Genomic DNA, 57671 nt, shown 5'->3' with positions numbered 1-57671 from the left:
GGTCGCCTGAAGCGGTCGGGCCGGCTGCTCGCCCGTCTGTTCGGCAATGGCCGCCAGCGCATGCCGTTCGGCCTGTGCCGTCAGCAAGGCGGCACGCTGCTGTGTAGCCAGCGAGGGCAGCCAGTCCGAGACCGCGCGGTAGCCCGGCAAGACGCCGTCCCTTACCAGGCCGTCCAGCCTTGCCTTCAATCCTTCCTCTCGCTGCAGCAACTGCTCCGGGCTGTCGCCCGCCACCAGGTAGAACTGGCCTGGGCTGGGCATGCCTAGCAACCGCCCTACTTCCAGTTGTTCGGCCATCAGGCTGGCCGGCGAGCCCTGCAGCTGGCGCAGGTCATCGCGGCTCTGCAAGCGTGACAGGCCTACACCCAACACCACCAGGAGAACCAACGCCAGCAGCCAGCCCTTGCGGTTGGGCTGCCAACGCGGCCAACGCGTCAGGCTGTTGGCAAGATAGCGGGCAAAGGCCGTTTGCGGCAGGGCACCCCGGTCAAACAGCGGGAACCAGCACACCACGGTCAAAAAGGCCGCCAACAAGCCTGCTACCGAGAACACGGCCATCTGCCGCAAGCCAGGGAACGGAGCCAAACCCAGCGCCATATAGGCCACCACACTGGTCAGCAGCGCCAGTGCCATACCAGGCAACAGGCCACGCAGCACCTGCCAGCGCTCACTGGCCGGCCGTCCCTGGCGAGCCGCGAAATAATGGAAACCATAATCCTCGGCCACCCCGACCAGGCTGGCGCCAAACACAAGAGTCAGAAGATGCACCTGGCCAAACAGCATGGCCGTCACACTCAGCGCAACGCCGCAACCTATCAGCAGCGACAGGCCCACCAGGACGATCGGCCGCAGTGAACGGAAGGTCAGCCAGACCAGCAACAGCACCGCCAGCAAGGAACCCCAGCCTATGGTGCTCATCTCCCGGTTGGCCTGGGCCGCAGCAGCTTCGGCATGCAGCGGCACCCCTGCGGCCAGCAGTCTGATCTCGCCCATACCTTGGGCGGCCAGCTCAGCACGGCTGGCCTGCAGCAGTTCGGCCAGCGGCGCCTCACCCGTCACGGCAAAGGCGGCACCCTGGAACTGGTAATTGAGCAGCGCCCACTGCTGCCCCTTGCCCTGCAACCACAACAGGCCATCGCGCGGGCGGGCGGGTGATTCAGCCGCCCGTTCAGCCCACCAGTCCTGCCACAGGCCCAGCGGGTCAGCCAGCCGGTCGCCAAACTGCGGCCCTGCAGCAGGTTGGTACAAACGCATCAAGGCAGTGCTGGCCCATTGCTCGCTTGGTGCCGACGCCAAGGCCCGCAATTGTTCCTGGGTCAGCAAGCGGTCACGCCAGGGCTGGTAGAACGCCACCGCCGCATCCAGCTTGCCGGCATCCACCGCGGCGGGCTGCAACAACGCTGGCTGGGTGGCCAAGCGGGCCTGCACCATCTGGGCTGCACGGCGGGTCTGCGACCAGTCGGACGCGCCCACCAGCAGCACGATCTGGCGCTGCGACTGCTCCGCCAGCTTACGGGTAGCCGCACTCACGGCGGGCGCCTGCTCGTTCTCGGGCAGCAGCGCCAGCACATCGGTGTTCAGGCGGGCAGCCCGCCAGAACTGAACCTGGTGCAGCACAGTGCCCAGCACAACGATCGCCCACACGGCAGCCAGCCACAGAGAGAGACGCTTAGCGGCCAAGGCGCGTTGCCTCCTCGGCCGTGGGGGCGCTGGCCTCAACCAGCTTATCGAAACGGATCAGGCTGCTGTCGCCATTGGCCTCTTCCAGCCGCACCAGCTTCACATGCCGCTCGCCTTCCAGTATCACTCGCTTGAATACCCGAGCCAGACCCGGCTCGCGCGGAGTCAGGGCCAATACCCAGGCATCCTTGCCACGCAGGCCACCATCGGTCAGGAAGCGCTTCTGCAGCACGGCCACATCGCCCGCCAGCAAGGCAAACAGCAGCTCATTCATGGCCTGCAATGCCGGCTCGCGGCTGGATTCCAGCTGATAGCTGGCCTGTCCCGACTCCGCCGACAGTTTGTCCGGGCTCACCACCAGGCTGGACTCGAAAGGCTTGCGGGTTTGCCACAGCACGCCATGGCCACGCCACAGCAGGAACTCGCCACTGGACAGCAGGGGCTTCTTGAAGCCCACCACACTCTTCTGCTGCTCGAACTGGCCGCGCAGGACCTGAGGGCTGCTAAGCCGTGCTTTCACCGCCTCGGCGATATCTGCGGCCCAGGCAGAACCGGGCAGCGCCAGGCACAATAGCAAAGCGTATCGGAACCACTGTTTCATGGCGCGGGCACTCCCAGTCTTTCCCACAACACCGGTGGGCAGAGGTATTGCATCTCCTGGCTCTCGGTGCAGACCGCCACCTGTATGGTGTAGGCCTTGTTCAGGCGCTGGCCGGTGTCGGCATCGCTAATCAGGTACTCGATCTTGAGCCGGTTTTCCCATTCCACAATCTCGGCCCGGATACGCAGGCGCTGATTGAACACTGCCGACTTCACATACTTGAGGCGCATGTCGACGATGGGCCAGACAAAGCCCGAGGCATACATCTGCGGATAGTCGTAATCGAACCGTGACAGCAGGGCACAGCGGGCGATTTCCAGGTACTTCACATAGTTGCCGTGCCAGACGATGTTCATCGGGTCCAGGTCATGGAAGGTCGGTGCCAGCTCGATCTCGTGGGCAAGGTCAATCGACATAGACACTCCAGGCCTCGCGCCGTATTGCGCCCAGCAACGATTGCAGCTCGCCATCCAAAGCCCGGTCTTCTACCACCAGGGCGATACGGTCTTCCAGATCAGCCTGCATGCTGGCCAGCGCGGCCGGCAGCACCAGCTCGACATCCAGCCGGCGGCGCAGGGCAACACCCTGGCGCGCGGCGATCAGCATGGCCGCCACGACCTGCTCGGTCAGTTCCAGCACGCGCAGGCAATCGCGCGCGGCGATGGTGCCCATGCTGACCTTGTCCTGGTTATGGCACTCGGTAGAGCGACTGAACACCGAGGCCGGCATGGTTTGCTTGAGCGCCTCGGCAGTCCAGGCAGACACGCTGATCTGCAGTGCCTTCAGGCCATGATTGATTGCAGCACGGGGGCCCGTGGCACCCGACAGGTTGCTGGGCAGGCCATGGTTGAAGCGGGTATCCACCAGCAGCGCCAGTTGCCTATCCAGCAGGTCGGCCACATTGGCCACCGCATTCTTGAGGCCATCCATGGCGAAGGCGATGTGGCCGCCGTAGAAATGACCGCCATGCAGCACGCGCTCGTTCTCGCCATCAATGATGGGATTATCGTTGGCACTGTTCAGTTCGTTCTCTATCAGGGTGCGGAAGTAAGGCAGGGCATCTTCCAGCACACCGATCACATGTGGAGCGCAACGCAGCGAGTAGCGATCCTGCAGACGCTGCTCATTGCGGCTGGGCTGGTCGCTGGCCAGATCCTCGCGGATACGGCCCGCCACGCGCTGCTGCCCGATATGAGGCTTGACTGCAAACAGCGCCTGGTCGAAATGGTGGGCATTGCCGGCGCTGGCCAGTACGTTCATGGCGGTCAAGCGGGTTGCCAGCTGGCACAGGTAATCGGCACGCCGCCAGGCCAGGCAGGCCAGCGCCGTCATCACGGCCGTGCCGTTCATGATGGCCAGGCCCTCCTTGGGGCGCAGGCGCAACGGCTGTATGCCCAGCTCAGCCAGCACATCAGCGGCATGTCGGCGCTGGCCCTGGTACATCACCTCACGCTCGCCGCACAGCACGGCAGCCAGATAAGACAAAGGCGTCAGGTCGCCACTAGCGCCGACCGAGCCTTCTGCCGGGATCAACGGCAGGATGTCGTGCTTCATCAGGGTTGCGATCTGCTCCAGCAGGCCCACGCTGACGCCCGACATGCCTTGCGACAGCGAAGCCAGCCGGGTTGCCAGTACCGCACGGGTTTCTTCCGGCGTCAGGAAGCGGCCGGCACCGCAACCATGGTAGGTGTACAGATGGTGTGGCAGTTCAGCGACCAGCTCGGGCGGGATGCTGACGGTGCAGGAATCACCGTAGCCGGTGGTCACACCGTAGATAACGCCATCTTCCGCCAGCAGGCGGTCAAGGAAGTCGGCGCCACGGGCGATACGGGCGCGGAAAGCCGGGTCAGCAGACAATTCGGCTGGCTGGCGCTGCTCGGCCACCGCCACCACGTCTTCTATGGTCAGTCGGCTACCGTCAAATCGGATGGGATCAGTGTTGCGGTCAAGGTTTTGCATGTGTTTGATCCCAGAAGGGAAAGAAATTGAACCAATCAAAAGGCGAGCGGCGCACCAGGGCCGTCAGCGCGGTGGCGTAGCGGCCGGCATAGTCAGCCATGGCGACTTCGCGCCGGCCGCGCGGTAATTGCACCTGCTCGGCAAGCTGCTCGAAATGTAGGGTGTAGCCTTCGTTCTCGTGTATGCAGCCCAGCAGATAGAGGGGACATTTGAGCAGGCTGGCCAGCACGTATGGCCCCACCGGAAAGGGCGCCTGATGCCCCAGGAACTCGGTGGTCACCGTCTGGCTGGCAAAGACCGGAATGCGGTCGCCCGCAATGGCCACGTACTCGCCGGCAGCCACCTTCTCGGCCAGCAACACAGCAGTGGCGGGGCTGATCTCGGTGACCTCCAGCAAGGTCAGCTCATTGTTCGGATTCAGCCGCTTGAGCAGCTTGTTGAAGCGCACTGCGTGGCGGGTATGCACCAGCACATTGAGTTTGAGCCCTCCCTTACGTTCGGCCAGCACGCGGCACAGCTCCAGGCAGCCCATATGGGCGGTGACAATCACCCCACCCTGCCCCGCCAAGGCAGCTTGGTGCAACACCTCGCTGCCCACGCTGCGCACCTGGGCAAACTGGTATCGCCCCGATACCGCCAACAACTTGTCCAGCATGGTTTCAGCAAACAGCATCACATGCCGGACGCTGTCCTGCCATACCGGTGGCCTGCCCAGCGCACCCGTCGCCTGCTGTAGCCGCGCCAGGTATTGCATGGAAGATACACGCAGCGCCGGCTTGGTAGCCCAGTGCAGCAACACCACCGGGTACAGGCAAAGCCGGAAAGGCCAGCGGCCCAGCAAGCGGTGCACCCAGTAAAGCAGCCAGATACCCAGGACAAAGGTGTTCTCGCCCATCTCGGCCCAATGCTGGCGCGACGCGGTACTCATGCGGCCACCTTGCGCCATAACAGCATAGGGGCACGTAACAACATGCCTAGGAACAGGCGGGCGTGCATGCGCGAAATCAGGGCATTGTCCAGCCAGACCTTGAAGTGCGACACACCATCGCTGGGGTAGCAAACCCGGGTAGGCTGATTGACGATGACCATGCCACGCCAATACAGCCGAACCAGGATCTCAGTGTCAAAATCCATGCGGCGTCCTATGTTCACCGCGTCCAACAAGGCTACGGTAGGAGCCAGCGGATAGATCCGGAAGCCGCACATGGAATCGCGTATCTGCAGCGACAGGGTATTGATCCACACCCAGATATGGGTGGCATAGCGGCCATAAAGCCTGGCCTTGGGCACGCTCTCGTCGTAAATGGGACAGCCACAGATCAGGTGCGCCGGCTGCGCCGCCGACAGCCTCAGGAAGGCCGGAATATCACCCGTATCGTGTTGGCCATCGGCATCAATCTGCAGGGCATGGCTATAGCCCAGTCTGGCGGCCTGGCGCAGGCCGGCAATCATGGCACCGCCCTTGCCTTGGTTTTGCGGCAGGCGCAGCAGCTGCACACCGGCTGCATCGGCCGCCGCCAGGGCATCGAGCACCGCAGCGCAGCCAGGTTCGCTGCCATCGTCCACCAGCAGGCACGGCAGGCCGTGCTGGCGAACGGCGGCTACCACCGCACCGATGGCCTCGCCATGGTTGTAGACCGGGATCACGGCACAGGTCTTCATGCTGGCGCTCCGAACACGATGCGCCCGCTGGCGTGCGCGCCGGCGGCAGAGGTGAGCTTAAAGCCCAGGCTGCCTCGCTCGGCCTGCCAGCTCAAATCCATGCTCACCTGGCTGCCTGGCGCTATCACCTGCTGGAATTTCACCGCCTCCAGCCGCAGGAAACCGGCTGGAATGGCAAACAGCTCGCGTCCAAACAGCACCGCCCAGTCCAGCTGGGTGACACCCGGCAGGATAGGCGTCTGCGGAAAGTGCCCCACAAAATAAGGTGAGCGGGCGTCGATCTCCAGCACCAGGCTGGCCTCGCCCGTAGTGCGCGACAGCAGGCGTGCCGCCGGGCGCCTTGGGTCAAACCAGGCTTGCAAGGCGGCTTCCGTCGCCTTGCCCTGGGCGTTGCTGGGCAAGGCCCAGGCATAGCGCCAACGGCGCGGCAGCACGCTGGCTTCCACCAGCTCCGCCAGCGCAGCACGCAAGCGGGTATTCAGGGCACGCTTGCCCTGCTCGTCAATCAAGGCCCAACCTGCAGCGCTGGGCACAGCCAGCACACCCAGGGTCAAGCGTAAACCGCTCAACGGCAATACCCGCACCTCGGCCACCAGTCCGGTCGCCAGCAAGGCTCGCTCCATGGCCGTCAGCGAGACCCGCTTTTCTTCAATCTTGACGATGCGATCAGCCCGGCCGAGCAGCTCAAAACCATCGCCCAGCAGGCTGACCCTGTCCTCGGTGCGCTGCCAATCCGTGCCTGCGAGATGGGGAGACTGCACCAGCAGCGTCTCGCCATCCAGCCGCAGCTTCACCCCCGGCAAGGCACGCCAGGCCAGGTCATCGTCGTTCATACGTTGGCGCCAGGCAATGCCGCCCGTCTCGGAGCTGCCATAGACTTCGATAGGCGCCCTACCCAGCAACCGCCTGCAATCGGGCAAGGCCTCTGCAGGCAGAGGGCCGCCCGACGAGAACACTGCCCGCAGGCTGGTCTTGCCGGCCGCCCACGGCAGATTATCCGGCAAGCGCTTGAGATGGGCAGGGCTGGCCACCAGTACACAGTCGCCGTTGGCCGCCAGGGCGGCCACGATATCCTCCGGGAACACCAGCCGATCGGCGGCGAACACGCGGCCAGCCGCCAGTGGCCACAACACACGGAACAGCAGGCCGTAAATGTGCTGATGCGACACCGTCGCCAGCACCATGGCCTCGCCCATATCGGTATCAAAACAGGCCGCCAGCGACTGGACTTCATCGAACAACTGCGACAGTTGCTTGGTAATGGCGACCGGTTCACCGGTCGACCCCGAGGTAAACACCACCAGGCCCGGCGCCTGCTTTTCCAGCGCAGGCCAATCGGGCACTACCGCATCCGGCAAGGGCTGCAGGCAGTCCTCGCCGGCAATATCGCCAGCAAAGCCATCCACTTCGCCCCGCAAGCGCGCCAGGGTGGCGGGCAGCACATCGGCCGGCAGATAAACGCACACACCGGCATGCCAGGCCCCCAGCAAGGCAGCGGCAAAGGTAAAGCTGTCGTGACAGTACAGCGCAAAGCGGCGCCCAGGCTGCGCGGCAAAAGCCGCGCACCAGTTGGCCGCCTGTTGCGCCAGGCAGGCAAAGTCCAGCTGCAGTCCCTGTCGTACAGCCACGGTCATGGCGGCGGGGCGGCCCACGGCCAGCAATTGTTCAAGGGCCAGGAAATCAGCCATGTATTACTCCAGCACGCACGCGGCGGCGAACCAGCCATTCAGCAGCGAACAACATGCCCATCAGGCCGTAGGCAATCAGGCCGTTATACAGGGCCCAGACCGCATCACTGGCCCACAGCGCCGTCACCAGGGCAATGCTGCCGTTGAGCACAAAGAAACCACACCACACCTGAGTCACCTTGCGGGTGTAGATCACGCCCTCGGGCGGTAGATCGGGCTCCTGCAGGCGCGCCAACCGTTCGATCACGCTGGGCGGATAGATCAGGCTGGTGCAGAACACCACCAGCAGCACGGCATTGACCAGCACCGGGTAGAGCTTGAGCGGCAGCGCGTGGTTACCCACCGCCGTCACTAGCGCCAGCAGCAGGGCGCCAGCCGCCGCTGCCAGCCAGGTTGGCTGACGGGTGGCAATCGCCCGCAACAGTGCCAGGCCAGCCAGCAGCAAGGCCAGCCAACGCGGCTCGAAGCGTCCCAGACCCAGATAGACCAGCACCGGGTAGCTGAGCGTCAGCAGGCCGACCGCTACCGCACGCACACGCGTGGACGCGCTCACATCAGGCCGTGGCGTCGTGCATCAGGCCATACAGGGCGTCCACCACATCCTGCAGCGTACGCACCGATTTGAAGGCATCCGGTTGCAGGCGGCGGCCTGCGATGGGCTTGAGCTTGACGATCAGATCCACGGCATCGATGCTGTCGATGTCCAGATCATCGTACAGGCGCGATTCGGGCTTGATACGCTCGGGCGCGATATCAAAGGTTTCTTGAAGAATCGCGCTGAGGCGATCGAACATTTCCTGCTTGGTCATGGTTTACCCCTGGCACCAGCAAGCCATGACATAGGCCGCTGATGCATTTCATGATTACGGTAGTACCGCATGTCCACCCGGTGCGTCCCATGGCGCATGGTGATCATGCCGATGGCGAATTACTTGGTGCGCTGTGCAGCAACAAACTGCGCCAGTGCACTGACACTGGCAAAGTGCTGGCGGGTTTCTTCCGAATCGGCCGACATGCTGACGCCGTAGCGCTTTTGCAGGGCAAGTCCCAGCTCCAGCGCGTCGATGGAATCCAGCCCCAGGCCATCCACAAACAGGGCGGCGGAAGCGTCGATATCGTCAGGGGTGACATCTTCCAGATTCAGCGATTCAATGATGATCGCCTTGATTTCTTGTTCAAGCGCCTGCATGGGCGGGTTTCTCCGTAGAAAAATAATCGTGCAAGTAATCGGTCAGGTGGCGTGCCGCCAGGGCCGGTTCATTACCGGCGCCTGCCAGAAAAGGCGCCACCTCGATATCGTCGCGAACGACGATAGTGAAATGCATGCGCCGCACCGGTACCTTCCACCAGGGCAAGCCCTTGGTCAGGCTCAACGGCTCGCACCGTATGGTGACCGGCGTAATGGTGCAGGGGCCACGGGTCGCGATATTGGCGGCGCCACGCTGCAGCTTCATCGGCCCGTCGACGGGTGTACGCGTGCCCTCGGGGAAGATGATCAGGTTGTTGCCTGCATGCACCGAGGTGACGCAGTCTTCCACCAGGCCGGCACCGCTATCGTTGCAGATGTAGCCGGTGGCGCGCACGGGACCACGGGTAAACGGGTTACGTGCCAGAGCGGCCTTCACCACGCAGTCGGCATTTGGCACCAGCGAGATCAGGAACACCACGTCGATCAGGGTCGGGTGATTGGCCAGGATCAGCAGGCCGGGCCGACGCAGTCGCTCCGCGCCGACGATGTCGTAGCGCAAGATGCCCAGCACCCGCATCAGCTCGATAAACAGCCGGAAGGTATGGTGGATGGAAAGCCGGGCCAGGCGGGTCTGCCTGGCGCGTTCGCGCACGATCAGCTGCAGCAGCGGAAAATACACCAGGCGCAGCAGCAAGCCGCCAAGGCCGAAGCTCGAAAAAGCAATGGCGGTGGCGATAACGCGCCAGCCACGATCCAGCAGCTCAAGCATGGCGCACCCAGTGCCAGCTACGGCCAGCCACGTCATGCTGCCAGGCCGGAGCCTGCCCCAGCAGAAAGCGCAGGGCGGCCAGGTCATCTGGCAGAGTCGCCGGTTCAGACGCACCTGCCAGCAAGCCAGGCTGCAAGGATATGCCACCACTTTCGCAGCGGCTCAAGCGGCAGGCCCAAGCACGGGGGAAATCCAGGTATTCGGCAAAATCCGAATACGGCGTTGGCAGGGGCTCATCGTAATACACCACCAGCACAGCCGGCGCGCCATCGGCCAGCAGGCCCAACGCCTCCATGAAGGCCGCCTCTACCGTCTCGGCACCAGCGGCCACTGCAGTACAAGCACCCGTATCTGCGCGGGCGATGGAGAACAAGGCACCTATGGCATTGTGCACCGACATGCTGAACGCCGTGGGCGACAGCCCCTCACCGGCGGCCAGTTGCCGCAGCAATTCCACCGAACGGGTTACGTCCCCAAAGCGCGAGGCAAAAACATGGGGACACGCCTCGGCATCGCCCTGGGCCCAATAGGCGGCCTGCAAGGCCACCTTGCCCAGACGCTCGACCCGCCGCCGCATCATGGCCGGCATCTCCGCCAACACAGGCGCACCTTCGCCAACCAAGGGTTGCGGCGCAGCCAGCCAATCCAGCCAAGCATCATTGCCGACCAGACCCGGCGCCCAAGCGGCCCAAGCATCTATTGAAAATCTTACTGTCATTAATCGCGCAATCTAATTGAACTTTTTGGCGCGAAGGAAATCCCGAGTCCAGCACACGACCCTCACCCCCTGCCCACCCATGGGCCAAAAGGGAGCGACCACCCTCGAACGAAAGGGCGGCATTCTAACAGGTAAATTAACAAAAACAATTGCTTATGTGCTTTTTACCCATACCGGATACTGCGTACAACAGGCTGATGTGCACTTGCAACATGGCTGCACAATCAATCAAAAAATTTGTTCATTGATTGTCATGTACAAAATAAAAGAGGGCATTTCTAACCAAGTGCACAAGCAAGCGCAGGCTCACCCACACCAAAAGTCCCCTCCACCTCTCCAAGGTCGTGGCTTACACCTCTGCAGGCAAAACTGGGCATCGAGCATTTGGCGAATCCGCCAGATCAACAGGCTTTGATCCAGCACAAAGTGCTTTACTGTCAGTCAGTTACCCTTTACGCAGCCTGCGCCCACCGGTGCACAAACCGCCACGGTCAGCTATAAAACAATTGCCTTGTGGACATCCCCTAGCAAACTACGCCGGCCAGGACGGCCATCAGGTTTCCAGAAGCGCATGGAACCAAGGCAACCGCCATCCCAACCAAGGGGCCAACAGGCAGAACCTGGTGGCGGCGAAAAACGGATAACACCGGAGGTTCCCCAGCCCAAGCCGCGGAGGGTGCAATGCTGAAAAAGCCGCAAGCCCTGCTGGCCCGTGCTTTTGCCACGGCAGCCAATGCCATCATGATTGCAGATCGCCACGGTCATATGGTGTGGGTTAATCAGGCCTTTTGCCGTCTGAGCGGCTACGCCGAGTCCGAGCTGATGGGCAAGTCGCCCGATCTGCTGCGTTCCGGCCAGCACGATACGGCTTTCTACCGCGAGCTATGGAGCACCATCCTGTCCGGGCGCCCCTGGCAAGGCGAGTTGATAGAGCGGCGCAAGGATGGCGCTTTCTACACCGTCAACCAGATTATTACGCCGCTACAGGATAGCCACGGCAACATTACCCACTTTATCGCCATCCAGCACGATATCAGTGCTCAACGCTGCGAACAGGAACGTATAGCCAGGCTGGCCTATCACGACAGCCTGACTGGCCTGCCCAATCGGCAGTACTTTCTTGAGCTGCTGAGCAAGGCCATAGCTGCAGCTGCCTTGCAGGGCAATATGCTTGCCGTCATGTTTCTGGACTTGGACAAGTTCAAGCAAGTCAATGACACACTGGGCCACGCGATCGGCGACCGGCTGCTGATCTCGGTCGCGGAGCGCCTGCATGGTGCGGTACGCAAATCCGACCTGGTCGCCCGCTTAGGCGGCGATGAGTTCGCCGTGCTGATCAGCGAACTGCAGCACACCGACCATGCCAATGCCGTGGCGCAGCAGCTGGTAGACGCCATCGGCCAGCCCTTTGCATTCGGGCCACACAAGGTACAAACCCATGCCAGCATCGGCATCAGCCTCTACCCGCGCGACGGCGTGGAAACCCAGGCATTGCTCGACCAGGCCGACGCCGCCATGTACCACGCCAAGCGGCAAGGTGGCGGTGCGTATGCCTATTGGTCGGCCGCCATGCTGGCTGCACCACCAGCAAAACCCAGCACAGGTGCAGCCTAAGCTGCCACTTCACCTGCCATCACCCATCCATGATTTGAGTTCAAGACAGGCTCTTAGTCACCCTGCACCAACCAACGAGCCTGCAGCAATATCAGCGTGCTCTTGGCATCACGCCGCTGACGCTCGTAGCCATCGCGCTCACGGCGTAGCTTGCGGCGCTCATCCTCGGTGGCGGCCTTGCCTATCAGCTCGCTCAGGCGATTGATCTCGCGGCCATAGCGCACCATATCGTTTTCCAGATTGTCGATATCGCGGCGCAGCTCATACCGCGCATAGCCCCGGTTGTACTCGCGCAAAAAACCTTCCTGCAGCTCGGGCGCACAGACATTGCCGTAGCTATAGCCCGCCCTGCCTACGCGGTAGCCATTCTCAGGAGTGCAATAGGCCAGCAGACCCCGCTCGCGGCCGCGCGAGTATTCGGCCGGGTCGGGCAGGATATTGGTTTTCTGGCATGCCTCGGCATAGTCACCCAGGCGGCTGCCCCGACCATCCCGGCCATCCCGCTCACCCACGCCATACCAGTCACCCGTCCGGCATTCCGCCTCGCTCATGGCAGCACAAGCGCCCAACAGCAACACACTGGCCAACAGCAGCAGCTTTTTCATTTTTGTTCTCCCAGGATGGATGACTGCAGTCTAGGCCCCGCTGCTTGAATCCGCCCTGAACGGCAGGCAGCAAAAAGCCCGGCCTCGCCGGGCTTATGGGATGGCAGTACGCTCAACCGCGCTTGCGCGAAGCGATGCGCATGCGCAAGGCATTGAGCTTGATGAAGCCTTCGGCATCCTTTTGGTTATAGGCGCCACCATCATCGTCGAAAGTCGCGATAGTCTGGTCAAACAAGGTGTCCTTGGAGTCACGTGCCACCACCGACACCCCACCCTTGTAGAGCTTCACCCGCACCCAACCGCTGACATATTGCTGGGTATTGTCGATCAGCGCCTGCAGGGCGCGGCGCTCCGGGCTCCACCAGTAGCCGTTGTAGATCAGCTCGGCATAGCGGGGCATCAAGTTGTCCTTGAGATGCGCCACTTCCCTATCCAGGGTGATCGACTCGATACCACGGTGCGCCTTCAGCAGGATGGTGCCGCCGGGCGTCTCGTAGCAGCCGCGCGACTTCATGCCCACATAGCGGTTCTCCACCAGGTCCAGCCGGCCTATGCCGTGCTTGCCGCCCAGTTCGTTGAGCTTGGCCAGCAACTCATGGGGCTTCTGGCGCAGGCCATTGATGGCCACCAGGTCACCCTGTTCAAATTCCATGTCCAGGTATTCAGGGGCGTCCGGCGCTGCTTCGGGCGCCACCGTCCAGCGCCACATGCTTTCCTCTGCCTCGGCCTTGGGGTCTTCCAGGTGTCGTCCCTCGAACGAGATATGCAGCAGGTTAGCATCCATGGAGTATGGTGCGCCGCCCGCCTTGTGTTTCATCTCGATAGGTATGCCAGCCTTTTCGGCGTAGGCCAACAGTTTTTCGCGGCTCAGCAGATCCCACTCCCGCCAGGGTGCAATCACCTTCACGCCCGGCTTGAGCGCGTAGTAACCCAGCTCAAAACGCACCTGGTCATTGCCCTTGCCCGTGGCGCCGTGGCTCACTGCATCTGCCCCGGTCTGATTGGCAATTTCGATCTGCCGTTTGGCAATCAGTGGTCGTGCAATGGAGGTACCCAGCAGGTACTCGCCCTCATACACCGTATTGGCGCGGAACATGGGGAAGACAAAATCGCGTACGAACTCTTCGCGCAAATCGTCGATATAGATGTTCTCTGGCTTGATACCCAGCTTGATGGCCTTGGCACGGGCCGGCTCCAGCTCTTCACCCTGGCCGATATCCGCAGTAAAGGTGACGATCTCCGATTGATAGGTATCCTGCAGCCACTTGAGGATGACCGAGGTATCAAGACCACCGGAGTAGGCGAGTACAACTTTGTTGGCGTCAGACATAAGACTTTCCTGCTAATGGGTTCAATTCTGGGGTGAGACGATCTTGGCGTAGGTATCGCCGTCTATATCTATCGTCTCAAAGCAAAGCTGGCACTGGCGCTCGGCCAGCGTACGCGGGAAATGGGCGGCGACTACAGGCTGCAGTGCCGCCAGCGCTCGTCGCTTGAACGCCACGGTACGCCGGTTGATCAGGTAGAGCTTGAGGTGGACAAACGCATGGCTGGCGTTGCCATCCCCTACATACCAGTCGGTCAACTTGATGGCGCGGCTTTTGATATCGATCTCGGCCACATCGCCGGTCTCTACCAGCGCCGCATGGAGCGCTGCAAACAGTTGCCGAAAATCCGGCTGTTCTGCCAGGTTGTCGGTGTATTCAATAACGATATGGGGCATGCTCAACCTGGGTGATGGCAGACGGCCTCGATATTGTGGCCGTCCGGGTCCAATACAAAAGCACCGTAATAGTGCGGATGATAGTGTGGGCGCAAGCCCGGTTCGCCATTGTCGCGACCACCCGCCAACAGGGCGGCGGCATGGAATGCCTCTACGGCCGCACGGCTATCTGCCCTGAAAGCGATATGGATGGGCGGTTGGTTGGGCGTACCCACGCTCAGCCAGAAATCCGGCTTGCCGCTGGCTTTCTCCCCAAAGCCCGCCACGTCGGTGTGCCCTGTCACTTCGGCGGAAAATTCCGCCAGGCAACCATAGCCCAGGGTGCCCAGGGCAGCCTCGTAAAACGCCTTGCTGCGGCCGTAGTCACTGACGGTCACACCGGTGTGGTCTATCATCCTTCGCGCCTCAATCAGCTATCTATCTTGCCCAGCAACAGGTATTCAATCAGTGCTTTCTGGGTGTGCATGCGGTTCTCTGCCTCATCCCAAACGATGGATTGCGGGCCGTCCAGCACATCCGGATCCACTTCCTCGCCTCGATGCGCCGGCAGGCAATGCATGAAGACCGCATCCTTGTCGGCCAGTTTCATCAACTCGCCAGTCACCTTGTAGCTGAGGAAATCAACCCTGCGCTGCAGGCTCTCCCGCTCGAAGCCCATGGAGACGCAAACGTCGGTAGAGACGAGATCCGCACCCTCGGTTGCCTCGCGCGGGTCGTGGGTTTGTTCAAAGTGGTCACGGTAATCGATGCCATCCAGCACCGACATCTCATAGCCCTTGGGGCAGGCCAGCCGCAGCTTGAAGTTGAAGATACGCGCGGCCTGCAGCCAAGTGCGGGAAATATTGTTGGAGTCGCCTATCCAGGCCACGGTCTTGCCCTCGATGGAACCACGATGCTCGATATAGGTGAAGATATCGGCCAAGGTCTGGCAAGGGTGGTATTCATTGGTCAGGCCATTGATGACTGGTGCCTTGGAATAGCTGGCGAAGGTATCGACGATGGTCTGCTCATAGGTGCGCAGCATCACCACGTCACACATGCGGCCGATCACGCGTGCCACATCCTCGATCGGCTCGCCCCGCCCCAGCTGCGTATCCTTGCTGGCCAGGAACATGGCATGGCCGCCAAGCTGGTTCATGCCCGCCTCGAACGACACCCGTGTGCGGGTGGAGCTCTTCTCGAAGATCATGGCCAGGGTCTTGCCTTGCAGGGGCTGATAGAGCTCCCCTCGGCGCAGACGATCCTTCAGTACACGGCTGCGGACGAACAGGTGCTCGTATTCGTCACGGCTGAAGTCGGTAAACTGGAGGAAGTGCTTGCCTGGCATGCTGGCCTCTTTGTGCGTTGCGGAAAAGCTTTGAGCTTCTCCGAGCAAGGCCGCCCGGTCAAGAAGGATTTTCCACTATGCGACATCGATTTATGGAATATCGACATCGCTGGTGATCAGATTGGCGTCAATCGGCCGGGAATATCCGGTCGCGGCCGCAAGCCTTGGCGCGGTAGAGGGCGGCATCCGCCGCCGCCAGCAAGCTATCGGGGCTACGGCCATGGCGTGGATACTCAGCAACGCCAGCCGAGAAACTCAATTGATCCAACCTGCGCCCATCCATCTCCACCACCAGGGCATGGAAACGGTGCAGCAGGGTGCGCACCCGCCCCAAAGCCAACTCCAGGTCGATATCAGAGAGCACCAGGCAGAATTCCTCACCACCAAAGCGGCAAGCAAAGTCCGACCCACGGATATTGCCTATCAGCATGCTGGCCAGCTCTATCAGTACCTGATCGCCCATGGGATGGCCAAAGCGGTCGTTCACCGCCTTGAAGTGATCGAGATCAATCAGCACCACACAGACGGAATAGTGCCGACGCTCCGCCAGCTTGATCTCATTGCTCAACTCTTCCTGCAGGTAGCGCCGGTTATAGAGATTGGTCAAAGGATCGCGTATGGCCTGCTCACGCAGCTTGGCCTGCAATCGCTCGATCTCGTCCACCTTGTTGGCCAGCTCGCGGTTCAGCATCTCCAGCTCGGTACGGGCACGCTCGGCCTCGGCCTGCTTGAGCAGGGCAAAGTCGCGCTCACGCTCGGCCTCGGCCAATTCGCTCTGTATACGGGTAATCTGGGTGCGCGCACGGGCAGCGCTGCCCAGCGATCGCTGATACAGCTGCTGGTACTGATCCAGATAATCGTAAGCCTGCTGCCACTGCCCCAGGCTGGCATGAGCGCGTGCCAACTCACGGTTGATCTGCACTGGGTAATACGGGTCTTGCTGCTTGCTCAGATAGGCTTCGGCCTTCTGGAAAGCGCCCAGCGAGGCACTCACATGGCCCAAGCCACGTTCCACCAGGCCGCGCACCCACAGGCAATGGGTAATCACCCTGGATTCGCCCGATGCCTCGGCGGCCAGCAAGGCCCGATCCACCATGGCGCCGGCTTCGTCCCAGCGGCCGTGGGCAGCATAGGTGTGGGCGGCGATAGCCTGGAAAAAAGCGGCATCCGCCTTGCCTATGCGCACCTCGTCATCGCTGAGGTTCAGATAGGGCTGTATGGTTTCGTAGGCCGCCTCATGGGCGCCGATGGCCAATTGGCACATGGCCAGGTTGCCTGCCACCAAGGGCGCCAGGGCCGCCAGGCGTGACTGCCCCACCATCTCGTCAGCCTCCACCAGAAAGCGGATGGCATCTTCGTAATTGCCCGCACCATGCTGGGCATCACCGAGGTTGGAGAGTATCAAGGCCAGATGGTCTGGCGAGCCCAGCTGCCTGGCCGCAGTCAAGGCCTTGTAGCAATGGCGCATGCCATCGTCGAGCTGGCCCGCCTCTATGCTGGTAATACCCAGGCAGTTATAGATGACGAAGGCGTCTACCGGCTCGGCTCCGTCCAGCTCAGACACAAAGCCGATCAACTCGGCATAGGCATCATCGGAGCGACCATCGCGCGACAATAAGGCCGACACGCCAAAACTGGCCCTCATCAGGCCGCGCACATCCTTCTTACGCTCGAAGAAATGCTTGGCCGACTCAAACTCCCGCCGTGCCAGTTCCACGTCACCGTGGCGCATTTCGTAGCATGCCAGCGCCACACGGGCATAGACTTCCCCCGCGTCATCCCCCGTCTGACAGGCAAGCGCCAGCGCACGCTCGGCCAGCGAGCGCGCCTCCAGCGGGTCGCCATATTGCAGCCGCCAGGCGCCGGCATTCAGCGCAGCGATTTCCTGCGCTACCGACACCTGGGCTACTGTGGGATCATAGGCCTCAGCGGTCATGGGTTCTATGCAGTGAATATGACTCAGGATGCGCGATTCAGGCCTTGCCGTCCAGCGTTCTCAGGCCTGCCTCGTCTTCCGCTGTCAGCACCCGGATACAGGGCAGCCAGCCGTCGAACACCACGCCGTGCAGTTCGGTCTGCTTCTGGCTGCGGAGCAGGTTGACCAGATAGCTGATGATCTCCGGCGTAATGACCTGGCCGGGCACCAGTACCGGGATACCCGGCGGATAGGGAACAACCTGGTCAGAGCTGACGCGGCCCGCCAAAGCCTGGTTGACCTGGTCAGCCTCATCCAGCAAGGGCGCCAGCTCACCACCGCAATAGAAGGCATCGCGCGGCAGGTATTTGAGCCGGGTGAAATGCGGAATCGCCGGCGTACGGTAAAGCCGCCGTGGTGCGCGGGTTTCGCGGCTGATACGCATCAGCGCATCGTACAGGCGCGCCACCTTGCTCTTGGTGGTGCCGATGGTCAGCAATAACGTGATGGTATTGAAGGTCGATTTCTCGATCTGGATGTTGTATCGCTCAAACAACAGTTTCTGCAGGTCGTCCACCGTGTAGCCCGATGCCGAGATATCCACGGTCACCTTGGTCGGGTCCAGCCTCACACCGTCCTGCTTCACTTCCTCGGGCAACAGGTCATCCAGCTCCAGCACCCGGAACACCCCGGTGGAGTTGATCAGCTCCTTCAACTCCGCCGCCAGCGCAAGGGTACGGCTCAGCAGCTTGTAGCCTTCCATGCTCATCTGCCGCCGGGCCACATCCAGGCTGGCAATCATGCTGTACTGCGGGCTGGTCGAGGTATGCATGTTGTAGTTCTCGCGGAACACATGCTCATTGAACTCGACCACCTCGTTCACATGGATCATCGACGCCTGCGAGAAAGCGCTCATCACCTTATGGGTGGACTGGGTGGCAAAATCCGCCCCCGCCTCCAGCGCAGTAGGCCGGAACTCGGGATGGAAACGGGCGTGGCCATACCAGGCTTCGTCGATGATCACCTTGATGCCGTGCTCATGCGCCTTGGCAATGATGGGTGGCAGGTCATAGCGCAAGCCATCATAGGTGCACGAGGTCAGTATCATGGCCCTCGCATCGGTGTTGTCTTCTATGGCCTTGAAGATCAACTGCTTGGGCACCGGGCCGAACAGGCCGTACTCCAGGTTGGTGCTCGAATCCAGGTAAACGGGCAAGGCGCCCGATATCACCACGCCATGGTGTACCGACTTATGGCAGTTGCGATCCAGTAGCAGCTTGTCGCCCGGCGCCAGCAAGGTCTGCAATATCACCTTGTTGGCAGTGGAGGTGCCGTTGGTGGCAAAGAAGGTGCGGTGGGCGCCAAAAGCCTTGGCGGCAATCTGCTGGGCTTCATCAATGATGCCTGTCGGGTGCAGCAGGGAATCGAGCATGGGCACCGAGCACGACAAATCGCCCCGGAAGATATGCTCGCCCATGAAGTCATAGAAATCCTCGGCCCATGGGCTGCCGCGCAGGCTGTCGCCCGAGCTGTGGCCCGGCGTGTGCCAGGCATCCTTGGCCATGAATACATACTGCTTGAGCTTGTCGTAAAACGGCGTGTGGGCCCGCTCCAGCAACTGGGTGCTCAGTATGCGGTACCAGCCGAAATAGTCCGGATCATCACGGTAGAAATAACCATCCACCGCCTCGCACAGCAAGGTGTTCACCACCTCGGCCTCATCTTGCTGGGCAATCAGGATGTAGACGTCCAGCTCCGGCCGGTGCGCATGGATGGCATGCACCAGGTCCAGCGCCGACATCTGCAGTTTCTTCTTGCGCGCGCCGCCCTGCTCACCGACGCGATGCAGCTGGTCATCAACGATCACAGCCTGGATATCGCCGTCCTCACGTATGGCCGCCAGGGCTTCCTGCGCGGTTTCCACCCCGATAAACGTGGCACCCAAGGGGTTGTCCAATTGCCTTGCGGCAGCATTCAATCCCTTGACCAGTGCTTTCAGCACCAGCTTCTCGTCGTTTACCAGTAAAATGCGGCTAATCGGTTTTGACACGGTTATCTCTTCCTATAATTCTTGAATTGCGGGGCGGGATCTCCGCCCAAGCCCGCAAGAATAATCCAAGCCCAAGCTACACGCGATGATTTGCAACCCATACGAAGTCATCATCCAAGGCCTCACCCGCAATGGCCGCGAGTTCCGCCCCTCTGATTGGGCTGAACGGCTGTCAGGTATTCTCTCGACTTTTGGTACCGACCAGAAGCTGTCGTACGCACCCTATGTGCGTCCGATGGTCATGGAAAACGTACGCTGCGTCGCCATCGACAAGCAGCTCGAGAAGATAGACCCGCGGGTGTACAGCTTTCTGATGAGTTTTGCCAAAGACAACGACCTGCGCGTTGTCGACTGCCGCCAATTGCTGGAAGAACACTACCCCAGTCAGTTCCTGGGTTAGTTTCAGTGCCCCTGGCAACAGGGGCACCATTCTACGCCGCAATTGGAGCAATTACTCCAACCTCCTGACTTCATAGCCTGAAGGCCACAGGCAGGGATTTGCTCGGCCTGCTATTGTGCTGCCGCAACGCGGCGGTTGTGCCTGATCGACGAATACAGCGCCAAAACAATGAAGGCCGCACCGATCAAACCGGTGATGACTTCCGAGATATGGTGCACCGTACCGACGAACATGATGGTCGCCAAGGCGCCTATGGCATAGAACGCGCCATGCTCCAGGTAACGGAACTGATCGAGCGTGCCCTTGGCCACGAAATAGAGGGTCAGCGAACGCACGAACATGGCGCCTACACCCAGGCCGATGGCAATGATGAAGATGTTGTTGGACAGCGCAAACGCACCGATCACGCCATCAAAACTGAAGCTGGCGTCCAGCACCTCAAGGTAGAGAAAGGCCGACAGGCCGGTGCGCGCCACCGTGCCGTTATGGTTTGCTTCTTCGTCCGACTCCAGCAAGGCAGAGAAGCCGTCCACGATGATGTAGGTGATCAGGCCAGCCATGGCAGCCAGCACGAACTCCATCTGTTTAGCCTGGGGCAGGTAGGTCGATATCACATAGATGACGATCATGCAGATGGCTATGGTCACGGCCTCCATCTTGCCCAGCTTGCTCAGTGGCTCCTCGATCAGACGCACCCAATGCACGTCCTTTTCCTTGTCCAGGAAGAACTGCAGGAACACCATCATCAGGAAGGCACCACCAAAACCGGCCACCACCACATGGGCAGAAGTCAGGGTAGCCGCATAGCCGTCCGGGTCGCCAACCGCCAGTTGCAGTGCCGCCCAAGGCGACAGCTTGGCAATGACCGCCACAATCAGCACAGGGAACACCACCCGCATGCCAAACACGGCTATCAGCATGCCCCAGGTGATGAAACGATGGCGCCATTTTTCATCCATGTCCTTGAGCACCGTGGCATTGACCACGGCATTGTCAAACGACAAGGAGACTTCCAGCACGGACAGTATGGCCGCGATAAACATGGCCTTGGGGCCACCCACATAGAAAGCCGCCGCCAAGCCCAGGCCGGTGACGATGAAAGAGGATCGGAAATATTGAAGGTTGCCCACGGGCCTGCCTCAGTTGGTTTTTGTTGAAATGGGATGGCCCCGGTCACGCCGGGGTTATTGCAGGCTTCCAGAAACCTGGCTGGCTAAACCAGACAAGCTGCCAGCGAACAATCTCAACGCCGCAGCGAGGCGACAGCGTGGTTGCTGGGAGCGCCCTATAGCCCGAGATTGTCCCACAGTGCATCGACCTTCGTCTTGACCTCGACGTCCTGGCTGATGGGCACGCCCCACTCCCGGCTGGTTTCGCCGGGCAGCTTGTTGGTGGCATCCAGCCCCATCTTCGACCCCAGGCCCGATACTGGAGAGGCGAAGTCCAGGTAATCAATCGGCGTGCTGTCCACCAAGGTAGTGTCGCGCGTCGGGTCCATCCGGGTGGTAATGGCCCAGATAACTTCCTTCCAGTCGCGGGTGTTGACGTCGTCGTCCACCACCACAATGAACTTGGTGTACATGAACTGCCGCAAGAAGCTCCACACGCCGAACATCAGGCGCTTGGCATGGCCCGGATAGGCCTTCTTGATGCTGACGATGGCCATGCGGTAAGAGCATCCCTCTGGCGGCAGATAGAAATCCACGATCTCGGGAAACTGTTTCTGCAGTATGGGCACGAACACTTCGTTCAGTGCCACACCGAGTACGGCAGGCTCATCTGGCGGCTTGCCGGTATAAGTGCTGTGATAGATCGGGTCCGGTCGCATGGTGATGCGATCCACCGTAAACACCGGGAACCAGTCCTGCTCGTTGTAGTAACCGGTGTGATCGCCATAGGGGCCTTCCAGCGCATGCAGATAGCCCCCTATCTCCTTCATGGCTATGCCTGTCTCGCTAACCCCCTGCCAACCTTTTTCAGCCGGTGCGATATGGCCCTCCAGCACGATCTCGGCACTGGCTGGCACCTGCAAGGTATTGCCCAGACATTGCACCAGCTCGGTCTTGCTACCCCGCAGCAGGCCAGCGAACTGATACTCGCTCAGGCTATCCGGCACCGGTGTTACCGCACCCAGGATGGTGGCGGGATCGCAGCCCAGCACCACCGAAAGGGGAAAAGCCTGCCCCGGATGCCGTATGGCATGCTCGCGAAAATCCAGTGCCCCGCCCCGATGCGCCAGCCAGCGCATGATGAGCTGACGCCGGCCTATCAGCTGCTGTCGATAGATGCCCAGATTCTGCCGTGGCTTGTGCGGCCCACGACTGACCACCAGGCCCCAGGTAATCAAGGGAGCCACATCACCCGGCCAGCAGTGCTGTATGGGTATGCGTGCCAGATCCAGCTGTTCTCCCTCCCACACTACCTCCTGGCAGGGGGCACGGCGTACCACCTTGGGCGCCATATTCAGCACCTGCTTCAGGATGGGCCATTTCTCCCACGCATCCTTCAAGCCCTTGGGTGGCTCCGGCTCTTTCAGGTAGGCCAACAGCTTGCCTATCTCACGCAGGGCTTCCACCTCCTGCGCCCCCATGCCCAGGGCCACACGGCGCGGGGTGCCGAACAGATTGCCCAGCACCGGCATGCTATGGCCCACCACGTTCTCGAACAACAGTGCAGGGCCACCGGCCCGCAGCACACGATCGCATATCTCGGTCATCTCCAGCTTGGTGGAGATCGGCGTCTTGATGCGCTTGAGCTCACCCATGGCTTCCAGTTGGGCAATGAAGTCGCGTAGATCTTGGTATTTCATGGAGTATCCGCAGCCAGGCGCCACCGCAAAGGGCAGCAAAGGTGCAAGTATAAATCGAGGCAGCCGCTATACCGGCGTCGCTGCAACAATTCGGCCCATACAGCCGGCTTTGATTGAAGCTACATAAGCTTATCTTTATGCTGCCCAGGCGCCAGACCCACGCAGGGCTGCGCACATCGAGGCCAGCAGCCTCACAACCATAAACGCCGCCAACAAAACTGCGCAGCGGTTCTGGCCAGGCCGGCAAATGCCGGCCGTGCATGCAGCAAGGCAGGTTTGCACAGCCACGCCCGAGGGTTTTGCCAGCGGCACGACAACAAATCCTGAGGAAACCACGCCATGCATGACCTTGCTCGCAAGCAACGCCCCTGCCTCACCCTCCTGGCCGCTCTGGTCATGACCCTCCCCCCTGCTTACGCCGGCGACATTGCCGCCAGCCAGGCCCAGCAATCGTCGCCCAGTACCAGCCAGGAACTCAAGGCGCTGCTCGATGCAGATCTGGACAAGGTTCTCCGCGCCATGCCGGATTTGGCTACCGCGCAAGGCATACCCGGCTACAACCACCTGCTGCCCGATCTCTCGGCAACCGCCCTGGAGACACAGCAGCAGTATGAGCGCAGTACCCTGATCCGCCTGCAGGCACTGGATGCCAGCCAGTTGCAAGGGCAGGAAAAACTCTCCTACGAGCTATTGCGCAACAAGATGGAGCAAGCCGTCGCTGCGCAGCGCTTCGCCTATCGCCACGCCCTGGTACTGAGCAGCCTGGGCGGCATACAGAACATGATGCCGCGGCAGGCCCAGCTCACCGCTTTCCGTTCCGCCAATGACTATCAGGATTACCTGGCGCGGCTACGCGGCATTCCCAAGCTGGTGGAACAGACCATGGCAAGGCTGGAACTGGGTCGTGACAGCGGCTGGATGCGCACTACCCCCGTAGTGGACCGCATCGTCGCGGCCATCGATGCTCACATGGTGAGCCAGCCTGATGACAGCGTGGTTTTCGGTCCCTTCAAACGATACCCGGCCACCGTGTCGGGCGCCCAAAGGCAGGCACTGGCCGATGAAGCCAGGCAGCTGATCCTGAGCCACTACCAGCCCGCCTTGCAAAAGCTCAAGACCTATCTGCAGACCGAATACCGGCCCAAAGCGCCGGCCGAGGCCGGTCTGGCCGCCCTGCCCGGCGGCCTGGACTATTACAACCACCTTATCCGCAGCGAGATTGCCGAGGGCATGAGTGCGGCGGAAATCCACACCCTGGGCCAGCAACAAGTGGCACGCCTGCGACAGGAGATCGCCGCGGTAGCCAGGCAGACGGGTTTCAAAGGCAGCACCGACCAGTTCGTACGCAAGCTGGGCCGTGATCCACGTTATTTCTTCAAGTCATCCGATGCGGTGTTAGCAGCCTATCGCGCCATGTCGCAACGGGTCGATCCGCAACTGGGCAAACTGTTCCATGCCCTGCCCCGCACCCCCTACGCCATCCGCAGCATGACCGCCGCCGAAGCCAGCAGCAGTACAGCTGCCAACTACGCTGCAGGCTCCTTGGTGCTGGGCACCAGCGGCCTGTTCACCATCAACGCCCTGGGTTACCAGACCGAGCCGACCTGGCGGGTCGAATCCCTGTTCCTGCACGAAGCCGTGCCCGGCCACCATATGCAGATTGCCCGTGCCGCCGAAATCGAAGGCCTGCATCCGTGGCGCCGCGTCGGCGGCTGGAATGTCGCCTACGGCGAGGGCTGGGCGCTCTATGCCGAAAAACTGGGCTATGCCATGGGGCTGTACAAGGATCCCTACCAGCACTACGGCCACCTGCAGGCCGAACTGTTCCGCGCTGCCCGGCTGGTGGTGGATACCGGCATCCATGCCTATAAATGGCCGCGCACCAAGGCAGTGGACTATATGGTGCGCCAGGGTGGCCTGACCCAGGATTTTGCCGAGAGCGAAGTGGATCGCTACTTCTCCAATCCCTCACAGGCGCTGGGTTACATGATAGGCCAGCGTAAGTTGATGGAACTGCGCCAGCGGGCAGAGCAGGCCCTGGGTGACAAGTTCGATATCCGCGATTTTCACGCTGTGGTACTGGACGGCAGACGGATGCCCTTGCAACTGCTGGAGCGCAAGGTCGACAGCTGGATAGCCCAGGGCGGCGGCAAGGCGTGATCGCTAGGGCACAGTAGGCGCTGCCGCTGACACCTGCCCAGCCTGTGGGCAGGTGTCATGGCAGGCTGCCCATTCCAGCAGGGCATCCAGCGCCACTTGCGCCTCATCGGCTCTGGGGTGGTTGATCATGCCAACCACCAGCCAGGCCTGCCCTGCCGTGTCGGTCACATAGCCCGCCACGGCCTTGACGCCATCCAGGGTACCCGTCTTGATACGTGCCCTGCCCGCCAGCGGGGTGCCCGCCAGACGCCGCCGCATGGTGCCATCCAGCGCTACGATAGGCAGGCTGGCCAGGTATTCGGCAGCAAACGCGCTGCGCTGCCCCACCGCCAGCACCGATGCAAGTTGTCGTGCGCTGATGCGGGCCGTGCGTGACAGACCCGCGCCGTTGTCCACCACCAAGCCCGGCATGCTCAAACCCTGTTTGGCCAGCCAAGCAAGGAGTGCCGCCTCTGCCGCCTGCTGGCTATCCATGCCAGGCGGCCAGTTCAAGGCGCGTGCCTGTTCTGCCCCCATGGTCAGATACACCGAGCGGGCCATGGTGTTGTTGGAGAGCTTGTTGATATCGCGCAACTGCTCGGCCAGCGGTGGCGACACCTGCTCGGCCCACAGCCGCGCATCCTGCGGTGTCGTTGCCTCGCGGGTCGTGCCGCTTATCTCGCCCCCCAGCTCCTGCCACAGGCTACGTAGCAGGCGGCTGGTGAAGTCCACTGTCCCAAACAGGCTCAAGTAACGGCCGGCCCGGCAATGGCGTGGAAAGCTGCCCTGCAAGGTCACCTTGACCTGGCCGTCGGCCAGCCTTTCGATATCCGGCCTGGCCCAGCCACGCGCCCAGCGGGTGCAGTCGCCATCTACCAGCTTCATGCGGCTATCGGCCACCAGGCCCGCCAGCGGTGGCTCTATACGCACCAGCATGCTGTCCGCACCCGACTCCATGTCAAAGCGCTGCGCCCTGAAATTGGCCAGCAGGGCATCCGGCCCTACGTTATAGGCGCGCTCCGGCTGTTCATCGAACTGGCTCGCAGCAAGGTCTGGGGGCAACACGAAATAACTGCGATCCAGCACCAAGTCGCCTTCTATCCGCCGGACGCCACGGGCCCGCAGCTCACGCAGCAATAGCCAAAGGCGCTCAAATGTCAGCTTGGGGTCGCCGCCGCCACGCAGGTAAAGATCCCCCTTGAGCGTATCGCCCTCCAGGCCACCCTTGCTGTACAGGCCGGTATGCCAGCTATGGCTCGGCCCCAAGGTCTCCAGCGCCGCCAGGGTACTCAGCAGCTTGATGGTAGAAGCAGGATTGAAGGGCGTATCGGGCTGATGCAACAGGCGCGCGCCCTCGCCTGCCAAGGGCATGACCACCGCCGCCATGGCGTTTTCCGGCACTTTGGCCTGCTTCAGTTGGCTGGCCACCATCTCAGGCAAGGCCGCACTTGCCGGTAATACATTACAAAGCAAAACAGCGGCCCATGCCGCCAGGCTTGTTCTTTTCGCCATGCTTATTCCACGTGTACCTGCCAAAGTGGCCCCCAGTCACCCGCAGCTTGGTATACCAAGGGACGCGCCTGCAAAAACCAGCGGCCCCTGGCCGCCGGCACAAATTCGAACTGACCTTGCCGGGTATGCTGCGGCTCGGTGATCTGCTGCGCCAGGCCCGCATCGCCAAGCTGCATATCATCGATATACCAGCCTACCCGGCTGTCGTCGGGGGTGTAGAAGTCCCCCTGGTCAAACTGGTAGCGAAAGCGCAATTGCACACGCCGCAGACCATAGGCCGACAAATCTACCAGACGTTCACGGTACTGCGCCTCGGCGTGGGCAGGGACGCCATCACTGCCTTGTCGATAGACAGTCTCCCAGTCATCCCGGTCGTCCACCAGCACCTCCACCAGGGCCACCTCGTCGCGCCCGGCCACCCCCAGCCGGCTCATGAAGCGCAGTCTGGGCGCCGGCCCCAGCATCACGGCTTGCGACAGCGTGAGGGTCTCGTTACCCGCACCCTGGTGGGCCAGCCTATAGGCCTGCCTGCCACTGGCAACCACCTTGCCATCCAGCACCGGGTAATCATTGCGCCCGCTATAGGAGAACAGACCATAACCCTGTTCCGCCCCGGCCTCCACGCCCGCCGTGAGTACCTGCAAGGCCCGCCATTGCGCGCCGGTAGCACCGGGCTGGGGCAATACCCTGAAGCCACCGCCGGCCAGGGGTATCCGCCGGGCGCCTTCAATATGGGCTTCGGACTGCGTGGCATGGGCTGCCTCGGGGTCGAACAACTTCACTTGGTAAGCGTATTCCTGCCAAGCACCAGCCAGCTTCACCCTGTCTATCCTCACCCGGTACTGGCCGTCACGATCCGTCCATGCCGCATCGTGGGCCAGTGCATGTGCACGCCAGACCAGTGTGGGCTCGCCTACGTCAACCTCCAGCGCCTCGGTCGCCACGGCCACCTCCTCATCGCCCTGCCACATGCGGATGCGCGCCTCAGAAAAGTCTGCTCCCGGCAAAGCAAACGACCAGCGAGGAAAAACCACACCATAGGGCACCCACCCCGGCGGCGGCCAGGCCACGAAACCGTCACGCACTGCGGGCCGGTTGCTGCCATAGAGGCCATCGTAAGCGGTAAAGCCACTGGCGGCATCGGCTTGCCCAGCCACCGGCACGTCGCCCAGGCCGATGAAACGTGTTTGTGGGTAGAGCAGCCAACGGCGATGATTGACCCCCTGGTTCTGCAGGCCGGCGTCACGCATAAAGGCCGTCACCGCCCCCGCGCCGTTCTCGCCACGGGCCAGCAGAGACAACCTGGCACCTTCCTCTGCATCATCAGAATGGCAACGCCACCCGGGGTCTATCGCATGGGCTATACGGCCATTGGCGGCCATCACCAAGGCCGCGGCCTGAGTCTTGCGGCTCGCCGCCGGGTCTTCCTCAACATCAGCCGGAACACCCGCCATGGCGCGAAACCAGTTGATACGGGCCAAGGCTGCCTGCCTATGCTGGGGCAGGGTCTCGCCTGCATCACAGCGGTCTATGCTGCCCTGCCAGAAACCCGAGCGAGGCGTGGCACGATAACGGACCCGATGAAACAGCCGTACCGCCTCACGCTGTTGTGTATCCACTACCCAGCCGGCTCGCATGCCAGCGGGCACCACCACCGCAGGCTCATCGTGTTCGGGCTGGGGTGCCGCCACCAGCGGCAAGGGAAGCAGCAGACTCAGCAGGTGCATGGTTCAGTACCCATTCCGACATATAGCCAAGGCCTGGCTTCAGCGCATGTTCAAGATTTTTTCGCCAGGGTAGAAAATCGTGAACAGGCTCTCAGACCCGCTCCCTAATAGGATAGCGACTCAAGGAGACTTCCAGAAAATACGACTTCTCAGCAAGACAAGGCATGGTCGAAAAATTTCGACGCAACACAGGCTTGATATATAAGGAGAAATCAATGTCGAGCACGGCTCGCATTGCCACGAAAGCGCGGTTTCTGGCGGCTAGCTCAAAGCTCTAGCGGGTCCACATCCAGTGACCACCTCACCTTGGCGGCCCGTTCCGCGCGCAAAGCCTGCATCCAGCCCGCCAGGAACGCCCCCAGGCGTGCGCGTGAACCCGATTGCACCAATACCTGTGCACGCTCGCGATTGGCTAGCCGCATCATGCTGGCAGCAACGGGATCCCACACAGTAACGGCCTCATCGAGCGGCGCCAGGGCAACCGCCCCCTGCAGGAACTGCATGGCTTCCGCCAGGGTATCCGCCTCCGCCCTCAGCACAGCCTGGTAAAGATAGGGGGGGAAACCGGCCAGCTTGCGTTCAGCCAACTCGGTAGCGGCGAAGTCCGCATAGTTGTCAGCCAGCAAGGCCTGGTATAGCGGATGCTCTGGAAAATCCGTCTGTATCAGTACCTCGCCCGGTTTATTGGCCCGCCCTGCCCGCCCTGCCACCTGGGCCAGCTGGGCATACAGCCGTTCGCTGGCGCGGAAATCAGCCGAGTACAAGCCGCTATCCGCCCCAATCACCGCCACCAGCGTCAGCGCCGGAAAATCATGCCCCTTGGCCAGCATCTGGGTACCGATCAGGATATCGACCTCACCCGCATGTATGGTCTTGAGTGCCGCCTCAAAACTGCCTTTGCGCCGCATGCTGTCGCGGTCTATGCGCAACACCCGGGCCTGTGGGAAGCGCTGGGCCAGTAGCTCCTCCAGTCGCTGGGTACCCTGGCCCAGCGGCTTCATATCGCTATTGCCGCAACCCGGACAAGCCGGTGGAAAGCGCTCTTCCCAGCCGCAATGGTGGCAGCGCAGCCGCCGTTCTCGCATATGTACGGTCAAGCGGGCCGAGCAACGGGTACACGCAGCCAGCCAGCCACATTCACTGCAGTGCATGACCGGAGCGTAGCCGCGTCGATTGAGGAAAATCAGGCTTTGCTCGCCCCGCGCCAGGCGGTTCTCTATCGCCCCCAGTGTATGGGCATGCAAGCCATCAGCCAGATGCTGACGCCGGGTTGGCACCAGCTGCCAGCTAGGCGGCTGCGCCCCGGCAACGGCACGCTGAGGCAAGGCCAGGCGTTTGTAGCGCCCCGCTTCGGCGTTGTACCAGCTCTCCAGCGCTGGCGTAGCCGAGCCCAGCACGATGGCAACCTGCGCTTGGCGGGCCCGGTACACGGCCACATCGCGGGCCGAGTAGCGCAGGCCTTCCTGCTGCTTGAAGCTGGCGTCATGCTCCTCGTCCACCACCACCAGCCCCAGCCTGGGCAGGGGGGTAAACACCGCCAGCCGGGTACCCAGCACGATGGCAGCCTCCCCCCGTGCCGCACGCACCCAGCCAGTCGCACGCTCGCCATCGGCTACACCGCTATGCAGGCTGACTATCTCCACACCAGGAAAACGTTGCCGGAAGCGCCCTTCCAGCTGGGGCGTCAGATTGATTTCCGGCACCAGCACCAGTGCCTGCAGCCCCCGCTGCAGCACCTCGGCAATGGCATGCAGATAGACCTCGGTCTTGCCGCTACCGGTAATGCCGCAGAGCAAATGGCAGGCAAACCCCGCCGACTGCGTGATGGCCGCAACAGCAGCAGCCTGCCCTGGGTTGAGCGCCGGGCCGGCCACCGGTTGCGGAAGCGCAAGCGATAACGCCACCTGCCTGAGCTGGCCTTGCGCCAACCACGCCTGCACCAGGCGCCAGGCCGAGCCCGATTCCGCACGCAATTGTGCCTCGCTGCAGGGCTCCGCCAGCATGACTGCCAAGCGCCGCTGCAGGCTGGCCCGCTTGGGCAGGCTGCCCAGCAAGGCATCGGCGTCCACTGCCTGGTAGGCACAGGCTGGCGCCACCCGGTACGGTGCGATTTCACGAAACCTGCCCGGCAGGGCCGTATGCACTACCTGCCCCAGCGGATGCTGGTAGTAATCTGCGCAGAACTGCAACAGGTCCAGGATATCGGCCGGCAAGGTGGGCAGATCGTCCAGCAAGGCCTCCACCGGTTTGATGGCAACGCCTGCATCGGCGGGGCTATCGGCCACCTCGATGACCATCCCGACCAGGGCACGCCGACCAAACGACACGACTGCGCGCTTGCCCACTGCCGAGGCATCGGCATCCGCCAGTTCGTAATCGAACAGCCGGGCAAGCGGGACATCCAGGGCAAGGCGGAGATAGGGCATAGGCCTGTCAAGAAAACTATTTTCGATACGCCGCAACGCCGCTAAATCCGTGTTGCGACAGGGATTTTCGGCCTGTCCACAAATCCTGTGGATAACTTTGTGGGCAAGTTTGGGGAAACGCGCTAAACCCCGGATACATCAAGCGCTTTATTATGTTGCACAAAAAATAGGCAACATTTAATTCACTTAAAAATCAGTGCTTTACGCAATTTACACCGATTTGCAGCGCGAACATGCAGTGCTTGACAAGCGCGTTTCCGCCAACCTGCAACTCTGTGCATAACTTAGCCACCATTCAGGTGGCAGCACTTCAACATTGCAACGCAAGTTGCTGTTTTATATGAATGATGTCGAGGTTGACAAATGCCTGCTGCAATGCAGCAGGCTGGCACGGATTTGGTGCATTTACTCAGTTTGAATGATACGGGCGAGACAGGCGATGAACGGCATCGACCAAGGCTGTCACATGTTCCGGCGACGTGAATTGCGAGATACCGTGGCCCAGGTTGAACACATGGCCTGCCCCCTCGCCATAGCTCGCCAACAGCCTGGCCACTTCCGCCTCTATGGCAGCAGGCTTGGCAAACAAGGCATTCGGATCCAGGTTGCCTTGCAATGCAACCTTGTCGCCCACCCGGCGGCGGGCGTCCGCCAGGTCCACCGTCCAGTCCAGCCCTATGGCATCACAACCGGTGGTGGCAATATCCTCCAGCCACAGGCCACCGCCCTTGGTAAACACGATCACCGGCACACGGCGGCCATCATGCTCACGTATCAAGCCAGCCACGATCTGCTTCATATAGGCCAGCGAGAACTCCTGATACTTGCCATAAGCCAGCGCCCCCCCCCAGCTATCGAACAGCTGGACTGCCTGGGCACCCGCCAGTATCTGGGCATTCAGGTAGGCCGTCACGGCCTGGGCATTCACTGCCAGGATATGGTGCAGCAGTTCCGGGCGGTCATACATGAGGGTCTTGATGCGGCTGAAGGTATCCGAACCACCGCCTTCCACCATATAGCAGGCAAGAGTGAACGGGCTGCCGGAAAAACCTATCAGCGGCACACGACCATTCAGGGCGCGGCGGATCGAGCTCACGGCATCGAATACATACTGCAACTCGGCCATATCCGGCACCGCCAGTGCCCGGATAGCCGCCTCGTCCCGCAAGGGCCGCTCAAACTTGGGGCCTTCACCCTCGGCAAAATACAGGCCCAGTCCCATGGCATCCGGCACGGTCAGGATGTCTGAAAACAATATGGCGGCATCGAGCGGATAGCGCTCCAGTGGCTGCAGGGTGACCTCTGTAGCCAGTTCAGTGTTCTTGCACAAGTCCAGAAAACTGCCGGCACGCTGCCGCGTGGCACGGTACTCCGGCAGGTAGCGGCCGGCCTGTCGCATCAGCCATAGCGGTGTGTGCTCGGTAGGTTGGCGCATCAGCGCGCGCAAGAAGGTATCGTTCTGGAGTACGGACATGATGTTCTCTCAACTGCCGGGTAGCGCCGGAGCGTACCCGCTTGCTCGGGATGCCGGTAAGCCGGCATCGGGAATGGTATTCAGCCCAGCCAGCCCTTATCGCGGGCAGCCTCCAGCCTGGGCAGCACGTACTGCCACAAAGCTGGTGCGGCATCATTGATGGGCAGGTTCTTGCGTATCACCTGCTCGAACCGCACGCTGTTCTCCTGCCAGCTGGCGCCTTCATTGGCCAGGTTCTGCAGCATGGGCAACAAGCGGTCACAGGCATAGGCAAAGCGCCCATCTGCCGTTGCCCGCTCTTCGTACTCCCGCCACAGCGCGTGGAATTCGCGGGCCTGCTCGGGGGGCAGCATGCCGAACAAGCGTTCGGCCGCCGCCACTTCCTTATCGGCCTTGCCTGCTGCGGCTGCCTCGTCGTACAGAAAGGTATCGTCTGCATCAATTTCGACGATATCGTGCAACAACAGCATCTTCACCACTCGCTCCACCGCCACGGGCGGCTCGGCATGCTCGGCCAGCAGCATGGCCATCAGGGCCACATGCCAGCTGTGCTCAGCCGTGTTCTCATAGCGATCCAGCCCCACCGGCCGGGTACGGCGCAATATGGCCTTGAGCTTGTCCAGTTCCAACAAAAAGCCCAGCTGTGCGATCAATTTATCCATGTTGCCCGGCCGCCAGGTTCAGTTCATCCCGATATCCCCGAGCCGCCGCAACGGCCGCATCCAGATCGCAGCCCTGTGCATACTGTATGCCCCGGCTAGCGCTGACCACAGCGCCAGTGCCCTCCGCCAGAAAGGCCGGCGCCAGCGTAGCGGCAGTTGCGCCCTGTGCGCCCAGGCCTGGCAACAACAAGGTGGCCTTGGGCATCAGTGCACGAAAGCGTGCCAGCTCGGCCGGATGGGTAGCGCCCACGACCGCCCCCACGCTGGCCAGCGCCTCGGCTTCTTCCTCACCCAGGCGCGCCACCTCGCGGGCAACGTGCTCGGCCACGCTGCAGCCGTCGGCCATCAAGCCCTGCAAGTCTCCGCTATCGGGGTTGGACGTACGCACCAGCACGAAGACCGCCCCGCCATGCTGGCGCGCCGACGCCACGAATGGCCGCAAGGTGGCAAAACCCAGATAGGGGTTGATGGTAATGGCGTTACCAGCATGCCTGCCTTCCAGCCATGCCTGGGCATAAGCTTCGGCCGTCGAGCCGATATCGCCACGCTTGGCATCCAGCAGCACCGGCACATCCAGGCGCCGGGCCAGCATCATGACTTCGTCCATCAACTGCAGGCCCGGCAGGCCAGCAGCCTCATAGAAAGCCGCCTGGGGTTTGACGCAGACAATGAACGGCGCCACCGCCTCCAGCACGGCCAGGGTGTGGCTACGCATGGCCTCGACACTGTCGTAGGCAGCAAGGCGCGGATCCAGCCCCAGGCAAAGCCGGGTCTTCAGCGCATTGCCGCGCTCCACTAATCGATACTGAAACAATTGTGCTTCCTCGTGCTATCCCAGCTCGTCAGCCAGGCGGGCGACCAGCGCATGATGCGATCAGGGTTGCCGCGCCATGCCTGGCGCGCCGCCCACCTGATCGCAATCGACACGGGTGACTTACTTCTGCCAGCTATCCTTCAGCCCCACGGTGCGGTTGAACACCGGGCGGCCGCCGGCCACATGCTCGTAGCGGTCGGTGACGAAGTAGCCCAGGCGCTCGAACTGGTAGCGGGTTTCCGGTGCGGCATCGCGCACAGCCGCCTCGATATAACCGGTAACCGTGCGTAGCGAAGTCGGGTTGACGAACTGGCGGAAATCTTCGTACTGGCCGTCAGCCCCCCGTACCGCATCAGGGCGCTCCACCGTGAACAGCCGGTCATACAGCCGCACATCGGCTTCGATGGCGTGCTCGGCAGACACCCAGTGGATCACACCCTTGACCTTGCGGCCGACCGGATTCTGGCCCAGCGTTGCCGGGTCGATGGAACACTTCAACTCCACCACATTGCCTGCTGCATCCTTGATCACTTCGTCGCACTTGATCACATAGCTGTAGCGCAAGCGCACTTCGCTACCCAGGGTGAGACGCTGCCAGCCCGCTGGCGGCACTTCGGCAAAGTCATCGCGCTCGATATAGAGCTGCGGCGCAATCGGCACCTCACGCTCGCCAAATTCAGGATGGTGAGGATGGAAAGGCGCCGTGCGGCTGCTGGTCACACCAGCCTCGAAATTGGTCAGCGTCACCTTGATCGGGTCCAGCACGGCCATCACGCGGGGTGCTTCCGCTTCCAGCATCTCGCGTACCGCGCCTTCCAGCACGCTGTAATCAATGATGTTCTCGCTCTTGGACACCCCACAACGCTGGGCAAACAGGCGCAGGCCGGCCGGGCTGTAGCCACGGCGGCGCATGCCCGAAATGGTCGGCATGCGCGGGTCGTCCCAGCCTGTCACCAGGCCATCAACCACCAACTGGTTGAGCTTGCGCTTGGAGGTGATGGCATACAGCAGCTCAAGCCGCGAGAACTCGATCTGCTGCGGGTGGCAATCGATACTGATGTTGTCCAGCACCCAGTCGTACAGCGGGCGATGATCCTCGAACTCCAGCGAGCAGAGGCTATGGGTGACGCCTTCAATGGCATCCGAAATACAATGGGTGTAGTCATACATTGGGTAAATGCACCACTTGTCACCCGTACGGATATGGTGGGCACGACGTATGCGATAGAACACCGGATCGCGCAGATTGATGTTGGGCGAACCCATATCTATCTTCAGGCGCAGGGTCTTGCTGCCGTCCTCGAATTCGCCCGCCTTCATGCGGCGGAACAGATCCAGGTTTTCCGCCACCGAACGATCACGGTAGGGGCTGTTGCGGCCAGGCTTCTGGAAATCGCCGCGATATTCGCGCATTTCCTCGGCATTGAGCTCACAGACAAAGGCCTTGCCGGCAAGTATCAGCTCCTCGGCGTAGGCATACAGGCGGTCGAAATAATCCGACGCCCAGCGCACCTCGCCATCCCAGCTGAAACCCAGCCAGCGCACGTCTTCCTTGAAGGCCAGCGCGTACTCTTCCGACTCCTTCTCCGGATTGGTGTCATCAAAGCGCAGGTTGCATTCGCTGGCGTAGCCCTTGGCCTGGTAGTCTTCCTTGATGCCAAAATTGATACAGATGGCCTTGCAGTGCCCGATATGGGCATAGCCATTGGGCTCGGGCGGAAAGCGGGTAACCGTGCGCTGATGCTTGCCCGAGGCAAGGTCGGCATCGATGATGTTACGGATGAAATTGCTGGCGGCGGGCGCGTTGTTTTCGGTAGTCATTGAATTCCGCAAGGCGTTGATTTTGTGCAATGCGGCGATTTTACCCGATTCGGCGCCCGCACCCCATGTCTCGCTGGATTCATCCTGCAGCCCTGCCATCCAACCCACCCCATCAGGCTGGTCAGGTTCTGAACATGAAGTACACCGCCCCCAGCAGGCACAGGCCCGCCCAGAGGAAATCCCACTTGAAGGGCTGGTTCATATAGAACACCGCAAAGGGGATGAACACCGTCAGGGTGATCACCTCCTGCATGATCTTGAGCTGGGCCAGATTGTAGACGGTAAAGCCGATACGGTTGGCCAGTAATCGTACAGGAAGGCCACCAATGAAACTGACCAAGGTAACACTGATGCTCTGGGATGAGCAGGTGGTGAGGGTCGATGCCCATGCAGACCACCTGGGCGTTTCGAGGTCCTGTACGGCCCGTATGCTGCTGGACTGGGTTCTGGCCAACCCGCCGTCACTGGTGAACCTTCTGCGGGTACGCAAGGCTGGGGCAGCGATCTGAGTGGCCAATACTCCCACCAACCCCAACGCCTGCCAGTACGGCACGCCAACAACATGGGAGGCGCGAAAGCACGCCTCCCATGATTGCGTTTACGCCACCACTTTGGCCATCAGGTCGTCGATGTTTCTGGCGACCAGATACGAGGCCGGGCTTTCGCCGACTGCCAAGGCTTGGAAGTGGGCTTCGCCGCAGCGAATCTTGGCGCTTTCCTTGTCGCGCAGGTCTTCCGCGAAAAGGCTGCCCTTGGTTTCGACCACGAAGTAGAGCTTTTCCGCGCCATCCACTTCCACCAACACCGCCCAGTCCGGGTTGTAGGTGCCAAGGGGCGTTGGGACCTTGAACCAGCCCGGCAACTTGGCGTAGACCTTCACCGCCTCGTTCTTCTCCAAGTCTTCCGCGAAGCCCTTTTCCACGCCGCCCGAGTCATAGACCACGTATTCGTACACGGCCTTGGTCGCGGGCAGCATGTTCTTCAGGTAGCCGGTCAGTTCTTTCTGATTGAAAAGCTCCTGTGCGTAGTAGGCGTCATCACCGATGCGCTGGTACTTGATGCCATCGACCAGCGCCATCCGCTTCGCCCGGTTGACCGAATCGGCCACGAGGTCAATGAACTGCTGCGGGTTCTTCTTGAAGTCGTCCAGCCGTTCGCTCTCCGTCAAGATGCGGACCAGACTGCGTCGGGTGAGTTGGGTGCGGTCCTGCAACTCGGTCAGGATGTCCGGCAACTCGATGTCCTGCTCTTCAAGGATGATGGGGGCGGACGACGCCGTTTCGTTGGCATCGACACCGCCCTTGCCAATGGCCAAGTCCGCCTTGCGCCATTGCAGGCGGGTCTTGGTAACCACCGGCAAGCCCTTCACCGCCTGAATGCAGGCCTCTAGCAACGCTTCGTTGTCGAACTGAACCCGGTAGGTGGTTTTGTGCTTGATGCGGTCCCACAGGGCCTTGAAATCGGCGCTCTGCAATATGGCTTGACGGGTCTTGATGGGCTTGCGCTCGTCCGCATTTTTGACAATCAGGCCACCGGCCAGCTTCTTCAGGACCTCGCCGATTTCAGCTTTTTGTGAGGCGAACTCTTCCGGCAGGGTGAAGGTCTTGTCCTTCAATGCCGTGCGCAGGGCGTCCTGCACCTTGCCCTTGGCATCGACCATGCCGTTATCACGCAGGTAGGTCCAGATGGCTTCGGACTTCTCCACGCCCAGCGGCTTGGCCTCGCCGTTGGCATCCACCACCCCAATGGCGGCGAACTGGTGCTTCTCGACGATGCCGAAGCGGATGCCGGTGTCGGCCTCGATTTCTTTTTGCAGGTTGGCGGCGAAGTCCTCATAGCTTTCAGTCGCCACTACGGTCAGCGTATTGACCTCGAAGCCACGCTGGCGCTCACCGTTCTGGTTGACGCACAGACGCAGTCCGCGACCAATGGTCTGCCGACGCTCGCGCTCCGAGCCAATCTCGCGCAGGGCGCAAATCTGGAACACGTTGGGGTTGTCCCAGCCTTCACGCAGGGCGGAGTGGGAAAAGATGAACTTCAGCTTGGTCTCGAAGCCCAGCAGCTTTTCCTTGTCCTTCATGATGAGGTTGTAGGCCCGCTCAGCGTTGTCTCTGCCAGACTGATTGCCTTCACTGGTGTCTTGCCAGTTCCCCTTCTTGTCGATGGAGAAGTAGCCGTCATGCACCTCCGCCGCCTCAAGGCTCAAGTCCACCTCGCCGAACAGGCTACGGAACTTGGGCTTCGATGCCACGGCCTTGTACTCGGCTTCGAACATCTGGGCGTACTTGCCCTTCACGGGCACGCCGTTTGTGTCGTACTGGCGATAGTGGTCCACCACGTCGATGAAGAACAGCGACAGCACCTTGATGCCCAGCGGGTTGAGCCGAAGCTCCTTGTCCAGATGCTCTTCGATGGTGCGGCGAATCATCTGCCGCTTCACCGCGTCCTCATCCACGCCGCCAATGGCCTCGCCGATGCGCAACGGGGCCTCTTGGTTGCTGAACTGGACGTACTCATCGCCCTTCCGGCAGCCGATGTTGTCCACCAGAAAGCCCGCATACAGGGGGCGATTGATGGATTGCTCCAAGTCTTCGCCCGCCTGCACCGTAATCGTCTCGCGGCTGACAGACGTGCCGCGCTGCACATCCACCTCCAGCACGGCGCGAATCTTGTTGGCCTTGTTGCTGACCGACACCAAGCGCACATAGGCCTTGTTGTGGCCACCTTCCACCGCTGCGGACGCCACTTCAATCTGCTTCACCAGCCTGCGCTCATAGGCATCCACCGCATCCAGCCGGAAGACTTGGTGGTGCTTGTCGGCGTGCGTGGCGGAATAGCGCAGCGTGCAAAGCGGGTTCATCTTGTCCAGCGCGTCTTTGCCCCGGCCTTCAAGACCGCCGTCCACGCTCTGCGGCTCATCGACGATGATGATGGGGCAAGTCGAGCGAATCAGGTCAATCGGCTTCTCGCCGCCCGTCTTCTCGCTGTCCTTGTACAGGTTGTTCACGTCCTGCTTGTTGATGGCCCCTACGGTAACCACCATCACCTGAATGTGCTGGCTGGTGGCAAAGTTGCGCACCTGCCCCAGCTTGGATGAGTCGTACAGGAAGAAGTCGAAAGGCACACCGGCATACAGGCTGCGGAAGTGCTCGGCCATGATTTGCAGCGACTTGTAGACCCCCTCCTTGATGGCGACCGAGGGCACCACAATCACGAACTTGGTGAAGCCGTAGCGCTTGTTCAGTTCAAAGAAGGTGCGCAGGTAGACGTAGGTCTTGCCGGTCCCGGTCTCCATCTCCACCGTGAAGTCGCCCGAGGTCAGTGCCGACGATGGGCGAAGCCCATTGCGAAGCTGGATGTCCTTCAGGTTGGCCAGCAACTCGTCGTCCAGCAGGGTCAGGCGGTTACCCACCCCCAACTCGTTCTGCACAAGCCCCAACTGGCCTTGCGTAAAGCTGCCGCCCAAGGGCAGTTCGGCCTGCCCCTCCACCGTCCGGGCGCTCTGACTGGAAACGGTGAATTCGGTACGGCACACCTCCTGCCCGCGAAATAGGTCACACACCGCCTCGATGGCGGCGTGCTGGTAATCCAGATTCGATTCGAAGTGAAGTTTCATCGGGGCCTCACAGACTGCGCACGTTTTCGAGGCCGTTCTGGGCGAGGATGGCAGCCATATTGGTCTTGGCGACATCGTCTGCAAAGGCACTGTCTCGGAACACCACGGTAGATTCACCTGCCGGGGCTAGTTCCACGTGCCATGCCACGATGCCTGCGGCCAGCCCTTCAACCTCACTGGCGGCAATCGCCTCGGCCAGACACAGCGTCAGTACTCCGCCGCCGACCGCACAGACGGTCTTGCCAGCAATGGCACGCGACTCCATCGGCACACACAGGTCGAGGCCCAGCTTCAGCAGCAACTCGTAGACGATGTCGGCTTCTGTCCGGCCGTCAACAACATGCTCTGAATGGTCGAACAATGACTGGGCAACATTTTCCGGTCTTAGGTTCCACTCCCGGATATTGGATTTGTCCAACCTGAAAACCCTAAACCCCAAGTCCCCTTGGAAATCAGGATGAGAAACCTTTGCTTCTCGTGAGGCCCGCCGCAGGCGCTCCTTCGTTAGCTCAACAATCGTTGTGGGCTTTCCTAATTTTTCGCAATACTTTGCAGACGCTTTCTGTTCCTTTTTTGTCGAGTCCAAATATTCGGGCAACTGAACGAGGATGTAACGACGATGACCATCGTCGCTTGAATTTAGGTCAATGACCGCATGTCCAGATGAACCGCTCCCTGCAAAGAAGTCCATGATGATGGCTTCTTTGTCGCCGCCGCAAACGTAGTCAAAGAGTCGAGCCAGTTCGGCGTGGTCTTTGGGGTTATTAAAGACTTTTGCGCCCATCAAGGAGCGAAGAAGCTTTACGGAAACCTGCGATTGCTTATAGAAGCAACTGCCACGCACTTGCGTTGCAAACTCTTCTTCGCTCTCTTCATCTTCACCCCCTTCGCCAAGTTCAGCAGCTTCTTCTTCATCCATAAGCTCGGCAGATATAGGGCGAATGTGCGCTTTGCGAAATGGAGGTTGCGTTTCGTCATCTCGAAACTCAACCAATCCCAAATTGATTTGCCGTTGCATTTCATCTGGGGAGGAGTATCGCCAGCCGCTTTCAGGAACAAGGCATGGTTTTCTTGTTAAGGGGTGGAGAACATCGTAACGCGGTCCACCACCGCCCGGCCATGAAATATCACGGTCTCGCCACGGACCATTTTTATCAACCCTTTTGTATCGGCTCCATTTCTTGGATGGGTGGGTCTTTGGCAAAGAGGAAAACCAATCTTGCAGGTCTTTTTCAATAGACCGGTCTTTATCGCCATGCAATTGCCTTAGTTCAAGGTACTTTTCCCAAATCTCCCTTGCTCCGGGCTTCTCCTCGCGCCATAGCGTCTTCGCCTCCCTCAAATGTGCGAGTGATTTTGCATAGACAAGAATGTATTCATGCCCAACCGAAAATAGTTTGGCATCATTTTTTCGACCCTTCTCCCAAACCAAACATGCAATTTGATTTTCTTCGCCAAAAATCTCATTGCAAACCGCACGCAAGTTGGATAACTCTGCGTCGTCGATACTAATCAGAATGACACCATCGTCCCGCAGCAAATTCCTCGCCAACTTCACGCGGGGGTAAATCATGGTCAACCAATCAGTGTGGAACCGTCCGCTTGACTCCGTATTTGCGAGCATTCTGGCCCCACCTTCCGCTTGCCCGGTAATCTCCAGATAATTGCCAATGTTGTCGCGAAAATTATCGGCATATACGAAATCCTTACCCGTGTTATACGGTGGGTCGATATAAATCAGCTTGACCTTGCCTGCGTAGCTCTTCTGCAAGAGCTTCAGCACCTCAAGGTTGTCACCCTCAATCATCAGGTTTTGGGTGGTATCCCACTCCACGCTTTCCTCGGGACACGGGCGCAGGGTGCCGGTGCTGGGGGTCAAAGCGATTTGCCGTGCGCGGCGCTTGCCGTGCCAGTTGAGGCCATACTTTTCGTCGGACTCATCCACTGCGCCGCCCAGCAACTGACGCAGCGTTTCAAACTGCACCTTGCCCTCGGCAAAGGCTTCGGGGAACAACGCTTTCAGTTGCGACAGGTTGTCGGCGACGATGTCGGCAGACTGGGCTTCGGTGTCGTTCGCTTCGATTTTTTTCATGGCATGGTCTTCAAATAAATAGGGGCTGATTACGAGGCAATCAGCGCGGATTGGTTGGCGGCCAGTTGGGATTCCAGCCGCTTGATAGATAGATTCAATTCAACAAGGCGGTTCATCTGTTTCTCCTTGCTGGCTTGGCTGCGCAAGGCGGACAACTCGCCCAGCAGGTGTGCGCGGTTTTGCATGAATGCCCGCATCTGCTGGGTCTGCTCGGGCGAGGCGGGCCGCACAAAACGCCCAGCCACCCCAGCGACCGCAAGGCCGACGATGCAGTCCACCCAGCCCTGATACAGGGCAAACAGGTCTCGATTGGGCTGGTGCGACAAGCCCATTGCCGCCATGAAGCCCTGCACGCTGGCGGAAGGCAGGGCATCCAGTGCAATGGCGGAAGTGGTGAGCACTTCATCCACCACGAACTTGCCTGCTTCGTTCTGATTGAAGCGCTTGTGGGCTGCGGACACGCCCGCGCAGGCCTTGTCCGCATCGTGAAATGACGCAGCCAGCAGCACCGGGTAAGGAATCGCCCGGTGGATGAGTTCGAGCAGCCGGGGCACTTTGGCGTTAGTGCGGAACTGCACCGTGAGCACGGCCACTTCCAGATACTCGCGCTCGCTGTCCCGGAACACGGGCACGCCGATGTTGGTGGGCTTCAGGGCGGCTACCCACATCAATTCTTCAATGCCGTCCTGAATCTGGCGCTTGTCGGCTGCCGTGGGTGCGCCTTGCTCCACCAGCAGCTTTTTGGGGATACGTTGCTCGACCTTGGCCTCTGCGGGCAGTGCCAGCGCATCCAGCACGGCGGACAGGCTCATGATGCTGCTCCCGGCAAGACCACCAGCCACGCCACCACTTCGAAGTCGTTGCTGCCAGCGAATTCACCCTTCTGCGCATGGGTGCCGCCTGCCGTGAACAGGCTGGCGACGGCCTTTTCTTCCTTCTTGCCTACCACCGAAGCAATGGCCGTGGCCAGCAGGTCTTGGGCATGGCCCATGTCCCGGCCATCGCGTGTGGCCTTGTCGAACCGGGCGCAGGCTGTGGCGTCGGGCATGTCGCGCCCGAGGCAGAGCTTCTTTAGGCGGTCGAGAATCTGCTTGGGCTGGGTAAACGGCAGCGATACCTCGCCGTTGTTCGCCACATGCACCAAGTAGTGCGGTGCCAGCGGGTAGCCCGATTCCGCAGCGTTGGCCACCTTCTCGCCCACGGCACGCAGGCAGAACACCATGCCCGCAGGAATTGATGCGTCACCCAGTTCAGCCGCCGTGGTGACGGCAAATGACCCCAACGGCATCGCGTCCAGCAGGCCGGGATGTTCTTTTAACTGGCTGGCGAGGTCGATGCGGAAGTCGTTGAGCGTTAGGTCGGCAATCGAGACGCCGCTGGATAGGTCTTCAAGGTCGATGACCGTGTCCTGCAACTTCAGCAGTTGCTGGCGGCGGTATTCCAAATCGTTCATCTGGTTGCCGGACTGCTGCTCGATGAGGTTTTCCTCACCCGTGGCCGAGATGTCGAGCAGAACCATCCTGCCGCTGACCCGCTGTTCGAGATTGATGTATTCCTCCAACTCCATGTTGGGCCAGAAGTTGGCAAGCTGGATGTAGTCGTTGAGTGAGCCAATCCGGTCGATACGTCCGAAGCGCTGGATGATGCGGACGGGGTTCCAGTGGATGTCGTAATTGATGAGGTAGTCGCAGTCTTGCAGGTTCTGGCCTTCCGAAATGCAGTCGGTGGCGATGAGCAAGTCGATGTCGCCCTCTTGGGCATATTCCGCAGGGCGCTCCTTCGAGCGGGGCGAAAACGCCGTCAGCAGGGTGGCAAGGTCGGTACGAAGCTTGGGCTGGGTGGTCTTGTTGCTGCCAGCCCCCACAATCACCGCCGAGTGGATGCCCAGTTCAGCCTTGGCCCACGGCGCAAGCTGCTGGTACAGGTACATCGCGGTGTCGGCAAACGCGGTGAAGATGATGACCTTCTTGTTGCCCGCGTTGATGGGCTGAGTGGCCTTGTCGGCAATCAGCTTGCGCAGGGCGGCGAGCTTGGCGTCCCGCTCTGCCGAGATTTGCTCTGCGGCTGAGAGCAGCGTGGCGAGTCGGTTGCGGTCTTCTTGCAGGTCTTGCCGCCAGCGCACCCTATCCACATCCTGCAACAGCACCTTGACCTTGCGACCCACCAGTAGCGATTCATAGGTGGGGTCGTCTATTTCCACATCGTCGATGTCTAGTTCCTCGACGGAATCCTCATGGGCGTCAATGCGGGCAAGTAAGGCGTCAACGCCGCCGAGCTGTCGCCTCAGCGTCAGTGCGAATGACGCCACGGAGCTCTCCATGCGCTTAAGCAGATTGACGCGAATCAGATGCACCAGGCTCTCCTCGCGGTCTACCTGCCGGAAGAAGCTCTGACCGCCACGGATGCGGGTACTGTATTTGGCGTCGTAGTCGGCCATCTTGTGCGGCAGCACGTAGCGCAATGGGGCGTAGGGACTCAGATTGAGCCGTCGAATCTCGTTGTTGATGTCGCCAATGGCTGGAAATTGCTTGGACAAATCGACATCGGCCTTGATGTTGAGTGGCTTCAAGCGGCTCGGGAAAGTACCGGTTTCGCTCGTACCGTAGTATTTCTCGATGTGCTTGCGCGAACGGGCAATGGTGAGCAGGTCGAGCAGCTTGAAGTAGTCGAAGCCCAGCATGTCCATCAGCCGGGACGGTCTGCGGTCCACCTCCTCCAGACGCAACCAGCGATTGAACTGGGACTGGGCCTGTCGAATCGTCGCTTCGATGCTGGGGATACCGTTGGCATCAAGAGCGCCGTCTGCACCTTCGGTGACGAAGGCAATCTGGTTCTTGAGGTCAGCGAGCCGGTTATTGACCGGCGTGGCCGACAGCATCAGCACCCGCGTCTTAACGCCTTCGCGGATGATTTGCCGCATCAAGCGGTCGTAACGGCTCTCTCGGCCTTGATGGGTAATCTTGTTACGGAAGTTGTGGGACTCGTCGATGACCACTAGGTCATAGTTGCCCCAGTTGACGTGCGTGAGGTCGATGTCGCCGGACTGACCGCCGTCGCGGGACAGGTCGGTGTGGTTAAGGACATCGTAGTGAAGCCGGTCGGCGGCCAGCACATTGCGCCGGTCGTTGGACTTGTACAGCGTCCAGTTGTCGCGCAGGCGCTTGGGAGCCAATACCAAGACGCGGTCATTACGCAGTTCGTAATACTTGATGATGGCCAAGGCCTCGAACGTTTTGCCGAGGCCCACGCTGTCCGCAATGATGCAGCCGCCGTGCCGTTCGAGCTTGTCGATTGCCCCGACCACACCGTCCCGCTGAAACTTGTACAGCTTCTGCCAGACCACGCTGTTCTTGATGCCCGTGGCCGACTTGATGATTTTTTCTTCATCGAGTTCGTTGCCGAGGTCTTTGAACAGGTGATACAGCGTCAGGTAATAGATGAGCGAGGGTTGCCGGTGGACCGACAACTCGTTGAGCCGCGCCAGCAAATCGGCTTTGGCTGCGCCGGTAGCAGGCAGATTGGCCCACAGGCCGTCGAACCAAGCGGCGAGCAGTCCACATTCTTCAGGGTTCTCTGCCGATTGAATGAGGCTGAACTGCTGGTTGGGAGTCAGGCCAAGTCCGCTGGTGCTGAACGAACTGGTGCCGGTGATGACGCGCTGGGAAACGCCTGATTCAGCGCGGACCACCATCGCCGATTGCGGGATGGAGCCTTTGGCCTGCTTGATTTCAGCTTTCTTCGATACCCAGTCGCTGCACTGCTTGGCCAACCATCTAGTCTGCAAACGGTTGCGGAAAGCCCTGTCCGCTTCCGACCCGAGCATTTCCCAATCGTCCGGCCCTGACGCTGGCAAGGCCACGCGCACCTTGTCCACCCCAGCCAGCAATTCCTGCAATTCGGCGAAGGCAAACAAAGAGAAGGAAGGAGACGCCAAGTCGAATGACGACTTCTGCCCCAAGAATTGCCGAAGCGCGTCAATGACTCGGTCATTGCCGCTATTTTTGATGAGACGCAATGCTTCCTCCCCTTCTTGTACCGTGGTCCTTGCAGGCTTGCCGCCAGCGGATTCGGCTATCTTTTCAAATCAGTTTGTGGCTCATGATAGTGAAGTAGCGCATCACTGCCAGAAACATGCTTCTTCGCGTTCTCTGCTTCCTTCTCTATGTCCATCAGGCGCTGAAGGGTCGAGAGCGCACAACCCAGTTCCTTCGCAACTTGCCGCCACGACATGCCTTGGCCAAAGAGCGCTCGTGCCTTCTGTAGCTTTTCTGCATCCGCTGCCTTGCTGGGCCTCCCGAGCTTGACCCCGGTGGACTTCAGATGGGCCAGCTTGGCACGGGTCCGCTCAGAAATTAACTCTCTTTCAAACTGAGAAATACTCAAAAGCACGTTTCGAACAAGCAGGCCGCTTGGCGTCTTGTCCAGCACGCCCAAGCCCAGTACGCGGATGGTGACGCCCTTGTCCAGCAGAGTCTCGATTGTGGAGAGCACGTCCAGCACGTCGCGACCAAGCCGGTCTATACGAGCGACGCAGAGTTCTGGGTTCTTGCTCTTGCACATCGCCTCATACAGCTTGGCGAACTCCTTGCGCTGAAGTGCAGGCACCTTGCCGCTAACGCCTTCCTCGCGGTACACACGGTCCCCTTCGAAGACCAAGCCCTCCACCTCCATCTGGGTAAGTTGCTGCTCAACCGTGGAATCAGACTTCGAGACACGCAGGTACGCGAAACGGGTGACCGTCATGGAATTCTCCAAATAACGGGGTCATTCTAGCCGGTACGCACCGAAAAACAAAATACCGCGTTTTTCGGTACACTTCTGCCGTACCGATTCACATACCGAAAAACGGTCGTTTCTTCGGTACGCCAAAACAAGATGCCCAGACCATGCAAACCATCCTCCTGCTCTCGCTTTCGAATATTTTCATGACTACCGCGTGGTACTGGCATTTGAAGGGCGGAATGAACAAGCCGCTGTTCGGTGTCATCTTGATAAGCTGGGGCATCGCCTTCGTCGAGTATTGCTTCGCCGTCCCAGCCAACCGCATCGGCTTTGCTGCTGGTTGGTCTGCCGGTCAACTCAAGGTGGCGCAGGAAGCTATCGCCCTGCTGGTCTTCGGTGTCTTCATGGTTGCCGTGCTGGGTGAGCCGTTGCACTGGCGACACATTGCGGCCTTCGCCTGCATCATGGCCGCTGTTGGTTTCTTGTTCGTGGGACGCTGACCAGACTCATCGAGTCACCATGCAAAAGGCCCAAGGTTAGTCGCCTTGGGCCTTTTGCTTTTTTGGGGGTAGGTGTGCTTTACCCTACCGTGTTAGGTCACAAGCATTGGTCATGAACACATTGGAGCACACCAGCAGGACGATGGCCTGCATGCCCGGCGGAATAGCAGTAAACATATGCGTGCGACCGGCGTTGGCCGGCGACTCTGATAAAATGGGAAGTTTGAACAGCCGCGAACCTGCCGTCCAGTCGATGCCCGCCTACCGCCTCCCCTCACTGTTGCTCAGTTTGGCCCTGATATCCGGGGCATACGCCGGCGAGGCCGAAGACATAGCCACCAGCCTCAATCGCGGCCAGGCCGACGCTGCCCTGCAAGCCGCCGACAAGGCGCTGGCAAAAACACCACGCGATGCCCGGCTACGCTTGCTGCGCGGCAACGCCCTGGCACAGCTAGGCCGCAGCGCCGAAGCCATACAGGTTTTTACCGCGCTGACCAGCGAATACCCCAACCTGCCCGAACCCTATAACAATCTGGCAGCGCTGTATGCCCAGCAAGGCCAGCTCGACAAGGCAAGGGCCGCCTTGCAGATGGCCTTGCAGACCAACCCGGCCTACGCCACTGCGCATGCCAACCTGGCTGATGTCTATGCCCGCCTGGCGGCCCAAGCCTACGACAAGGCCTTGCAGCGCGACATCGTGGAACGGCAGAACGGCAGCGCCGCCCCGGTGATCAAGTCCGATGCCCCCAGGCTGGCCCTGGTGCAGGATCTGCTCAGCCGACCTGCGCCTGGCGGCACGCCGGCACCTGTCGTCGCAGCAGCACGGCCACCAGTGGTGGTCGCTGCAGCCAAGCCTGTAGCCCCACCCGTCACCGTGCCGCCGGTCGCCACAGCCAGCAAGCCTGTCGCACCGACTACACCAGCCGTGGTTGCACCCGTCCCCGCCAAGCCCGCCGAAGTCAAACCCACGCCGGCCAAGCCCGTTGAACCCAAGCCCGCCGAATCGAAGGCGGAAGACAGCGCCAACGAGGAGCAAGTGGTCAAGGCCGTGCGCGGCTGGGCCGATGCCTGGTCAGACAAGCGTGTGCCGGCCTATCTGGCCAGCTATTCGCGCAGCTTCAAGCCTGGCGGCATGAGTCGCAGTGAGTGGGAAAAACAACGGCGCGAGCGTATAGACGCTGCTCGCAAAATTGAAGTCAAACTGGCCAATATCCGGGTCAAGTTCAGCGATGGTGGCCAGACTGCCACCGTCAGGCTGGTGCAGCGTTACAAGTCCGACAAGCTCGACACCTCGACGGGCAAGACCCTGATACTGGAGCGCAACGGTGGCCGTTGGCTCATACGCGAAGAGCGGGTAGGATAAACACCATGCGTCGCTCCTGGTTCAAGCTGACCGCCTGCCTCGCGGCGGGCCTCTACCTCGCCCCGGCTGCCAACTCCATGCAGTGGCAGCGCCCCACCGTCTCTCCGCTGGCCAGCCTGCTGGCGCAGAACCCATTGGCGGCGGCACGTGGCAATCCCGAGGAGGTTGTGGTAGCTGCACTGACTGCGATACGGCAGAACCGGCTGGACGAAGCCGGCCGCCTGGTCGACGGGCTGCTAGAGGCCAAACCCAACTACCGCCTGGCCCACCTGCTCAAGGGCGATCTGCTGATGGCCCGATCGCAACCCCTGGCGGGCATAGGCAGCGCGCCGGTAGTGGACGACAAGCTGGATGATCTGCGCGCCGAGGCCAGCGCCCGGCTATTGCGCTACCAAGCGCCGCCCCCGGCCCAGCAAGCCATTCCTGCCAATCTGCTGCAATTTGCGCCAGACCAACAATATGCCGTACTGGTCGACGCCGGCCGCGCCCGCATTTATTTGTATCGCAACGACAATGGCACGCCGCGCTATGTCCGGGATTTCTACGCCACCATAGGCAAGCTGGGTTTCGACAAGGCCCGCGAAGGCGACCAGCGCACACCGCTGGGCGTCTATTTCGTCACCGGCCATATGCCGCGCGAGCAGCTGGACCAACGCTACGGCAAGCGCGCAGAACTCTATGGTGTCGGAGCCTGGCCGCTAAGCTACCCGAATGACTGGGACCGCCGCCAGGGCCGCACCGGCAGCGGCATCTGGCTGCACGGCGTACCCTACGATACCTATAGCCGCGCACCCAAGGCCTCCAATGGCTGCGTTGCCATGTCCAATAGCGATATCAGCGCGCTCAGCCCCTATCTGCTACCGGGTACCCCGGTCATCATTGCGGGCGAAGTGGAATGGCTGACGCCCTCGGCCTGGCAAGCCCGGCGCGACGGCGCCCTGGCCCAGGTGGAGGCTTGGCGCCGCGACTGGGAGAGCCTAAATACCCCGCGCTACCTGAGCCATTACGCCAGTGACTTCAAGAGTGGCAATGCCGACCTCAATACCTGGCGCGCTCAAAAGCAGGCCGTCAATGCCGGCAAGCAATGGGCCAAGGTCAAGCTGACAGACCTGAGCCTGTTCGGCTATCCCAGCGCGCAAGGCGATCTGCTGCAGGCCAGCTTCATGCAGGACTACCAAAGCAGCAACCTGAACAACCAGATGCGCAAGCGCCTCTATATGCGCCAGGAAGCCGGTCGCTGGCGTATCAGCCTGGAAGGCTCAGCAGGCTAAGCGCCCGCCGTCGTTGGCCATGCATAAAAAAAACCGTCCATGGCTGGACGGTTTTTTTGCTGCCACGACCGTGCCGATCAGATCACCAGACCGCCATCAACCGACAAGACGGCACCGTTGATATAACTGGCGTCATCACTGGCCAGGAAAAGGTAGACCGAGGCGATCTCCTCAGGCTGGGCCAGACGGCGCATGGGCACCTTGTCTTCCATGGCCTGTATCACCTTCTCCGGCATATCCTTGAGGATAGGGGTGGCAACAAAGCCGGGGCAGACGGCATTGGAGCGTATGCCCTTCTTGCCCAGCTCCTTGGCCCAAGTCTTGGTAAAGCCTATTACGCCAAACTTGGCGGCAGCATAATTGGTCTGGCCGAAGTTGCCATACAGACCCACTACCGATGAGGCATTCAGGATCACACCCGATGCCTGCTCCACCATGGTGTCGACCACCGCACGGGTGCAGTTGTAGACACCCTTGAGGTTGATGTCGATAACCCGGTCAAACTGTTCTTCGGTCATCTTGGTCAGCTGGGCATCGGCCACGATGCCGGCATTGTTCACCAGGACATCAATACGACCCCACTTGGCCTTGACCCCTGCCACCATCTCGGCAATCTGTGCCTTGTTGGTGACATTGACCACGTAGCCCACAGCCTCGCCACCGGCCGCGAGGATTTCACTCACCACCGCATCGATACCGGCGGCGTTCAGATCACAGACCACAACGCGAGCGCCTTCCTTGCCGAAGCGCAAGGCAGTGGCGTGGCCTATGCCACTGGCAGCGCCAGTGACGATGGTAACTTTGCCTGACAAACGCATAACTTTCTCCCTAAAAGGCTGGCCGCGTGCAGGGCCGGAAACAGAGCAAAAAAACTGAAAAGACATGGGGAAACGCAGCACCCCTCAGGGGCACTGCGCTTCTGTCTGCTCCATACTTCTTCTTTGTCTTATCCGGTTGAGCGGCCCTTGCGGCGGCTCTGAGAGACGGTGACCTACCTACATCACCGGCTTGATCGCCCAAAACTGGTTCAAGGGCGCACTGAAGATGTGCGCGCATGATAGTACGGGCGATCTAGAGCGGCAACTCTAAACGGGTAGTTTCCGTCAGAGTCGCCTCCTTGTTTACAAAATGCAACAGTTTTGGCTTAACGGTATGCCATCGACTTGGCACTGCCATAAAAACCCAGCATAGCGCCTATGTCCAGGTGTGCAAGCAAGGCCTGAACAGTTTGGCCGGTAGCGCTTACTCCAGGCCCTGGCTGGAGAGGTAATCCTCATAGCCGCCGGTGTAATGCACGTAGCTGCCGTCGCCCCTCAGTTCCAGCACCTGGGTGGCCAATGACGAAACAAACTGGCGATCGTGCGAAACAAATACCAGGGTGCCCTTGAACAGCTCCAGCGCCAGGTTCAGCGACTCGATCGATTCCATGTCCATATGGTTGGTCGGTTCATCCATGACCAGCACATTGGGTTGCTCCAGTATCAGCTTGCCATAGAGCATACGCCCCTTCTCACCACCGGAAAGTACCCGCACAGCCTTTTTCACGTCGTCACCGCTGAACAGCAAGCGGCCGAGGATGCCACGTATCACCTGGTCATCGTCACCGGGGCGTCCCCACTGTTTCATCCAGTCGAACAAGGTGTCATCGCTATCGAAATCTTCTTCGTGATCCTGGGCGAAATACCCCACCTGCGCCTTCTCGGCCCACTTGATTGAGCCCGAGTCCGGCTTGAGTACGCCGACCAGCATCTTCATCAGGGTCGATTTACCTACACCGTTGCCGCCTATCACCGCCAGCTTCTGGCCGGCCTCGAATATCAGGTTCAGCCCCTGTATCAGCGGCTTGTCGAACGACTTGGACAGGTGCTGGGTTTCGAATGCCTGCCTATGCAGCTTGAGCTTGTCGTCAAAATCAAAGCGCACGTAGGGGTTCTGGCGCGAGGAAGGCTTCACATCAACCATGCCTTCCTTGATCTTGTCAGCCAGCTTGAGCCGGCTGGTCGCCTGGCGTGCCTTGGATTTGTTGGCAGAGAAACGGGCAGCAAACACCTGCAGCTCGGCAATCCGCTCCTTGGCCTTGGCATTGGCGCCCAATGCACGCTCGCGCGCCTGAGTGCTGGCCAGCATGTAGTCGTCGTAGTTGCCGGGGTAAATCTGGATGGTGCTGTAGTCCAGGTCGGCCATGTGGGTACAGACCTGGTTCAGGAAGTGGCGATCATGCGAAATAATGATCATGGTGGAGTTGCGCTCGTTCAGCGTGTGCTCCAGCCAGCGAATGGTATTGATATCCAGGTTGTTCGTGGGCTCATCCAGCAGCAGCACATCCGGATCACTGAACAGGGCCTGCGCCAGCAACACCCGCAGCTTCCAGCCAGGCGCCACTTCGCTCATCAGGCCGAAATGCTGGTCGGTCGGGATGCCCGCCCCCAGCAGCAACGCGCCTGCGCGGGCTTCTGCATCATAGCCACCCATCTCGCCGAACTTCACTTCCAGATCAGCCGCACGCATGTAGTCGTCTTCGGTGGCTTCCGGATTGGCATAGATGCCATCCTTTTCGTGCATGGTCTGCCACAGCTCGACATGCCCTTGCAGCACCACATCAATCACGCGCTGGTCTTCATAGCCAAATTGGTCCTGCCGCAACTTGCCCAAGCGCACGCCGGGGTCCAGACTGACATTGCCGGCCGTGGGTTCGAGATCCCCGCCCAGTATCTTCATGAAAGTGGATTTGCCCGAACCATTGGCACCAATCAAGCCGTAGCGATTGCCGCCACCGAACTTGACCGACACTTTTTCGAACAGCGGCTTGGCGCCGAACTGCATCGTGATATTGGCGGTGTTGATCACCTGATACGCTCCTGGTGGGTGTTTTCTTGCACACCCGTCACAAAAATAAAAATCCGCGCATGGCGCGGTACGGCAAAATTGAGTAATTTTATCACATCAGCACAATCTGACCGTCCGGTGCAATGTCGCTGATCCACCGATAACAAAACACGAGATATGTTCGATTTCAAAGGCTTGATCGACGCACTGATGCGCCGTGCCCGTGAGGAGGAGGATTCTGGTCCTTCTGCCACGCGCCTCCTGATCGATCTGCCACGCGACGAAACCCTGGTCGTCCTGACTGAGATCATCAAGGCACTGGCGGCACTCAACCGCAATGCCAAAGTGGGATTGAAGGAGCGCTACCAGGCCGTGCAAGCCTTTGATGACAAGGCCCGTCCCCTGGCGCAGGTGCTGGTACGGGTATTCCGGAGCGAAGAAAAGATAGACAGCATCAGCCCCCGCCAGGCCCTGCCCAGCCTGTTGGCCTGCTGGAAGGAGCTGGCCTCGGCCTACAAGCTTTGCCTCAAGCAGCATGCCCAATCCCCCAACAAACGCTTCGCCCAGGATGCCGAGCTGATCACCCTACGCTCGGTCAGCTACTATGCGCTGCAGGCCAAGTGGGCCTATCTGCGGTACTTTGATGCCGAGCCAAGGCTATGGCGCAGCCTCAACCGCTTGTACCAGATTGCCGAAGCCGCCGGCTTTGCCAACAAATCCATGCAGGCCTACCCGGATGCCGAGGCTACCAGCGTCAGCCAGATTTATCGCCATGCCATGTTGCTCAAGCTGGCAGAGCCCGAACGGCGGCGGATAGAGGAAATCTGGCAGGTGGACCGCTGGCTGCAGCATTGGCAGGAGAAAGTCACGCTGGAGAAAATCATCCGCCCGCGCGACCAGACCTATGCCATCAACCTGGATGAAACCCGCCCGCCCATGAAGTTGCGCCGCAATATGGTGGGGGAGCGTTACCGCTATCTTGATACCGAACCGCTGGCGGACTATCTGGCCGAGCTGGCGCTCAATGCCGGCAAGGGCATCTTCCCGGTGGCCATTCCGGTGCCTGCCAAGGCCGACCAACCCGCAGTCGCTAGCCTGCTTAGCGACCTGGCCCTGATCTATTCCCGTGCAGGCCAGACCCGCTCCCGTCGCAGCGAACGCCGGCATAAGGAACACAGCACCAGTGCGGCACTAGGCCTGAACCGCATCTACCAGCTGCTGCGTGCAAATGGCGGCGCCCGCGACTGGGAGGAATGGACGCTGGCGGACGAAAGCGCCAATGGCATGGGGGCGCACTACAAGGCCAAGTTCGACGACAAGCTGGCAGTGTGCGAAGTCCTGGCACTGAAAGACGAGGATGGTGTGTGGCTGGCAGTGGTACGCCGCCTGAATAAATCGCGCGAGGGGCTGGTCAAGGTCGGAGCCGAGCGACTGGGCATGCAGCCCACACCGGTGATGCTGGAGGACAACGGCCAGAGCCTGCCAGCACTCTACTGTGCCGAGTCACCACATGGCCGGATACTGCTGATGGGGCGCGACAAGCACCATAAAGGTGGGCTCTACACGCTCTCATCCGGCAGCAAGCGTTACCAAATTACGCTGGGTGCGCCCATTGAAACTCTGCCCGACTACATCATCAGCAGTTTCAGCGTTACCGCCAAAGGCTGACCCAGCCAGCACCACCCACAGCCTTCAGGCCTGATCAGGCCAGACCACCAGGCGGTTGCGGCCGCCATGCTTGGCACCATAGAGCGCCTTGTCCGCCCGACTGATCAAGATATCCAGGCTCAGGCCTGGTTCCCATAGGGCCAAACCAAAGCTGGCCGTCATGCCGATAGGGCCCGCCGGCGTCACGATACTGATCGCCGAGATAGCCAAACGTAGCCGCTCGGCCACTGCGATGGCCGCCTCTGACGATGTGTCCGGCAGCAAGGCCACAAACTCCTCGCCGCCGAATCTGGCCAGGATATCCACCTCCCGCAATACCCCCTTTGCCGTGCGCGCCAGCAGACGGATTGCTTCATCACCGGCATCATGGCCATGCTGGTCGTTAATGCGCTTGAAGTGATCGATATCGAAGATCATCAGTGCCAATGGGGCCGGCTGTCGCTCCAATCGAGCCAGCTCTATAGCGCTACGCTCATGCAGGGCTCGGCGGTTCAACAAGCCGCTGAGGCTGTCGGTATGCGCCAATTCCTCCAGCCTTGCCACCAGGCGCTGCCGCTCCTCTAGTGAAGTAAACAGATGGCGATTGGCCGCATCCAGCGCCTCTGTGCGCTTCGCCACCTGCTCTTCCAGCGATTCGTTAAGCGCCTGCAGTTTGCCCTGCTCCGCCTTGAGCACGTATACCAAATGCCTGAATGAACCCGCCAGTTGTGCTGTCTCGACAAAGGTGGAAGAAGTCGGGATCAGCGCATTCATCTCGCCCCCGCGCAACAGATCTGCCACATGACTGAGCTGATGCAAGGGCTGGGCGATGCGCCTGGCCAGCCACAGACCAAACAGGGCAAACAGCACCGCCATGGCCACCCCGATGGCCCACACCATGTCCTGCATCTGCCTGACTGGCGCATAGGCTTCTTGCGCCGCCTGGCGAGATACGATGGACCATCCCAGACCAGCATACTCGTCGTAGCCTCGAGTCCTCACCAAAGTGGTCACATAGTCCTGGCCATCCGGCCAGCGCAGCAACTGTCCACTACCGGTCGCGGCCGTATCCAGATTGGCTGGCAGCAACACCCCGGCACTGCCCTGCGGCGCCAACAGCATCTGGCCCTCCCTGTTCAACACAAAGGTTTCTACGCCGCTGGCACGCCTGCTGGCTGTGAATACATGCTGTTCAATATCGCGCGCCCACTCCCAGGACAAATGCACACCCAGCACGCCGCGCAGGTGGCCAGTAGTGCCAAACACAGGGGCCGCCACATCGACAAAACGCAGGGGCTCGCCGGAGGCTGGTGGCGGCAATATCTTGGCCAGCAGCTTGGCCTCATGCACATCCCCCACGAAAGGTCCTTGCTTGCCACTGATAAACCATGGGCGGGCAGCCACATTCGCGCCCTCCAGGATGCCGTCGGCCGAATAGACCACCTTGCCATCCACGTCGGCAAAGCCTATCCAGGCAATCTTGATATCGTTGCGCCGCAGCTTTTCCAGCAGGAAACGATTGTCCGCCACCGCCGTGGCCGAATCACGCATCTGCTGCAGACTGGCCATCAACTCCACCGTACGCAATCGATCGGCCAGGCCCGCATCCAACCGTGCCCGCATCTGGTCGGCCAGCTCGGTCAGGCTGGTACCGATATCTTGCCGCAGGGCATCAGCCGTCAAGCGGCCCAGCAAGACTGAGAGCAATACCGCCATCAGTACCGAGACAGCGGCAAAAGCCAACGTCAACGTAGCCCGCAGCGACAAGCTTGGCATCTTGGTTCCCTATCCATGCAAAATGCAGCCCGCTGCCACCAAGCTAAGTTGGCAGCGGGGCCTGCAGCAACACCTTGCCCATCAGGAATTCATCCACCACCCTGTCATCCCAGCACAGTGCGGCACGCTTGCAACCCTCAACGGTAAATCCAGCGGCCAGATACAGCTGCCGCGCAGCTTCATTATGTGCCATCACCGTCAACTCCAAACGCCAGAATCCTGCCTCACGCGCCCAGTCTTCGGCAGCAGCAAACAGGGCGCGCGCCACCCCTTGGCGCCGAAATGCCGGGTCCACACCAGCCACGATATGGCCACACCCCCGATTCTTGCGCGCCATGCCTCCAGTAACGGTGATAAACCCCGCCAGTTGCCCATCCTGCCAGGCCAGCAGGAACAGTTGGTTGTCCTGCTCGGCAAACCGACTGAAGGTGCTGGCGATCTCGGCCGCCGTACGGCTCTGGTACTCCTGCGGCGTAGGCAACATGGTGTCGGCGGTGGCAATCAGGCCGGCGAAAAAGGCCAGGTAGGCTTCCGCATCCTCAACCCGTGCGGGGTGTAGCGCCAACATTGTATATATCCGTTGTGTGATGGCGGCATCGTACCCGCGATGGCACATCGCTGAAAGACACGGGCTGACATCTGTGCTTGAATCAGGCTGTCAACCCGCCATGAAGACCACACCATGTTCGCAGCCCTTTCCATTCGTACCCGGCTTGCCTTGCTTTGCACCTTCCTGCTGGTCTTGCTGGCTGGTGTCAGCGGTTTGGGCATGTGGGGCATACATAGCGGCAACCAGGAGCTGGCCGGCATCTACGAGCAACGCACGGTGCCGGTGGTCGACCTGGCCGACAAACTGGAGCGCCTGCACCAGGGGCGTGCCTACCTGTTGCTGGCGCTGGATGCGCCATTCCCCGATGTCGCTAAGCAGCATTTTGATGCCATCGACAAACTGGAAGCGCCCCTGAAGGCTGCGATGGCAGCGCCGTCCACCCGCAACGGCACTGAGGCTGCCGCCTACGCTGGCTTTGTCGATGCCTACCAGGCCTACGACAAGAGCCGCAAGGGGCTGCATGCCGTAGTAATGCAGGGCGACATGATGGCCGCAGGCCAGTTCTACCGTGAGAACGTACGCACGCCGTTCGAAGCCACCACCAAGTCGCTGGGCGAATTGATTGCCATGCAGCGGGAAGCCTCCAAGGCCTCCTACGAAGCGGCAAAGGCCGCCGGCAACAAGCTGCGGGGCGTGCTTATTGCAGCCGTGATCGGCGGCATCATCATTGCCATCCTATTTTCCATCGCCATAGTCCGCTCGGTGCTGGGGCCGCTGGACGCGGCCATCCGCCTGGCCGGCCGCATTGCCGCAGGCGAGCTGGGCAAGACGGTACAGTTGCAGGACAAAGGCGAAATGGGCCGACTGGGCAAGGCGCTGGAAACCATGCGGGTGCAGTTGCGCGACATGATGTCGGCCATAGGCGAATCCAGCCGGCAACTCGACGGTGCAGCCCATTCCCTGCGTAGTGCCTATGCCGAGATTGCCGACGGCTCGTCTCGCCAAAGCGAGGCCACGGCCTCCATTGCCGCCGCCGTGGAGCAGATGACCGTCAGCTTTGACCATGTATCGCAGCGTAGCGGCGAGGTACGTAGCCAGGCCGAACGCGGCTGGCAACTGGCCGAGGCAGGCTCCAGCCAGGCGGATGCCGCCAGTGCCGAAATAGGTCGAGCCGCCGAGGCAGTGAACGAGACCCAGGCCACCATAGACCGACTGGAGAGCCACGCCCAGAGCATAGGCGGTATCGCCGCCACCATCCGCGAGATTGCCGACCAGACCAATCTGCTGGCGCTCAATGCCGCCATCGAAGCCGCTCGTGCCGGCGAACAGGGCCGTGGCTTTGCTGTCGTGGCCGACGAGGTGCGCAAGCTGGCCGAGAAGACTTCCTCCGCCACCACCGACATCATGGCTGCGCTGGACTCGGTCCAGCGCGAGACCGGCCAAGCTGCCAGCACCATGCGCCAAAGCAGTCGCCAGGTGGCCAATGGTGCCGATACCGTGCGCGCCCTGCTGCCTGCCCTGGCTGAACTCAAGGCCGGCTCCGGCACCACCAGTCGCGAGCTAGACGAGCTGTCCGGCGTCTACCGCGAGCAGACCAGCGCCAGCCAGTCCATCGCCCAGCATCTGGAACAGATCGCGCAGATGACCGAGACCAATAGTGCCAGCATAGCTCGCAGCAGTACGACGGTAGGCGAGCTGGAACGGCTGGCGGGGGAGCTGGAGCAGGCGGTGAAGCGCTTCAGCCTCTAGCTTAGTGTGCAGGACACACGACAGCCACAATGAATGCCACTGCCTTTTCCCAGGCCGCTCAGAGGCCGCTCAGGTTTCGTCTGTCTCGAGCAAGGCCATCAGCTCTCCGGCCGGTGGCAGCCAAAAGGTAAAAGCGGCCCCCTGCCCTGGTCGGCTCTCGGACTGAATGCCGCCATGATGGCGATGGATTACCCGCTGGGCGATGGCCAGCCCGGTACCGCCGCCAGCAAAACCCCCTTCGCCCTGAAAGGTCTGGAAAGGGGCGAACAGTTTTT

Annotated in this window: 47 protein-coding genes and 1 pseudogene (2 of these 48 only partly in view); 9 read left to right on the top strand and 39 right to left on the bottom strand. The window is 60.8% G+C overall.

Annotated elements, in window-relative coordinates; translation table 11 throughout:
- The 12 genes from QQK16_RS19250 to QQK16_RS19195 form a co-directional block, all read right to left on the bottom strand.
- A protein-coding gene (locus QQK16_RS19250; RefSeq protein WP_284198107.1) for an MMPL family transporter crosses the window boundary here: on the bottom strand, positions 1-1680 show its 5' portion. Its footprint begins 687 nt before the window's first position; 1680 of the gene's 2367 nt are visible here — the first part of the coding sequence; it begins with the start codon at positions 1678-1680; the stop codon falls past the left edge of the window.
- Entirely contained in the window at positions 1670-2281 is a 612-nt protein-coding gene (locus QQK16_RS19245) for a LolA family protein (protein WP_284198106.1), read from the bottom strand. Before QQK16_RS19245 ends, QQK16_RS19250 begins: the two co-directional genes overlap by 11 nt.
- Positions 2278-2697, bottom strand: coding sequence for an acyl-CoA thioesterase (locus tag QQK16_RS19240; RefSeq protein WP_284198105.1), 420 nt, complete (start codon positions 2695-2697; stop codon positions 2278-2280). Before QQK16_RS19240 ends, QQK16_RS19245 begins: the two co-directional genes overlap by 4 nt.
- Positions 2687-4240, bottom strand: coding sequence for an HAL/PAL/TAL family ammonia-lyase (locus QQK16_RS19235; protein WP_284198104.1), 1554 nt, complete (start codon positions 4238-4240; stop codon positions 2687-2689). Before QQK16_RS19235 ends, QQK16_RS19240 begins: the two co-directional genes overlap by 11 nt.
- Positions 4227-5168, bottom strand: coding sequence for an LpxL/LpxP family acyltransferase (locus tag QQK16_RS19230; protein ID WP_284198103.1), 942 nt, complete (start codon positions 5166-5168; stop codon positions 4227-4229). Before QQK16_RS19230 ends, QQK16_RS19235 begins: the two co-directional genes overlap by 14 nt.
- Positions 5165-5902, bottom strand: coding sequence for a glycosyltransferase family 2 protein (locus QQK16_RS19225; RefSeq protein WP_284198102.1), 738 nt, complete (start codon positions 5900-5902; stop codon positions 5165-5167). The genes QQK16_RS19230 and QQK16_RS19225 overlap by 4 nt, the downstream gene beginning before the upstream one ends.
- A complete protein-coding gene (locus tag QQK16_RS19220) occupies positions 5899-7590 on the bottom strand; it encodes an AMP-binding protein (RefSeq protein ID WP_284198101.1) in 1692 nt (563 codons plus the stop codon). The genes QQK16_RS19225 and QQK16_RS19220 overlap by 4 nt, the downstream gene beginning before the upstream one ends.
- The gene (locus tag QQK16_RS19215) at positions 7583-8143 is read right to left on the bottom strand and encodes a hypothetical protein (RefSeq protein ID WP_284198100.1); all 561 of its coding nucleotides are present in this window, start codon (positions 8141-8143) and stop codon (positions 7583-7585) included. Before QQK16_RS19215 ends, QQK16_RS19220 begins: the two co-directional genes overlap by 8 nt.
- Before the next feature lies 1 nt (position 8144).
- Positions 8145-8399, bottom strand: a complete 255-nt coding sequence (locus tag QQK16_RS19210; protein WP_284198099.1) for an acyl carrier protein — start codon at positions 8397-8399, stop codon at positions 8145-8147.
- Positions 8400-8518: 119 nt separating this feature from the next.
- On the bottom strand, positions 8519-8779 hold the full coding sequence (locus QQK16_RS19205) for a phosphopantetheine-binding protein (protein WP_284198098.1): 261 nt from the start codon (positions 8777-8779) through the stop codon (positions 8519-8521).
- The gene (locus QQK16_RS19200) at positions 8766-9548 is read right to left on the bottom strand and encodes a lysophospholipid acyltransferase family protein (RefSeq protein ID WP_284198097.1); all 783 of its coding nucleotides are present in this window, start codon (positions 9546-9548) and stop codon (positions 8766-8768) included. Before QQK16_RS19200 ends, QQK16_RS19205 begins: the two co-directional genes overlap by 14 nt.
- Positions 9541-10266 (bottom strand): beta-ketoacyl synthase chain length factor, encoded by a 726-nt coding sequence (locus QQK16_RS19195; protein WP_284198096.1) that lies wholly within the window; start codon positions 10264-10266, stop codon positions 9541-9543. The genes QQK16_RS19200 and QQK16_RS19195 overlap by 8 nt, the downstream gene beginning before the upstream one ends.
- A 681-nt stretch (positions 10267-10947) precedes the next feature.
- On the opposite strand from QQK16_RS19195, the gene QQK16_RS19190 reads away from it, so the two are divergent.
- Positions 10948-11880 carry a diguanylate cyclase domain-containing protein gene (locus tag QQK16_RS19190; RefSeq protein ID WP_284198095.1) on the top strand — a complete coding sequence of 311 codons (933 nt, stop codon included), beginning with the start codon at positions 10948-10950 and terminating at the stop codon, positions 11878-11880.
- A gap of 53 nt (positions 11881-11933) precedes the next feature.
- On the opposite strand, the gene QQK16_RS19185 is transcribed toward QQK16_RS19190, so the two are convergent.
- The 7 genes from QQK16_RS19185 to QQK16_RS19155 form a co-directional block, all read right to left on the bottom strand.
- The gene (locus tag QQK16_RS19185; RefSeq protein WP_284198094.1) at positions 11934-12485 is read right to left on the bottom strand and encodes a DUF2799 domain-containing protein; all 552 of its coding nucleotides are present in this window, start codon (positions 12483-12485) and stop codon (positions 11934-11936) included.
- 112 nt (positions 12486-12597) lie between these two features.
- A complete protein-coding gene (locus QQK16_RS19180; protein ID WP_284198093.1) occupies positions 12598-13815 on the bottom strand; it encodes an argininosuccinate synthase in 1218 nt (405 codons plus the stop codon).
- Between the two features lie 21 nt (positions 13816-13836).
- Entirely contained in the window at positions 13837-14208 is a 372-nt protein-coding gene (locus tag QQK16_RS19175) for a 5-carboxymethyl-2-hydroxymuconate Delta-isomerase (RefSeq protein WP_284198092.1), read from the bottom strand.
- A 2-nt stretch (positions 14209-14210) separates the two neighbouring features.
- On the bottom strand, positions 14211-14603 hold the full coding sequence (locus tag QQK16_RS19170; RefSeq protein WP_284198091.1) for a VOC family protein: 393 nt from the start codon (positions 14601-14603) through the stop codon (positions 14211-14213).
- Positions 14604-14617: 14 nt separating this feature from the next.
- Complete coding sequence (gene argF / locus QQK16_RS19165) at positions 14618-15535, bottom strand: ornithine carbamoyltransferase (protein ID WP_284198090.1); 918 nt, start codon at positions 15533-15535, stop codon at positions 14618-14620.
- A gap of 127 nt (positions 15536-15662) precedes the next feature.
- Entirely contained in the window at positions 15663-17471 is a 1809-nt protein-coding gene (locus QQK16_RS19160) for a tetratricopeptide repeat-containing diguanylate cyclase (RefSeq protein ID WP_284198089.1), read from the bottom strand.
- A 37-nt stretch (positions 17472-17508) separates the two neighbouring features.
- Positions 17509-19500, bottom strand: coding sequence for an aminotransferase class V-fold PLP-dependent enzyme (locus tag QQK16_RS19155; RefSeq protein ID WP_284198088.1), 1992 nt, complete (start codon positions 19498-19500; stop codon positions 17509-17511).
- A gap of 85 nt (positions 19501-19585) precedes the next feature.
- Between QQK16_RS19155 and QQK16_RS19150 the strand changes: the two are divergent.
- Positions 19586-19873, top strand: a pseudogene (locus tag QQK16_RS19150) (DUF3579 domain-containing protein); the annotation flags it as partial.
- 137 nt (positions 19874-20010) lie between these two features.
- Here QQK16_RS19150 and QQK16_RS19145 read toward each other — a convergent pair.
- Together QQK16_RS19145 and ubiD are read right to left on the bottom strand one after the other, a co-directional pair.
- Positions 20011-21030, bottom strand: a complete 1020-nt coding sequence (locus tag QQK16_RS19145; protein WP_284198086.1) for a DUF475 domain-containing protein — start codon at positions 21028-21030, stop codon at positions 20011-20013.
- A gap of 155 nt (positions 21031-21185) precedes the next feature.
- The gene (gene ubiD / locus QQK16_RS19140) at positions 21186-22709 is read right to left on the bottom strand and encodes a 4-hydroxy-3-polyprenylbenzoate decarboxylase (protein WP_284198085.1); all 1524 of its coding nucleotides are present in this window, start codon (positions 22707-22709) and stop codon (positions 21186-21188) included.
- A gap of 339 nt (positions 22710-23048) precedes the next feature.
- Between ubiD and QQK16_RS19135 the strand changes: the two genes are divergently transcribed.
- Complete coding sequence (locus QQK16_RS19135; protein ID WP_284198084.1) at positions 23049-24869, top strand: DUF885 domain-containing protein; 1821 nt, start codon at positions 23049-23051, stop codon at positions 24867-24869.
- Positions 24870-24872: 3 nt separating this feature from the next.
- Here the strand turns inward: QQK16_RS19135 and dacB are convergent, their stop codons facing one another.
- The 8 genes from dacB to QQK16_RS19095 form a co-directional block, all read right to left on the bottom strand.
- Positions 24873-26360, bottom strand: a complete 1488-nt coding sequence (dacB, locus tag QQK16_RS19130) for a D-alanyl-D-alanine carboxypeptidase/D-alanyl-D-alanine endopeptidase (RefSeq protein ID WP_284198083.1) — start codon at positions 26358-26360, stop codon at positions 24873-24875.
- A 2-nt stretch (positions 26361-26362) separates the two neighbouring features.
- Complete coding sequence (locus QQK16_RS19125; protein ID WP_284198082.1) at positions 26363-28087, bottom strand: CAP domain-containing protein; 1725 nt, start codon at positions 28085-28087, stop codon at positions 26363-26365.
- A gap of 266 nt (positions 28088-28353) precedes the next feature.
- Positions 28354-30513, bottom strand: a complete 2160-nt coding sequence (locus QQK16_RS19120) for a primosomal protein N' (protein WP_284198081.1) — start codon at positions 30511-30513, stop codon at positions 28354-28356.
- Positions 30514-30922: 409 nt separating this feature from the next.
- Entirely contained in the window at positions 30923-31987 is a 1065-nt protein-coding gene (gene hemE / locus QQK16_RS19115) for a uroporphyrinogen decarboxylase (protein WP_284198080.1), read from the bottom strand.
- 80 nt (positions 31988-32067) lie between these two features.
- Complete coding sequence (locus QQK16_RS19110) at positions 32068-32649, bottom strand: HD domain-containing protein (protein WP_284198079.1); 582 nt, start codon at positions 32647-32649, stop codon at positions 32068-32070.
- Positions 32642-33463 carry an orotidine-5'-phosphate decarboxylase gene (gene pyrF, locus QQK16_RS19105; protein ID WP_284198078.1) on the bottom strand — a complete coding sequence of 274 codons (822 nt, stop codon included), beginning with the start codon at positions 33461-33463 and terminating at the stop codon, positions 32642-32644. Before pyrF ends, QQK16_RS19110 begins: the two co-directional genes overlap by 8 nt.
- Positions 33464-33583: 120 nt before the next feature.
- Positions 33584-35284 carry a glutamine--tRNA ligase/YqeY domain fusion protein gene (locus QQK16_RS19100; RefSeq protein ID WP_284198077.1) on the bottom strand — a complete coding sequence of 567 codons (1701 nt, stop codon included), beginning with the start codon at positions 35282-35284 and terminating at the stop codon, positions 33584-33586.
- Between the two features lie 121 nt (positions 35285-35405).
- Positions 35406-35624, bottom strand: coding sequence for a DMT family protein (locus tag QQK16_RS19095; RefSeq protein ID WP_308447080.1), 219 nt, complete (start codon positions 35622-35624; stop codon positions 35406-35408).
- Here QQK16_RS19095 and QQK16_RS19090 point away from each other — a divergent pair.
- Positions 35611-35793, top strand: coding sequence for a hypothetical protein (locus QQK16_RS19090; protein WP_284198157.1), 183 nt, complete (start codon positions 35611-35613; stop codon positions 35791-35793). The genes QQK16_RS19095 and QQK16_RS19090 overlap by 14 nt on opposite strands.
- A gap of 89 nt (positions 35794-35882) precedes the next feature.
- On the opposite strand, the gene QQK16_RS19085 is transcribed toward QQK16_RS19090, so the two are convergent.
- From QQK16_RS19085 to QQK16_RS19065, 5 genes are read right to left on the bottom strand one after another with little or no spacing between them, the layout of a single operon-like run.
- The gene (locus QQK16_RS19085) at positions 35883-38900 is read right to left on the bottom strand and encodes a type III restriction-modification system endonuclease (RefSeq protein WP_284198076.1); all 3018 of its coding nucleotides are present in this window, start codon (positions 38898-38900) and stop codon (positions 35883-35885) included.
- Between the two features lie 7 nt (positions 38901-38907).
- Positions 38908-40992, bottom strand: coding sequence for a site-specific DNA-methyltransferase (locus tag QQK16_RS19080; RefSeq protein ID WP_284198075.1), 2085 nt, complete (start codon positions 40990-40992; stop codon positions 38908-38910).
- Between the two features lie 29 nt (positions 40993-41021).
- A complete protein-coding gene (locus tag QQK16_RS19075) occupies positions 41022-41804 on the bottom strand; it encodes a DUF4391 domain-containing protein (protein WP_284198074.1) in 783 nt (260 codons plus the stop codon).
- Complete coding sequence (locus QQK16_RS19070) at positions 41801-45007, bottom strand: helicase-related protein (RefSeq protein ID WP_284198073.1); 3207 nt, start codon at positions 45005-45007, stop codon at positions 41801-41803. The genes QQK16_RS19075 and QQK16_RS19070 overlap by 4 nt, the downstream gene beginning before the upstream one ends.
- Before the next feature lie 56 nt (positions 45008-45063).
- Positions 45064-45735 (bottom strand): recombinase family protein, encoded by a 672-nt coding sequence (locus tag QQK16_RS19065; protein ID WP_284198072.1) that lies wholly within the window; start codon positions 45733-45735, stop codon positions 45064-45066.
- Between the two features lie 143 nt (positions 45736-45878).
- On the opposite strand from QQK16_RS19065, the gene QQK16_RS19060 reads away from it, so the two are divergent.
- The 3 genes from QQK16_RS19060 to QQK16_RS19050 all read left to right on the top strand — a co-directional run bounded on the left by QQK16_RS19060 (position 45879) and on the right by QQK16_RS19050 (position 48848).
- A complete protein-coding gene (locus tag QQK16_RS19060; protein WP_284198071.1) occupies positions 45879-46214 on the top strand; it encodes a DMT family protein in 336 nt (111 codons plus the stop codon).
- A 253-nt stretch (positions 46215-46467) separates the two neighbouring features.
- On the top strand, positions 46468-47577 hold the full coding sequence (locus QQK16_RS19055; RefSeq protein ID WP_284198070.1) for a nuclear transport factor 2 family protein: 1110 nt from the start codon (positions 46468-46470) through the stop codon (positions 47575-47577).
- A gap of 5 nt (positions 47578-47582) precedes the next feature.
- A complete protein-coding gene (locus QQK16_RS19050) occupies positions 47583-48848 on the top strand; it encodes a L,D-transpeptidase family protein (protein WP_284198069.1) in 1266 nt (421 codons plus the stop codon).
- A 77-nt stretch (positions 48849-48925) separates the two neighbouring features.
- On the opposite strand, the gene QQK16_RS19045 is transcribed toward QQK16_RS19050, so the two are convergent.
- Both QQK16_RS19045 and QQK16_RS19040 read right to left on the bottom strand, forming a co-directional pair.
- Complete coding sequence (locus QQK16_RS19045; RefSeq protein WP_284198068.1) at positions 48926-49666, bottom strand: beta-ketoacyl-ACP reductase; 741 nt, start codon at positions 49664-49666, stop codon at positions 48926-48928.
- A gap of 424 nt (positions 49667-50090) precedes the next feature.
- Positions 50091-51695, bottom strand: a complete 1605-nt coding sequence (locus tag QQK16_RS19040; RefSeq protein WP_284198067.1) for an ABC-F family ATPase — start codon at positions 51693-51695, stop codon at positions 50091-50093.
- A 156-nt stretch (positions 51696-51851) separates the two neighbouring features.
- Between QQK16_RS19040 and QQK16_RS19035 the strand changes: the two genes are divergently transcribed.
- Entirely contained in the window at positions 51852-53342 is a 1491-nt protein-coding gene (locus QQK16_RS19035; protein ID WP_284198066.1) for a hypothetical protein, read from the top strand.
- Between the two features lie 24 nt (positions 53343-53366).
- On the opposite strand, the gene QQK16_RS19030 is transcribed toward QQK16_RS19035, so the two are convergent.
- A complete protein-coding gene (locus QQK16_RS19030) occupies positions 53367-55097 on the bottom strand; it encodes a sensor domain-containing diguanylate cyclase (protein ID WP_284198065.1) in 1731 nt (576 codons plus the stop codon).
- A gap of 43 nt (positions 55098-55140) precedes the next feature.
- Complete coding sequence (locus QQK16_RS19025; protein ID WP_284198064.1) at positions 55141-55665, bottom strand: GNAT family N-acetyltransferase; 525 nt, start codon at positions 55663-55665, stop codon at positions 55141-55143.
- Between the two features lie 114 nt (positions 55666-55779).
- On the opposite strand from QQK16_RS19025, the gene QQK16_RS19020 reads away from it, so the two are divergent.
- Positions 55780-57396, top strand: coding sequence for a methyl-accepting chemotaxis protein (locus QQK16_RS19020; protein ID WP_284198063.1), 1617 nt, complete (start codon positions 55780-55782; stop codon positions 57394-57396).
- Positions 57397-57465: 69 nt separating this feature from the next.
- Here the strand turns inward: QQK16_RS19020 and QQK16_RS19015 are convergent, their stop codons facing one another.
- Positions 57466-57671, bottom strand: partial view of an ATP-binding protein gene (locus tag QQK16_RS19015; RefSeq protein WP_284198062.1) — the 3' end only. Its footprint extends 1606 nt past the window's final position; 206 of the gene's 1812 nt are visible here — the last part of the coding sequence; its start codon lies beyond the right edge, outside the window; it ends in the stop codon at positions 57466-57468.

Source organism: Chitinimonas prasina, assembly GCF_030160395.1.
Taxonomy (GTDB): Bacteria; Pseudomonadota; Gammaproteobacteria; order Burkholderiales; family Chitinimonadaceae; genus Chitinimonas; species Chitinimonas prasina.
The sequence above is the reverse complement of the archived record's forward strand: the minus strand, read 5'-3'. Positions and strand labels throughout refer to the sequence as shown.

Excerpts from the sequence above, each read along its gene's own strand:
- QQK16_RS19245 (WP_284198106.1), bottom strand. The coding sequence starts at position 2,281 with ATGAAACAGTGGTTCCGATACGCTTTGCTATTGTGCCTGGCGCTGCCC.
- QQK16_RS19240 (WP_284198105.1), bottom strand. The coding sequence starts at position 2,697 with ATGTCGATTGACCTTGCCCACGAGATCGAGCTGGCACCGACCTTCCAT.
- QQK16_RS19235 (WP_284198104.1), bottom strand. The coding sequence starts at position 4,240 with ATGCAAAACCTTGACCGCAACACTGATCCCATCCGATTTGACGGTAGC.
- QQK16_RS19230 (WP_284198103.1), bottom strand. The coding sequence starts at position 5,168 with ATGAGTACCGCGTCGCGCCAGCATTGGGCCGAGATGGGCGAGAACACC.
- QQK16_RS19225 (WP_284198102.1), bottom strand. The coding sequence starts at position 5,902 with ATGAAGACCTGTGCCGTGATCCCGGTCTACAACCATGGCGAGGCCATC.
- QQK16_RS19220 (WP_284198101.1), bottom strand. The coding sequence starts at position 7,590 with ATGGCTGATTTCCTGGCCCTTGAACAATTGCTGGCCGTGGGCCGCCCC.
- QQK16_RS19210 (WP_284198099.1), bottom strand. The coding sequence starts at position 8,399 with ATGACCAAGCAGGAAATGTTCGATCGCCTCAGCGCGATTCTTCAAGAA.
- QQK16_RS19205 (WP_284198098.1), bottom strand. The coding sequence starts at position 8,779 with ATGCAGGCGCTTGAACAAGAAATCAAGGCGATCATCATTGAATCGCTG.
- QQK16_RS19200 (WP_284198097.1), bottom strand. The coding sequence starts at position 9,548 with ATGCTTGAGCTGCTGGATCGTGGCTGGCGCGTTATCGCCACCGCCATT.
- QQK16_RS19195 (WP_284198096.1), bottom strand. The coding sequence starts at position 10,266 with ATGACAGTAAGATTTTCAATAGATGCTTGGGCCGCTTGGGCGCCGGGT.
- QQK16_RS19190 (WP_284198095.1), top strand. The coding sequence starts at position 10,948 with ATGCTGAAAAAGCCGCAAGCCCTGCTGGCCCGTGCTTTTGCCACGGCA.
- QQK16_RS19185 (WP_284198094.1), bottom strand. The coding sequence starts at position 12,485 with ATGAAAAAGCTGCTGCTGTTGGCCAGTGTGTTGCTGTTGGGCGCTTGT.
- QQK16_RS19180 (WP_284198093.1), bottom strand. The coding sequence starts at position 13,815 with ATGTCTGACGCCAACAAAGTTGTACTCGCCTACTCCGGTGGTCTTGAT.
- QQK16_RS19175 (WP_284198092.1), bottom strand. The coding sequence starts at position 14,208 with ATGCCCCATATCGTTATTGAATACACCGACAACCTGGCAGAACAGCCG.
- QQK16_RS19170 (WP_284198091.1), bottom strand. The coding sequence starts at position 14,603 with ATGATAGACCACACCGGTGTGACCGTCAGTGACTACGGCCGCAGCAAG.
- argF (WP_284198090.1), bottom strand. The coding sequence starts at position 15,535 with ATGCCAGGCAAGCACTTCCTCCAGTTTACCGACTTCAGCCGTGACGAA.
- QQK16_RS19160 (WP_284198089.1), bottom strand. The coding sequence starts at position 17,471 with ATGACCGCTGAGGCCTATGATCCCACAGTAGCCCAGGTGTCGGTAGCG.
- ubiD (WP_284198085.1), bottom strand. The coding sequence starts at position 22,709 with ATGAAATACCAAGATCTACGCGACTTCATTGCCCAACTGGAAGCCATG.
- QQK16_RS19135 (WP_284198084.1), top strand. The coding sequence starts at position 23,049 with ATGCATGACCTTGCTCGCAAGCAACGCCCCTGCCTCACCCTCCTGGCC.
- dacB (WP_284198083.1), bottom strand. The coding sequence starts at position 26,360 with ATGGCGAAAAGAACAAGCCTGGCGGCATGGGCCGCTGTTTTGCTTTGT.
- QQK16_RS19125 (WP_284198082.1), bottom strand. The coding sequence starts at position 28,087 with ATGCACCTGCTGAGTCTGCTGCTTCCCTTGCCGCTGGTGGCGGCACCC.
- QQK16_RS19120 (WP_284198081.1), bottom strand. The coding sequence starts at position 30,513 with ATGCCCTATCTCCGCCTTGCCCTGGATGTCCCGCTTGCCCGGCTGTTC.
- hemE (WP_284198080.1), bottom strand. The coding sequence starts at position 31,987 with ATGTCCGTACTCCAGAACGATACCTTCTTGCGCGCGCTGATGCGCCAA.
- QQK16_RS19110 (WP_284198079.1), bottom strand. The coding sequence starts at position 32,649 with ATGGATAAATTGATCGCACAGCTGGGCTTTTTGTTGGAACTGGACAAG.
- QQK16_RS19100 (WP_284198077.1), bottom strand. The coding sequence starts at position 35,284 with ATGACTACCGAAAACAACGCGCCCGCCGCCAGCAATTTCATCCGTAAC.
- QQK16_RS19090 (WP_284198157.1), top strand. The coding sequence starts at position 35,611 with ATGAAACTGACCAAGGTAACACTGATGCTCTGGGATGAGCAGGTGGTG.
- QQK16_RS19085 (WP_284198076.1), bottom strand. The coding sequence starts at position 38,900 with ATGAAACTTCACTTCGAATCGAATCTGGATTACCAGCACGCCGCCATC.
- QQK16_RS19080 (WP_284198075.1), bottom strand. The coding sequence starts at position 40,992 with ATGAAAAAAATCGAAGCGAACGACACCGAAGCCCAGTCTGCCGACATC.
- QQK16_RS19075 (WP_284198074.1), bottom strand. The coding sequence starts at position 41,804 with ATGAGCCTGTCCGCCGTGCTGGATGCGCTGGCACTGCCCGCAGAGGCC.
- QQK16_RS19065 (WP_284198072.1), bottom strand. The coding sequence starts at position 45,735 with ATGACGGTCACCCGTTTCGCGTACCTGCGTGTCTCGAAGTCTGATTCC.
- QQK16_RS19060 (WP_284198071.1), top strand. The coding sequence starts at position 45,879 with ATGCAAACCATCCTCCTGCTCTCGCTTTCGAATATTTTCATGACTACC.
- QQK16_RS19055 (WP_284198070.1), top strand. The coding sequence starts at position 46,468 with ATGCCCGCCTACCGCCTCCCCTCACTGTTGCTCAGTTTGGCCCTGATA.
- QQK16_RS19050 (WP_284198069.1), top strand. The coding sequence starts at position 47,583 with ATGCGTCGCTCCTGGTTCAAGCTGACCGCCTGCCTCGCGGCGGGCCTC.
- QQK16_RS19045 (WP_284198068.1), bottom strand. The coding sequence starts at position 49,666 with ATGCGTTTGTCAGGCAAAGTTACCATCGTCACTGGCGCTGCCAGTGGC.
- QQK16_RS19035 (WP_284198066.1), top strand. The coding sequence starts at position 51,852 with ATGTTCGATTTCAAAGGCTTGATCGACGCACTGATGCGCCGTGCCCGT.
- QQK16_RS19030 (WP_284198065.1), bottom strand. The coding sequence starts at position 55,097 with ATGCCAAGCTTGTCGCTGCGGGCTACGTTGACGTTGGCTTTTGCCGCT.
- QQK16_RS19025 (WP_284198064.1), bottom strand. The coding sequence starts at position 55,665 with ATGTTGGCGCTACACCCCGCACGGGTTGAGGATGCGGAAGCCTACCTG.
- QQK16_RS19020 (WP_284198063.1), top strand. The coding sequence starts at position 55,780 with ATGTTCGCAGCCCTTTCCATTCGTACCCGGCTTGCCTTGCTTTGCACC.